The sequence below is a fragment of the Paenibacillus sp. NPDC056579 genome (assembly GCF_042793215.1).
In the GTDB taxonomy this organism is placed as follows: Bacteria; Bacillota; Bacilli; order Paenibacillales; family NBRC-103111; genus Paenibacillus_S.
This window is the reverse complement of the sequence record NZ_JBHTVD010000003.1, coordinates 172,362-230,032: the sequence shown is the minus strand read 5'-3', so window position 1 is coordinate 230,032 and position 57,671 is coordinate 172,362. Positions and strand designations below refer to the sequence as shown.

The 57,671-nt window shown below is 51.2% G+C and carries 52 protein-coding genes and 1 other annotated feature (2 of these 53 cut by a window edge); of the genes, 41 read left to right on the top strand and 11 right to left on the bottom strand.

The features are described from left to right. A protein-coding gene (gene gndA / locus ACFQ88_RS13585) for an NADP-dependent phosphogluconate dehydrogenase (RefSeq protein ID WP_239626674.1) crosses the window boundary here: on the top strand, nt 1–359 show its final stretch. It extends 1,054 nt beyond the left edge of the window; the window shows 359 of its 1,413 coding nt (coding positions 1,055–1,413); its start codon lies off the left edge, out of view; its stop codon occupies nt 357–359. Here gndA and ACFQ88_RS13580 read toward each other — a convergent pair. Further along, a complete protein-coding gene (locus ACFQ88_RS13580; RefSeq protein WP_239635481.1) occupies nt 356–625 on the bottom strand; it encodes a hypothetical protein in 270 nt (89 codons plus the stop codon). The two genes, gndA and ACFQ88_RS13580, sit on opposite strands and share 4 nt — an antisense overlap. Nucleotides 626–860: 235 nt before the next feature. Here ACFQ88_RS13580 and ACFQ88_RS13575 point away from each other — a divergent pair, with 235 nt between their 5' ends. Beyond that, complete coding sequence (locus tag ACFQ88_RS13575) at nt 861–1,367, top strand: shikimate kinase (protein ID WP_379454470.1); 507 nt, start codon at nt 861–863, stop codon at nt 1,365–1,367. Between the two features lie 3 nt (nt 1,368–1,370). Here the strand turns inward: ACFQ88_RS13575 and ACFQ88_RS13570 are convergent, their stop codons facing one another. Next, complete coding sequence (locus tag ACFQ88_RS13570; protein WP_379454469.1) at nt 1,371–1,664, bottom strand: rhodanese-like domain-containing protein; 294 nt, start codon at nt 1,662–1,664, stop codon at nt 1,371–1,373. Nucleotides 1,665–1,847: 183 nt separating this feature from the next. On the opposite strand from ACFQ88_RS13570, the gene aroA reads away from it, so the two are divergent. The 15 genes from aroA to ACFQ88_RS13495 all read left to right on the top strand — a co-directional run bounded on the left by aroA (nt 1,848) and on the right by ACFQ88_RS13495 (nt 15,476). Beyond that, nucleotides 1,848–3,143, top strand: coding sequence for a 3-phosphoshikimate 1-carboxyvinyltransferase (gene aroA / locus ACFQ88_RS13565; RefSeq protein WP_379454468.1), 1,296 nt, complete (start codon nt 1,848–1,850; stop codon nt 3,141–3,143). A gap of 70 nt (nt 3,144–3,213) precedes the next feature. Further along, on the top strand, nt 3,214–4,029 hold the full coding sequence (locus ACFQ88_RS13560) for a C39 family peptidase (protein WP_379454467.1): 816 nt from the start codon (nt 3,214–3,216) through the stop codon (nt 4,027–4,029). A 13-nt stretch (nt 4,030–4,042) separates the two neighbouring features. Further along, entirely contained in the window at nt 4,043–4,468 is a 426-nt protein-coding gene (locus ACFQ88_RS13555) for a CoA-binding protein (RefSeq protein WP_379454466.1), read from the top strand. 47 nt (nt 4,469–4,515) lie between these two features. Continuing rightward, entirely contained in the window at nt 4,516–5,115 is a 600-nt protein-coding gene (gene thiE, locus ACFQ88_RS13550; RefSeq protein WP_379454901.1) for a thiamine phosphate synthase, read from the top strand. 131 nt (nt 5,116–5,246) lie between these two features. Continuing rightward, the gene (locus ACFQ88_RS13545) at nt 5,247–5,918 is read left to right on the top strand and encodes a hypothetical protein (protein WP_239626664.1); all 672 of its coding nucleotides are present in this window, start codon (nt 5,247–5,249) and stop codon (nt 5,916–5,918) included. A gap of 113 nt (nt 5,919–6,031) precedes the next feature. Continuing rightward, nucleotides 6,032–6,247 (top strand): hypothetical protein, encoded by a 216-nt coding sequence (locus ACFQ88_RS13540; protein ID WP_379454465.1) that lies wholly within the window; start codon nt 6,032–6,034, stop codon nt 6,245–6,247. Between the two features lie 28 nt (nt 6,248–6,275). After that, nucleotides 6,276–6,608, top strand: coding sequence for a spore coat protein (locus ACFQ88_RS13535; RefSeq protein WP_379454464.1), 333 nt, complete (start codon nt 6,276–6,278; stop codon nt 6,606–6,608). A 97-nt stretch (nt 6,609–6,705) separates the two neighbouring features. Then, nucleotides 6,706–8,601 (top strand): glucose PTS transporter subunit IIA, encoded by a 1,896-nt coding sequence (locus ACFQ88_RS13530; RefSeq protein ID WP_379454463.1) that lies wholly within the window; start codon nt 6,706–6,708, stop codon nt 8,599–8,601. Next, on the top strand, nt 8,594–10,327 hold the full coding sequence (gene ptsP / locus ACFQ88_RS13525; RefSeq protein WP_239626660.1) for a phosphoenolpyruvate--protein phosphotransferase: 1,734 nt from the start codon (nt 8,594–8,596) through the stop codon (nt 10,325–10,327). The genes ACFQ88_RS13530 and ptsP overlap by 8 nt, the downstream gene beginning before the upstream one ends. Nucleotides 10,328–10,363: 36 nt before the next feature. Continuing rightward, a complete protein-coding gene (locus ACFQ88_RS13520) occupies nt 10,364–10,897 on the top strand; it encodes a type 1 glutamine amidotransferase domain-containing protein (RefSeq protein ID WP_239626659.1) in 534 nt (177 codons plus the stop codon). A 33-nt stretch (nt 10,898–10,930) separates the two neighbouring features. Beyond that, nucleotides 10,931–11,335, top strand: coding sequence for a VanZ family protein (locus ACFQ88_RS13515; protein ID WP_239626658.1), 405 nt, complete (start codon nt 10,931–10,933; stop codon nt 11,333–11,335). Between the two features lie 238 nt (nt 11,336–11,573). Continuing rightward, nucleotides 11,574–11,993 carry a hypothetical protein gene (locus ACFQ88_RS13510; RefSeq protein WP_239626657.1) on the top strand — a complete coding sequence of 140 codons (420 nt, stop codon included), beginning with the start codon at nt 11,574–11,576 and terminating at the stop codon, nt 11,991–11,993. 234 nt (nt 11,994–12,227) lie between these two features. Then, nucleotides 12,228–13,241 (top strand): catabolite control protein A, encoded by a 1,014-nt coding sequence (gene ccpA / locus ACFQ88_RS13505; RefSeq protein ID WP_239626656.1) that lies wholly within the window; start codon nt 12,228–12,230, stop codon nt 13,239–13,241. 128 nt (nt 13,242–13,369) lie between these two features. Beyond that, entirely contained in the window at nt 13,370–14,071 is a 702-nt protein-coding gene (locus ACFQ88_RS13500) for a 5'-methylthioadenosine/adenosylhomocysteine nucleosidase (RefSeq protein WP_379454462.1), read from the top strand. A gap of 22 nt (nt 14,072–14,093) precedes the next feature. After that, the gene (locus ACFQ88_RS13495) at nt 14,094–15,476 is read left to right on the top strand and encodes a glycine--tRNA ligase (RefSeq protein ID WP_239626654.1); all 1,383 of its coding nucleotides are present in this window, start codon (nt 14,094–14,096) and stop codon (nt 15,474–15,476) included. A gap of 430 nt (nt 15,477–15,906) precedes the next feature. Here ACFQ88_RS13495 and ACFQ88_RS13490 read toward each other — a convergent pair whose 3' ends face one another. Further along, a complete protein-coding gene (locus ACFQ88_RS13490; RefSeq protein ID WP_379454461.1) occupies nt 15,907–17,082 on the bottom strand; it encodes an acetoin utilization protein AcuC in 1,176 nt (391 codons plus the stop codon). Between the two features lie 74 nt (nt 17,083–17,156). Beyond that, a complete protein-coding gene (locus ACFQ88_RS13485; protein WP_379454460.1) occupies nt 17,157–17,789 on the bottom strand; it encodes a GNAT family N-acetyltransferase in 633 nt (210 codons plus the stop codon). 234 nt (nt 17,790–18,023) lie between these two features. Between ACFQ88_RS13485 and acsA the strand changes: the two genes are divergently transcribed. Continuing rightward, a complete protein-coding gene (gene acsA / locus ACFQ88_RS13480) occupies nt 18,024–19,751 on the top strand; it encodes an acetate--CoA ligase (protein WP_379454459.1) in 1,728 nt (575 codons plus the stop codon). 201 nt (nt 19,752–19,952) lie between these two features. Here acsA and ACFQ88_RS13475 read toward each other — a convergent pair whose 3' ends face one another. Next, complete coding sequence (locus ACFQ88_RS13475; RefSeq protein ID WP_379454458.1) at nt 19,953–23,078, bottom strand: transglycosylase domain-containing protein; 3,126 nt, start codon at nt 23,076–23,078, stop codon at nt 19,953–19,955. A 568-nt stretch (nt 23,079–23,646) separates the two neighbouring features. On the opposite strand from ACFQ88_RS13475, the gene tyrS reads away from it, so the two are divergent. Next, nucleotides 23,647–24,900: a tyrosine--tRNA ligase gene (gene tyrS / locus ACFQ88_RS13470; protein ID WP_239626649.1), complete on the top strand. Its 1,254-nt coding sequence runs from the start codon at nt 23,647–23,649 to the stop codon at nt 24,898–24,900. Between the two features lie 174 nt (nt 24,901–25,074). Here the strand turns inward: tyrS and rpsD are convergent, their stop codons facing one another. Continuing rightward, nucleotides 25,075–25,674 carry a 30S ribosomal protein S4 gene (gene rpsD / locus ACFQ88_RS13465; protein ID WP_239626647.1) on the bottom strand — a complete coding sequence of 200 codons (600 nt, stop codon included), beginning with the start codon at nt 25,672–25,674 and terminating at the stop codon, nt 25,075–25,077. Nucleotides 25,675–26,016: 342 nt separating this feature from the next. Between rpsD and ACFQ88_RS13460 the strand changes: the two genes are divergently transcribed. From ACFQ88_RS13460 to ACFQ88_RS13445, 4 genes are all read left to right on the top strand, one after another. After that, entirely contained in the window at nt 26,017–26,610 is a 594-nt protein-coding gene (locus tag ACFQ88_RS13460) for a TVP38/TMEM64 family protein (RefSeq protein WP_239626645.1), read from the top strand. A gap of 20 nt (nt 26,611–26,630) precedes the next feature. Next, nucleotides 26,631–27,746, top strand: a complete 1,116-nt coding sequence (locus ACFQ88_RS13455) for an aminopeptidase (protein ID WP_239626643.1) — start codon at nt 26,631–26,633, stop codon at nt 27,744–27,746. A gap of 94 nt (nt 27,747–27,840) precedes the next feature. Continuing rightward, nucleotides 27,841–28,089, top strand: a complete 249-nt coding sequence (locus ACFQ88_RS13450) for an HPr family phosphocarrier protein (protein ID WP_094015036.1) — start codon at nt 27,841–27,843, stop codon at nt 28,087–28,089. A 232-nt stretch (nt 28,090–28,321) separates the two neighbouring features. After that, on the top strand, nt 28,322–28,609 hold the full coding sequence (locus ACFQ88_RS13445) for an Fpa/YlaN family protein (protein WP_239626641.1): 288 nt from the start codon (nt 28,322–28,324) through the stop codon (nt 28,607–28,609). A gap of 62 nt (nt 28,610–28,671) precedes the next feature. Here ACFQ88_RS13445 and cax read toward each other — a convergent pair whose 3' ends face one another. Further along, nucleotides 28,672–29,706, bottom strand: a complete 1,035-nt coding sequence (gene cax, locus ACFQ88_RS13440) for a calcium/proton exchanger (protein WP_379454900.1) — start codon at nt 29,704–29,706, stop codon at nt 28,672–28,674. A gap of 118 nt (nt 29,707–29,824) precedes the next feature. Between cax and ACFQ88_RS13435 the strand changes: the two genes are divergently transcribed. Both ACFQ88_RS13435 and ACFQ88_RS13430 read left to right on the top strand, forming a co-directional pair. After that, nucleotides 29,825–30,610, top strand: a complete 786-nt coding sequence (locus ACFQ88_RS13435) for an SDR family oxidoreductase (protein ID WP_379454457.1) — start codon at nt 29,825–29,827, stop codon at nt 30,608–30,610. A gap of 89 nt (nt 30,611–30,699) precedes the next feature. Beyond that, nucleotides 30,700–31,086 (top strand): Asp23/Gls24 family envelope stress response protein, encoded by a 387-nt coding sequence (locus ACFQ88_RS13430; protein ID WP_239626636.1) that lies wholly within the window; start codon nt 30,700–30,702, stop codon nt 31,084–31,086. A gap of 56 nt (nt 31,087–31,142) precedes the next feature. On the opposite strand, the gene ftsW is transcribed toward ACFQ88_RS13430, so the two are convergent. Continuing rightward, the gene (ftsW, locus tag ACFQ88_RS13425) at nt 31,143–32,312 is read right to left on the bottom strand and encodes a putative lipid II flippase FtsW (RefSeq protein ID WP_239626634.1); all 1,170 of its coding nucleotides are present in this window, start codon (nt 32,310–32,312) and stop codon (nt 31,143–31,145) included. Between the two features lie 12 nt (nt 32,313–32,324). Then, nucleotides 32,325–32,666, bottom strand: a complete 342-nt coding sequence (locus ACFQ88_RS13420) for a YugN family protein (protein WP_239626632.1) — start codon at nt 32,664–32,666, stop codon at nt 32,325–32,327. 214 nt (nt 32,667–32,880) lie between these two features. Between ACFQ88_RS13420 and ACFQ88_RS13415 the strand changes: the two genes are divergently transcribed. The 4 genes from ACFQ88_RS13415 (at nt 32,881) to ileS (ending at nt 39,487) form a co-directional block, all read left to right on the top strand. Then, nucleotides 32,881–34,047: an amidohydrolase gene (locus ACFQ88_RS13415; RefSeq protein ID WP_379454456.1), complete on the top strand. Its 1,167-nt coding sequence runs from the start codon at nt 32,881–32,883 to the stop codon at nt 34,045–34,047. A 157-nt stretch (nt 34,048–34,204) separates the two neighbouring features. Then, nucleotides 34,205–34,618: a CBS domain-containing protein gene (locus ACFQ88_RS13410; protein ID WP_239635478.1), complete on the top strand. Its 414-nt coding sequence runs from the start codon at nt 34,205–34,207 to the stop codon at nt 34,616–34,618. A gap of 152 nt (nt 34,619–34,770) precedes the next feature. Continuing rightward, entirely contained in the window at nt 34,771–35,937 is a 1,167-nt protein-coding gene (locus ACFQ88_RS13405; RefSeq protein WP_239626628.1) for a Gfo/Idh/MocA family protein, read from the top strand. A 144-nt stretch (nt 35,938–36,081) separates the two neighbouring features. Further along, nucleotides 36,082–36,341, top strand: a binding site (T-box leader). Nucleotides 36,342–36,394: 53 nt separating this feature from the next. Further along, nucleotides 36,395–39,487 (top strand): isoleucine--tRNA ligase, encoded by a 3,093-nt coding sequence (gene ileS / locus ACFQ88_RS13400; protein ID WP_379454455.1) that lies wholly within the window; start codon nt 36,395–36,397, stop codon nt 39,485–39,487. Nucleotides 39,488–39,551: 64 nt separating this feature from the next. On the opposite strand, the gene ACFQ88_RS13395 is transcribed toward ileS, so the two are convergent. After that, the gene (locus ACFQ88_RS13395; protein WP_239626622.1) at nt 39,552–40,088 is read right to left on the bottom strand and encodes a thermonuclease family protein; all 537 of its coding nucleotides are present in this window, start codon (nt 40,086–40,088) and stop codon (nt 39,552–39,554) included. A gap of 142 nt (nt 40,089–40,230) precedes the next feature. On the opposite strand from ACFQ88_RS13395, the gene ACFQ88_RS13390 reads away from it, so the two are divergent. The 11 genes from ACFQ88_RS13390 to ACFQ88_RS13340 all read left to right on the top strand — a co-directional run bounded on the left by ACFQ88_RS13390 (nt 40,231) and on the right by ACFQ88_RS13340 (nt 54,455). Then, nucleotides 40,231–41,949 (top strand): DNA repair helicase XPB, encoded by a 1,719-nt coding sequence (locus ACFQ88_RS13390; RefSeq protein ID WP_239626620.1) that lies wholly within the window; start codon nt 40,231–40,233, stop codon nt 41,947–41,949. Further along, a complete protein-coding gene (locus ACFQ88_RS13385; RefSeq protein WP_379454454.1) occupies nt 41,946–43,979 on the top strand; it encodes a helicase-associated domain-containing protein in 2,034 nt (677 codons plus the stop codon). The genes ACFQ88_RS13390 and ACFQ88_RS13385 overlap by 4 nt, the downstream gene beginning before the upstream one ends. Before the next feature lie 585 nt (nt 43,980–44,564). Next, nucleotides 44,565–46,328 carry an ABC transporter ATP-binding protein gene (locus tag ACFQ88_RS13380; protein WP_379454453.1) on the top strand — a complete coding sequence of 588 codons (1,764 nt, stop codon included), beginning with the start codon at nt 44,565–44,567 and terminating at the stop codon, nt 46,326–46,328. A gap of 29 nt (nt 46,329–46,357) precedes the next feature. Then, nucleotides 46,358–48,415 (top strand): ABC transporter ATP-binding protein, encoded by a 2,058-nt coding sequence (locus ACFQ88_RS13375; protein WP_379454899.1) that lies wholly within the window; start codon nt 46,358–46,360, stop codon nt 48,413–48,415. Nucleotides 48,416–48,523: 108 nt separating this feature from the next. Then, a complete protein-coding gene (locus ACFQ88_RS13370) occupies nt 48,524–48,985 on the top strand; it encodes a YlbF/YmcA family competence regulator (RefSeq protein ID WP_239626614.1) in 462 nt (153 codons plus the stop codon). A 93-nt stretch (nt 48,986–49,078) separates the two neighbouring features. After that, entirely contained in the window at nt 49,079–49,345 is a 267-nt protein-coding gene (locus tag ACFQ88_RS13365; protein WP_379454452.1) for a YlbG family protein, read from the top strand. A gap of 247 nt (nt 49,346–49,592) precedes the next feature. Continuing rightward, nucleotides 49,593–50,030 carry a hypothetical protein gene (locus ACFQ88_RS13360; RefSeq protein ID WP_239626609.1) on the top strand — a complete coding sequence of 146 codons (438 nt, stop codon included), beginning with the start codon at nt 49,593–49,595 and terminating at the stop codon, nt 50,028–50,030. A 376-nt stretch (nt 50,031–50,406) separates the two neighbouring features. After that, nucleotides 50,407–51,318, top strand: a complete 912-nt coding sequence (locus ACFQ88_RS13355; protein ID WP_239626607.1) for a selenium metabolism-associated LysR family transcriptional regulator — start codon at nt 50,407–50,409, stop codon at nt 51,316–51,318. A 77-nt stretch (nt 51,319–51,395) separates the two neighbouring features. Further along, nucleotides 51,396–52,241, top strand: coding sequence for a PHP domain-containing protein (locus ACFQ88_RS13350; RefSeq protein ID WP_379454451.1), 846 nt, complete (start codon nt 51,396–51,398; stop codon nt 52,239–52,241). After that, a complete protein-coding gene (galU, locus tag ACFQ88_RS13345) occupies nt 52,241–53,128 on the top strand; it encodes a UTP--glucose-1-phosphate uridylyltransferase GalU (protein WP_379454450.1) in 888 nt (295 codons plus the stop codon). The genes ACFQ88_RS13350 and galU overlap by 1 nt, the downstream gene beginning before the upstream one ends. A gap of 28 nt (nt 53,129–53,156) precedes the next feature. Next, entirely contained in the window at nt 53,157–54,455 is a 1,299-nt protein-coding gene (locus ACFQ88_RS13340) for a UDP-glucose dehydrogenase family protein (protein WP_379454449.1), read from the top strand. Nucleotides 54,456–54,619: 164 nt separating this feature from the next. Here ACFQ88_RS13340 and ACFQ88_RS13335 read toward each other — a convergent pair whose 3' ends face one another. After that, complete coding sequence (locus ACFQ88_RS13335) at nt 54,620–56,419, bottom strand: Rqc2 family fibronectin-binding protein (RefSeq protein ID WP_379454448.1); 1,800 nt, start codon at nt 56,417–56,419, stop codon at nt 54,620–54,622. Nucleotides 56,420–56,827: 408 nt separating this feature from the next. Between ACFQ88_RS13335 and ACFQ88_RS13330 the strand changes: the two genes are divergently transcribed. Beyond that, nucleotides 56,828–57,671 carry the beginning of a calcium-translocating P-type ATPase, SERCA-type gene (locus tag ACFQ88_RS13330; protein ID WP_379454447.1) on the top strand. The gene runs 1,946 nt beyond the window's last position, so 844 of the gene's 2,790 nt are visible here — the first part of the coding sequence; it begins with the start codon at nt 56,828–56,830; the stop codon falls past the right edge of the window.

The window sequence follows — 57,671 nt, the reverse complement described above, 5'->3', positions numbered from 1 at the left end:
TTGAGTACGGCAACATCGCGATGATCTTCCGCGGCGGCTGCATCATCCGTGCCCGTTTCCTGCAAAACATCAAGGATGCATACGATCGCAATCCTGAATTGAAAAACCTGCTGCTTGACGAGTACTTCCAAGGCGTAGTTACCAACTACCAGGATGCATGGAGAACGGTAGTTTCCGCAGCGGTAACCCGCGGTATTCCTGTACCTGCCTTCGCATCGGCATTGGCTTACTACGACAGCTACCGTACGGAGCGCTTGCCTGCTAACCTGCTGCAAGCTCAACGCGACTATTTCGGAGCTCATACGTTCAAGCGTTTGGACAAAGAAGGTTCTTTCCACTTCAACTGGATGGAAAATTAAGATCTCTTTCTGTCGCTGGGCGGTTTAGCCGGATGCAGGCCGAAGGAAGCCTCGGCAATCCAGGTTTGCAGTCGGTCGGCTTCCTGGTCGAAGCCGTTGCGGCGCTGAATGAGCATTAACGATATTTCCGCAAAATAACGAAAGTTTTGTAATAAGCGTGGTTGGGAAAGGTCCATCAAATGAGGATCTTCTTCAGCCACCTTTTTTTTAATATATTCCAGGATCCATACGACGTCCTCTCTGCACAACGAATGAGCGGGGTCCATAATTTGCTCCAGCTTATGCTGGACGGCATTGGGAACAATGCCTGAAGAAGGCGACAAGGCTGAACGCGTCAACGATTCATCTCTCCTTGTTATGAGTTTCATAGTAACATCTTAGCAAGAATGACTGGAGTTTATTCACACTCCATCCTATGATTTTTGTACGGTTTCTATTCATCATCCTGTACGTATGGTATGATTGAAAGGTTAGAAAGAAGTTGTCAAGAGGTGTGAAACATTGGAAAAGTCCAATATTGTGCTTATAGGCTTTATGGGAACAGGTAAGACATCGGTCGGGAAGGTGCTGTCGGAACGATTGGGCTGGCACTTTGCCAATACGGACGATGAGATTGAAGCTAGGCAAGGGGTTACGATCAGCGAAATGTTCGCAACGATCGGAGAAGCGGGGTTCAGGCAAGTGGAGAGTGAAGTGATACGCGCTTCGCTGGAGAGGACGAATCAGATTGTGGCCACCGGAGGCGGTGCGGTTTTGTCGGAACAAAACCGCAGGGTGATGCAGGAGAAGGGTTACGTCGTCGCGTTGACGGCGGACGCTAAGACGATTATTGATCGTGTGAGCCAGGATCAGAACCGTCCTCTCGTACAAGGCAATGTGGAAGAAAGAGTACATACGCTGCTGGAAGTCCGCAAGCATGCTTACGACTTCGCGGATTTACAGATCGATACCAGCGCCATGACGCTGGAGGAAATCGCGGACAAGATTATCGCTAATTGGAACAACTAGCCCTTAGAGCTGCTCCCATTCGAGCATGCCGCCGCTCATATTCTTCAGCTTCGTGAAGCCTTGGGCGGTCAAGAAGTCATACGCTCTCCCGCTGCGGTTGCCGCTTCTGCATACAAGAATGGTTTCACGGTCATTAGGAATTTCAGACAGTCTGTCCGGGACTTCCATCAATGGAATGTGAATGGCGCCTGGGATCATTCCCAGAGCAACCTCCTCGGCTTCCCGAACATCGATAATATCGAGCTTTTCGCCTTGTGCGAGGCGCTGCTTTAGCTGTTGAGGGGTAATCGTTTGCATTTTAATGAAACCTCCAATAGGTGTCGAATAGGTGATGCAGCTTTTGCATTTCTATGATATAGAGAAAATAGATCTGGTGTCAAACTGGCGGTTTCCATCCCATAGGGCGTATGGTAAACTGGCTGTAATCTGCATAGGAAAATCATTCACAATTTTTTCGCAGAACAGGAGAGATACATATTCATGAAAGCTATTGTAAAACCGACAAATAAACTAGAGGGAACTATCAACGCGTTATCCTCCAAAAACTATACGACCAGATACATGCTGATCGCTGCACTGGCGGAAGGGACAAGCACCATCTATTATCCTGCCCACAGTGAAGACAGTGATGCAATGCGCCGCTGTATTCGTGATTTGGGAGCCGTCGTCGAGGAAGACGAAGAGAAGATGACGATTCAAGGCTTCGGCCGCAATCCGAAGCATGTGTCGGAATTAAACGTAGGCAATGCAGGTGCGGTGCTCCGTTTTTTGATGTCGATCGCGGCATTTTGCCCTGAGTTGACGTTCATCAACAAGTATCCGGATTCCCTCGGGAAACGTCCTCACGACGATTTGATCGATGCGCTCCAGCAGATGGGGATCGAAATCGAGCATCGCGAAGGAAAACTGCCGATTACGATTCGCGGCGGCAAGCCTCGCGGCGGCAAGATCAAGGTATCGGGCAACGTGAGCTCCCAGTTCCTTAGCTCCCTGCTGTTTATGACGCCGCTGCTGGATGAAGACAGCGAGATTGAAGTTCTGCACGATCTCAAATCCAAAGTCATCGTAGGACAAACGCTGGAGGTTATCGCTCAAGCGGGAGTCAAGATCGAAGCAACGGACGATCTGATGCATTACAAAATTCCGGGCCGTCAAAAATATTTGCCGCAAAAATACGTCGTACAAGGCGACTATCCCGGCTCAGCAGCCATATTGGCCGCAGCGGCCGTAACGAATTCCGATGTCAAAGTGCTCCGGCTTGAAGAGAAGAGCAGACAAGGGGAAAAGGCTGTCGTCGATGTGCTTCGGGCTATGGGCGTGAACCTGGCTCATGAGAACGGCGTTGTTCATGTATTGGGGAATCAGCGGCTCACAGCGGGTGAATTCGACGGCGATCATTTTACCGATGCCGTGCTGGCGATGGTAGCCGCAGCCGTATTTGCCGAAGGCACATCCCGTTTTTACAATGTAGAAAACTTGCGCTACAAAGAGTGCGACCGGATTACCGATTATGTTAACGAGCTCCGCAAAGCCGGTGCCGATGTGGAAGAACGGCAAAGCGAGATCATTATCCACGGCCGTCCGCAAGGCGTACCGGGCGGCGTAGAAATCAACGCGCATTTCGATCACCGCGTCATCATGGCGCTAACCGTCGTGGGCTTGCGCTCCGAGCAAGGCCTCGTGATCAATGACGCGCACCATGTCGCCAAATCGTATCCGAATTATTTCGATCATCTGTTATCCTTGGGAGCGCAGATTGAGCTTGTCAAAGAGTAGCATCCCCTTGGCTTAAAGAAGATCGCTCAGTACATCCGGGTACTTATCATGAACAAGCGGGTTGAGTCTTATGAAGGTGTTATGGAAAGGAATCCAGGTCACCATCGGTTTTTTTCTGATTGGAGGACTTATTTTTGCCAGCGGAGTATTCGGCGTATTGTTATATGCCAAAATAACGGGACGGGACTGGTTTGCGGATGAGGCGGCAATTGCTTATGCCGAAACGGCAATCCAGCAGCAGACCGTTCAAGCCGTACCGCCGCCGGTAGAGGCTCCTCCGTCTGCAAGCTCCGCCATGCTGGATGCTCCAGTCATCCGGCAGTATCCGGAGCTACCCCGCGGGTGCGAAGTGACCAGCTTGACGATGTTGTTTCAATACTTGGGGATCAACAAAACCAAGCTGGAGCTGGCTGCGGAAATGAAGCGCGATACGACGCCTCTCAAGCTGAATTCCAACGGGTCGATTGCTTATTGGGGCAATCCGAATACGGGCTTTGTAGGCGAGGTTACCGCTGCCGGCAAAGGCTTCGGTATTTACCACTCGGCCTTGTTCGAACTGATGCAGCAATACGTTCCAACGGCCAAAGATTTCACGCGCGAGCCGTTCGAAAAGCTGGAGCAGCAGCTGCGCGAAGGAATCCCGTCCGTGGTCTGGACGACGATCAACTATAACGTTCCGGACAAATGGGTCGTATGGGATACGCCAATCGGACCGATTCAAACGACGTTTATGGAGCATGCCGTTCTGCTGGTCGGCTTCGACGAGCACAACGTTTACATCAACGATCCGCTCCAAGCGAAGAGTAAGATAAAAGTGGACAAAGCGCAGTTTATTGAAACGTGGGAAGCGATGGGACGTCAAGCTTTGTCCTATACCAAACCATAAAGGAGCTGGGAATATGGCATTTGAAAATCCACCTCGTGAACGGATTAAAGAGATTTTGGCGGGTGCAGGCAATATCGCCATCGTAGGATTGTCGGATAAGCCGGACCGGGTCTCATACATGATCGCGGAAGCGTTGCAGAAGAGAGGGTACCGGATTATTCCGGTCAATCCGAATGCAACGGAAATTCTCGGCGAGACTTGCTATCCTTCGCTATCGGATATTCCGGAGCCGGTAGATATCGTCAATGTCTTCCGCCGCAGTGAAACCGTAGTACCTGTGGCTGAAGAAGCGGTAAAGATTAAAGCCAAGGTGTTCTGGCTGCAGCAGGATATCATTAATGAAGAAGCCGGCCGCATCGCCAAAGAAGGCGGCCTTGAAGTCATTATGGACCGCTGCATCAAGGTCGAGGACGCCATCCTTCAACCAAGGGGGAAATAACGTTGTTCCGCAATCAGATCAAGCTTCATTTGCCGGTATATCTGGTAATGGGGTTGGAAGGCTACGGGAGCCGCACGGCACTCGAAATCGCCAAGGAAGCTCTGGAAGGCGGAGTGACGCTGCTGCAGCTTCGCGAGAAGGAAGCGCCATTGAGAGAAGTGCTTAGGCAGGGGAAGCTGCTGCGGGATTTGTGCCGATCGTACAAGGTACCTTTCGTGGTGAATGACAGAGTAGACGTAGCTATACTTCTTGAGGCAGACGGCGTCCATGTTGGCCAGGACGACATTCCCGGACTGGAAGCGAGAAAGCTGCTCGGAGAGGACAAAATCGTCGGTATCTCGGCAGGAACGATGGAAGAAGCCGAGTGGGCCGTGTCTCAAGGCGCGGACTACTTGGGTGTGGGTGCCGTATATGCTACTTCGACGAAAAAGGATGCGGGAGAAGCGATCGGTACCGGCTTAATTCGCCAAATTTCCGAACGCTGGTCTATTCCGATGGTAGGCATTGGAGGCATTCAGCACGATAACGCTGTTCAAGTCATTCAGGCCGGAGCAGACGGAGTCGCCGTTGTTTCCGCCATTACCCGTGCAACCAATCCGCGAGAAGCGGCGCTCGAATTTGCAAAAAAAGTAAGCCGGAATCATTAGAACCTCCAACAGCTTCCATAAATAAAATAAATCCTCCTTAGAGACAATAAGAAAGGCTTCTGGAAGAGCGCGGTTTATGTTAATTGACCGGACCCGGAAGACTTCCAAACTTCCTAAGGAGGATTTTTCTTATGTACCAAAACTACCAACAAAGCAATTTCCAACAATACGGTTCCGGGAATACGATGTCCCAATACCGCGGATTGGAAACAAAGTACCAACCGATCGGCTATGTCCAATCCCAGTATAACCAATCCAATAACTCTGGTATGAACAACCAATTCCAAAGCTCCGGCTTCCAAGGCGCTCAGTCTTATCATACTTCGAACTATCGCGGCAATCAGCAAGGACACGATGCCTATTTGAGATCGGATTCCTCCCAACCGGCTCAAAGCCAATATGTAAGCAGCTTCTCCAGCCAAGCTCCATCCTTCAGCAGCATCAATAACTTTTCGCAGCAATCTTACGCACAACCAAGCGCTCAATCCTTTCACACGGCAAACTATCGTGGAGACCAACAGGGCCATGACGCTTACTTGAGATCCGATTCCTCTCAGCCAGCTCAAAGCCAGTTCGGGATGGGCGCTTCCAGCTTCAACTCCTTCAATACCGGTATCAGCAGCCAGTTCGCTTCTTCCCAGCCTTACAGCCAATTTCAATCCCAGTCCCCGCAATCGTACCATACTGCGAACTACCGCGGGAACCAAGCTGGTCATGACGCGTACTTGAGAGCCGATTCCACTCAACCGTCGCAAAGCAGCTTCGGTGCTGCAAGCATGAATTTCAACCGATACCAGTATTAAGAGGTATCCACTGATCTAGCGGGCCGATAAGGCCCGCTTTACTTTTAAGCCTCGATAAAGGTTTTATCACTGTAATAAATTCATGAATTCACTAAGGCAAAGAGGTGGAACAAATGAACAATCAGCAAAATATGACCGCTGACCGCAATTTGCTCTCGGAGAAAGAGTTCGGCTACATCAAGGATTTTTTATCATGGGAGCTGTTAGCCATGAAGAAATGCAAAGATAGCGCCGAACAATGCCAGGATCCTCAAATCAAGCAATTACTAGAGCAAACCGGTCAACAGCACCTGGATCATTACAACAGTCTGTTGAAGCATTTGCAATAATACATGTAACGGAAGGGAGAACACGCTAATGCCAACTATGGAAATTGCCAAGTCTCAATCCGGAGAGCTGCCTCAGGTCAAAGGTCCGCAAATGAACGACAGAGACCGGATCAATGACATTTTATCGATGCAAAAGTATTTATCCAGCGGATTTAATACCGGGATCAACGAGGTGCAAAACCCGGAGCTTCGCAAGACGGTAGCATCCATTCTTCAAGCCCAGCACGAAGCGCAGTGGCAGCTGTTCAATCTGATGTTTGAGAAGGGCTGGTACAAGATGAAAGCTGCCGATAAACAGGAGATTTCACAAGCCCAGCAGCAGTTTAGCGGCTATTCCACACAATTCCCGAGCTTTTCATAATATAAAGACTGCACAGCCCCGAACAAAGCGTTTGGGGTTGTTTGACAAAAAGGGACAATGGCCTTACCATCGATAGAGAAAGGAGGGAGCGGTTGGATTGAACTGGATGGGTAATTTGCAGCAGTTAGGTCGGTCATTGATGCTTCCGACCATTACAATACCCGTTGCGGCGATATTGCTGCGGCTCGGAACGCTGCCTTGGCAAGATTTACATATGGCCCGTTTAGGGGAAATCATGATATTTTTCGGCAATACGATCTTTACGTATTTGCCTATGATTTTCGCCGTTGGCGTAGCTTTGGGCTTGACGGAGGGCGCCGGCATCGCAGGGATGTCCGCGCTGATTGGACAGCTGATGTTCAATCAGGCGACGAAGCATTATCTAGGAGATGAGTTCCATCTCGGCATTCCCGGGGGAATCCTGATCGGGCTTATTGCGGCTGTCCTGTATCATCGGGTAAAAAATATTCAGCTGCCGGAATATATTCAGTTTTTTGGCGGTCCGCGAATGGTTCCGCTGCTAATGGGGCTGTCCATCCTGGTGCTCAGTTTCATTACGATTCAGATCGGGCCTTATATGGAATATTTTATGCAAACGCTCTCTACCGCCATCCTCGGTTTAGGGGGCTTCGGGGCGTTCGTATATGGAGTTATCCACCGGTTGCTGGTCCCTTCCGGACTGCATCACGTATTCAACAACTTTTTCTGGTTCCAGCTTGGCGCTTACGAGAAACCTAGCGGTGAGATGGTATTCGGAGACTTGCCCCGGTTCTTTGCGGGAGACCCGACGGCAGGGATTTACATGGCGGGGCTGTACCCGATCATGATGTTTGCGCTGCCTGCTATAGCGCTTGCCATCATTCAGGAAGCAAGGGAAGACTTAAAGCCGAAAATTCGCGCGACGTTCTTGACTGCGGCTTTAGCGTCGTTCTTGACGGGAGTAACCGAACCGATTGAGTTCGCTTTTCTGTTTGTGGCTCCTTATTTATTCATCGTTCACGCCATTTTGTCGGGGCTGTCCATGTCGATTGCCTATTATTTTGATATTCATCATGGATTCTCTTATTCCGCGGGGGCGATCGACTTTTTGATCAACCTGCACCTTGCGCATAACGGGTGGCTGCTGATACCGATCGGAATAGGCTATTTCTTCGTCTACTATTACCTGTTCCGCTGGGCCATCCGGAGATTTCAGCTTCCTACGGCGGGTCGTGAGGAAGGCTCGCAGCTGGAAGAATGGGCGGGCGATATTCCTTACCGCTCCCCATTAATTTTGCAGGCATTGGGCGGCAAGAACAACATCAAGAACATTGAAGCTTGTATAACCCGTCTGAGACTGACGTTGGATAATGACAAGCTCCTCGACATCGCCGCATTGAAAAATTTGGGGGCAGCCGGTGTCATCCGCCTTGGCGGGGGCAACGTTCAAGTTGTATTCGGTACCTACTCCGAAATTATTCGCGAGGAAATCAAGAAGGTGCTGATGAAAGATATCCAGCAGGTTATGTTCAGCGCGCCGATGCAAGGGCGGATGATACCGCTCGAAGACGTACCCGATCAAATTTTTGCAGGGAAGCTCGTCGGCAACGGGGTAGCCTTTGTACCGGAGAAGGGAGAACTGGTTGCGCCGGTTGCGGGGAAAATCATGATCCTGTATCCGACACTTCATGCCGTGGGAATCCAGACGGAGGAAGGGCTCGAGGTGCTGCTGCACATCGGGATCGATACGTCGCAGCTGCAAGGCAAATGGTTTACCGCGCATATCAAGGAAGGCGATTATGTCGATGCAGGACAGCTGCTCATCAGCTTTAATCTGCAAAAGGTGAAGCAGAACAGCAAATCGCTTGCAACGCCAATGATTATAACGAATGTAGACAAAGTGAAATCATGGAGCTTTGCATCGTACAAAGCGGTGAAGAAAGGGCAGGCATCCGTGATGTCCGTTGTCCTGAAGGACGCTACAGGTACAGGGGGAGGGAGCGCATTTGGCTGAGGGGATCGGAGCTTCGTCAGGAATAGCAATGGGAAGAGCTTTTGTCATCCCGACCTGGGAGTGGGATTTTCCGGAGAAACTGATTGATGTAACGGATTTGGCGTACGAATTCGAGCGGTTATACGACGGGATCCGTTCTTCCAGAAACGAGATTGAAACGATAAAGCAGGAATTCGTTTCCGTATTGGGCGAGGAGCAAACGTCGATCTTTGACGCGCACTTGGCGATATTGGAAGATCCGATATTCATGAACGAAGTGCAGGGAATTATGCAGCGCCAATACAAAGCGGCGGAGGTGGCGGTAAAGGAAGCCATCGAGAAGTTCGTGAATATGTTCGATCTGCTGGACGATCAATACATGAAGGAGCGGGCGCTTGATATAAAGGATGTCGGCAATCGGCTTCTCAAGCATTTGCTCGGAGCACTGGAGGAGACGCTGCCTCCGAAGGATCAGCCGTACATTGTGGTAGCCAAGGAGCTGTCTCCGTCGCAGATGGTTCATCTCGACACGGAGTTGGCACTCGGTCTCGTCACGATGCTCGGCGGGAAAACGTCTCATGTAGCCATTATGGCGCGCGCCATGGGTACTCCTTACGTATTGGGACTGGACGGAAACCTTAGCACGGCGATCCAAAACGGCGATTATCTCATTATCGACGGGGATGAGGGCCGCGTCTATATCAACCCTTCCGATGAGCTGATCGAGGAATATACAACGCGCAAAGCGATATTGCAAAAGATGAAGGAGCGGCTGCAGGCGCTGGCTCATGTCCCGGCTCAAACCGCGGATGGAATAGCGTTTCAGCTGGCCGCCAATATCAGCTCCGTCAAGGAGCTCGATCAGGTCATCAAGAACGGCGCCTCCGGTGTCGGATTGTTCCGGACCGAGTTTCTGTATATGGACCGCGACAGCCTGCCGCTCGAGGAGGAGCAGTTCGAGGTGTACCGTGAGGTGGCCGAGAAGCTGCAGGGCAGGCGCGTGGTCATTCGCACGCTCGACATCGGCGGGGACAAGAGCCTCGATTATATCGAGCTGCCGGAGGAAGACAATCCGTCTCTAGGGTATAGGGCTATCCGGATTTCGCTGGATCGTACGGATTTATTCAAAACGCAGCTTCGGGCTATTTTGCGGGCAAGCCATTACGGCAACATTAAAATTTTGTATCCGATGATATCATCTCTCGAAGAGCTGCGCAAAGCCAACGAGGTGCTGGATGCCGCCAAAAAAGAGCTGACGGAGGAAGGCTTTCCGTTCCAGCCTCATATTGAAGTCGGTATCATGATCGAGGTGCCGGCCGCGGTCATTATCTCCGACCTGCTGGCGGCCAAGGTGGATTTCTTCAGTATCGGCACGAACGACCTGGTCCAATACATATTGGCCGTCGACCGGATGAACGAGCAGGTGGCCCACTTATACGATCCGTTCCATCCTGCCGTGCTTCGTATGCTGAAAACGACCGTAGAAGCGGCCAAAGCGGCCAAGATCCATGTCAGCGTGTGCGGCGAGATGGCGGGAGACATCAGAGCGCTGCCGATCTGGCTAGGCTTAGGCCTAACGGAGCTCAGCATGTCGCTGCAGTCGATTTTGCGGGTCAAGAACAGCTTGCTGCAAAGCCATTTCCAGGAAGGAGCGGCGGTTTGGGACGAGCTGCTGAAATGTACGGACAGCAAATCGGTGCTGGATGTATTGAACTCCAATTTGAGGCAGGATGTAGTAGCCAAATAAATAAGAAAAAGAGCATGAGGAAGGGTGGAGCAACGAATGGAACTGAAAGGATACAAAGTACTCGCGTTTGTCGATGAAGAATTCGAGGATTTGGAAATGTGGTATCCGGTACTCCGGCTGCGCGAAGCGGGAGCGGAGGTTCATTTGGCAGGGCCGAAAGCGAACACGGTTTATCATGGAAAATACGGCGTACCGCTGACAACGGAATATGCGCTGGAAGATGTGAAATCATCGGACTATATAGGATTGTATGTACCAGGAGGCTGGGCGCCCGACAAGCTGCGCCGATATGCCGACGTGCTTCGTCTGACTAGGGAATTTCATGAGGCTGAGAAGCCTATTGCTCATATATGCCATGCAGGCTGGGTGCTCGCTTCCGCGAAAATATGCGCGGGCTACACGATGACATCCACGCCGGGAATCAAGGATGATCTGGAAAATGCGGGAGCGATCTGGGTCGATGAAGAGGTTGTCGTCGACCGGAATATCGTGTCCGGGCGCAGACCGCCGGATTTGCCCGCCTTTACGAAGCAATTCGTCCGCGTGCTGGCCGAATATACGACAAAATAATCGTCGCTTGCGCGAGGGCTGGGAGCTATAGAAATGAGATATGCCGTGCGGTGGCTTCCCTCCATCCTCTGTATGACCGCTATTTTTTACTTATCCAGCAATACAGGGGACGATATGAACGGGTGGCTTAGTGAAATACAACGTTTTTTGCCTTTTATGCAAGGCTTTGATTGGGGCCATTTTGCCGCTTATTTTGTACTGGCGCTTACGTTCGCTTGGGGGATCACGGGCCGAAAGCTGACCTGGGGCATGAAAGCTTTGGTCGTGCTGCTATGTCTGCTCTACGGGGTGACGGACGAATATCATCAATCGTTCGTTCCCGGACGATCGCCCGATCCGCTGGACCTGCGCAATGACGGGATCGGCGCCGCGCTGGCCATGCTGTTTCTGACCATTCCTATCGTCAATAAAACGTTCCGGCAGTGGACCGGTGGTTAATATTGCTATCTTGAAAAGAGCAGGAGTTTGCTCTCCAAAGTAGAATATTTGATACACAGGAAACGAAACGCTCGGATCCGGTCCTAGTGGGATCGCGAGACGGTTTCAAACATCGTGGGATTCGAAAGACAACCAGTCGGGGCCTCTTTCCAAAGAGTGTCTTTTTACTCTGTTCAGAGGCATTGCGGTAACAAGTACTCGCGAAGGTGTTGTCGGTGGGATGAAGGAGTGGTAATGGTTGCAGAAGCAGTGCAAGTGTGGCAGCGCTATGAACATTAAGCTGCGAACGGTCATCTATCAGAACAAAGTGGAAATTGAAAATGTGCCGGTCTTTTCCTGCGAATCGTGCCAGCGCAGCGAAGTATTCGCAGAAGTGAAGCCTGAGCTTACCGGCATTATCGGAAAGCTGGGAAGCTTACCTGAGAAGCAGCAATTATCTTTTCACGAGATCAGCGAAATAGCCCACCTGATGAAAAAGGTGACGGAGAAGCAGTATGCTGCAGATCCCGTGGAAAAAATCGTGGAGGATCGGATTAACGAGCTTCTCGATCTTTTGCTGCTCGCACAATCGTTACATGACGAGACATGGCAGGCCGACATTCAAAAAAGGCTGGGCCAAATCGCGAAGCATTCGCTGTCCGTCAATGATTTGGCGTAACGTACGACAAAGAAAATGAGAAGAGTAGATGTAACTCAAACAGGTCTTATACACACATTATAGGCTCGTTTTGACAAGCTAACTGCGCTGCAGTTGGCTTTTTTTGCATTTTTTGATACTATAAATGTAGGAACGTGGCGTATTCGTTGCGTTTAACCGTATTTTGTCGTATGATAGGGCTTAATAGCAGATGATCGAAGCATTATACATTTTAATATATTGGAGAGAATGACCGTGACTGTAACCATTTATGATGTAGCCAGAGAAGCAGGCGTTTCCATGGCAACCGTTTCACGGGTTGTCAATAACAATCCCAATGTGAAGCCGCAGACGCGAAAAAAGGTTTTCGAAGCGATCGAACGCCTCGGATACCGTCCTAATGCCGTTGCCAGAGGCTTGGCGAGCAAGAAGACCACGACGGTCGGAGTTGTCATTCCCGACATTTCGAATTCCATTTTCTCTGAAGTTGCCAGAGGAATCGAAGATATTGCCAATATGTACCATTACAATATTATCTTGAGTAACGCGGATAAGAAGAAAGAGAAGGAAATTCGCGTTATCAACACCTTGCTGGAGAAGCAAGTGGATGGTTTGCTGTTTATGGGCGGCGTTGTAACGGACGAGCATATTCAAGCATTCAAAACGTCGGCTGTACCTATCGTTCTGTGCGCGACGACCGATGAGAAGAATACGATCGCATCCGTTGACATCGACCATGAGAAGGCGGCATTCGACGCGGTAAACGTGCTGATCGAGCAGGGACACCGCAACATCGCGATGATTTCGGGGACGCTGCAGGATCCTGCCAACGGATTTTCCCGTTACCAAGGATACAAGAAGGCGCTCGAAGCGGCTGGCATTCCGGTCCGTGAAGAATATGTCCGCATCGGTAACTACCGGTACGAATCCGGCCTCGAAGTGACCAAGCATTTCCTCGAGCTGAGCGATCGCCCTACCGCTATTTTCGCGGCAACCGACGAAATGGCTATCGGTGCCATTCACACGCTGCAGGATAACGGGCTGAAGGTTCCTGACGACATGTCGGTAATCAGCGTCGACAACATCCGGATGGCGTCGATGGTACGGCCTCAGCTTACTACAGTGGCTATGCCGATGTACGATATCGGAGCGGTATCGATGCGCCTCTTGACGAAGCTGATGAACAAAGAAACCAAAGATGCATCGGAGCAAATGCAGGTTGTTTTACCGCATGAGGTCATTCATAGAAACTCGGTGGCTCATCGTTAATGAGCCACTTTCTTTTGTGAGGGCCCAAGAGAGGCTTCTATGGCAGGAAGCTGTACATATACGGCGATCCAGTGAGGGTCGATTCGATGGTTATTTAATCCGATGCCTTTTTCATAGGAGGAACGAAGTTGTCTTACAAAAAAATCGGCGTGATTGGCGCGATGAAAGAAGAAATTGAACAATTTTTGCAGCACATGGAGCAGGTGCAGGTAACGGAAAAGGCCAAAGTGCAGTTCAGGGAGGGCCTGTTTCACGGCAAATCGATCGTACTATGTAAATCCGGTGTAGGGAAAGTGAATGCGGCGGTGACCACCCAGGTTCTGATCGACACGTTCGGAGTCGATGCGATCATCTTTACGGGAGTAGCCGGAGCTGTAGATCCGGAGCTTAACGTAGGGGATATTGTCGTGTCGTCGGAGTCCATGCAGCATGATATGGATGTGACTGCTCTTGGATTTCCGCTCGGTACGATTCCGTACGAGGAGACATCCTTGTTTGCTTCCGACGAGTCTCTGCGGCAATTGGCCGTTAATGCGAGCGCAGAGCTGTTTGACGGCCGCGTGAAGGTCGGCAGAGTATTGTCCGGCGACCAGTTTATCGCAAGCCGCGAGACTGTCTCCAGGCTCTATAGCGAGCTGCAGGGGGCGTGCACGGAGATGGAGGGAGCGGCCGTTGCACAAGTATGCGCCATGAACAGTATCCCGCATGTAATTATTCGTTCCATGTCTGATAAAGCGGATGGGTCCGCGCATGTCAATTTTGCCGAATTTACTGTGCAAGCATCCGAGAATTCTTATCGGATCGTCGAGCATATGTTGAAGCATCTGTAGAATTTAGAAGGAGAGAACAATCATGACAGTAACAATGGATCAAGTAGTTGCGCTAGCGAAGCATAGAGGCTTTATTTTCCCGGGTTCCGAAATTTACGGAGGCTTGGCCAATACATGGGATTACGGTCCTTTGGGTGTAGAGCTCAAAAACAATATCAAACGCGCATGGTGGAAAAAATTCATCCAGCAATCGCCATACAACGTAGGTTTGGATGCCGCGATTTTGATGAATCCGCAAGCTTGGGTTGCTTCCGGCCACGTCGGCAACTTCAACGATCCTATGATCGACTGTAAGAAATGTAAATCCCGTCACCGTGCGGACAAAATCATAGAGAATGCGTTGAACGAAAAGGGCATCGAGATCGTAGTGGACGGCATGACCTTCGATCAGATGATGGATTTGATCAAGGAGCATAACATCGTATGTCCGGATTGCGGCGCTTTCGATTACACCGACATCCGCCAGTTCAACCTGATGTTCAAGACGTTCCAGGGTGTAACGGAATCGAGCGCGAATGTAGTGTATATGCGTCCGGAGACGGCTCAAGGGATTTTCGTCAACTTCAAGAACGTGCAGCGGACCATGAGAAAGAAGCTGCCGTTCGGTATCGGCCAAATCGGCAAAAGCTTCCGTAACGAGATTACACCTGGTAACTTTACGTTCCGTACCCGCGAGTTCGAGCAAATGGAGCTGGAATTTTTCTGCAAACCGGGCGAGGACCTGCAATGGTTCGAATATTGGAGAAATTTCTGCTTCCAATGGCTGATGAGTCTCGGCTTGAAAGAAGCTAGTATCCGTCTTCGCGACCATTCCGATGATGAGCTGTCCCACTACAGCAACGCAACGACAGATATTGAATTCAAATTCCCATTCGGCTGGGGCGAGCTATGGGGCATCGCAGACCGTACGGATTACGATTTGAAGCAGCATATGGAGCATTCCGGCGAAGATTTCAATTATATCGACCAGGAATCGAACGAGCGCTACATTCCTTACTGCATCGAGCCGTCTCTTGGAGCGGACCGCGTAACGCTGGCGTTCCTGATCGACGCGTATGAGGAGCAACAGCTCGAAGGCGACGACAGCCGTACTGTGCTGCGTTTCCATCCGGCGCTTGCACCGATCAAGGCAGCCATCTTCCCGCTTTCCAAAAAGCTGGCTGAAGGCGCGCAAAAAATCTTCGAAGACTTGTCTAAGGACTTCATGGTCGATTATGACGATGCAGGCTCGATCGGTAAAAGATACCGCCGTCACGATGAAATCGGTACGCCTTTCTGCATCACGTACGACTTCGAATCCGAGCAGGACGGCCAAGTTACGGTACGTCACCGCGACACGATGGAGCAAACCCGGATGCCGATCAGCGAGCTGAAAGCATTCATTGAACAAAACATTCAATTTTAAGTAAGATTAAAGTTCGCACTCACAGGGTGCGGGCTTTTTTTTGTTGAAAGCAGTGTAGCTTTGTTTGGCGAGTTCAGGGTTCCCGGTGGTCAGCCCCTCCGGCAGCATTTGTTTTCGGGGACACATTTAGTTATAGCTTTCTATTGGGATTTTCACAAAAGCATAGGAGGCGGATGAGATCCTAGAGGAGAACCCGGCCTTCCCTCACTATTTGGTGAAGTTTGTGTAAACTGAATTTTCCCCCCAGTCTACGGTTGAATGCTCGTGTAACTATGGTGTCGAGATGGATGCTAGAAGATGCGGGCAGGGCATGGGAGGATGAAAGATGGAATTTGTAGAGGAGGAAGGAAGGGGAGATGAAGCATTGTGAGGCTGATGGGATTAGGATGAAAAAGTTAACGGCCCGTTAGCAGGGCCGTTCGCGGTTGTTTTAAGGCAAGTACAGCATCGCCAGCTCCTTCGTCTGGCGATTCTTGGCAGTGACCTCCTGGCGCCGCGGCATCGGCGCCCAGTCTTTGCCGTCGAGCCACGTGGTCGGCAGCTCGACCGGGCTGTGGAGCTGCCACTGCGACAGCCACGCGAGAGGCAGCTCCATGTCCTGCTCGCGCTCGAGCTGGGCGACCATAGGGTGGTCGCTCATCTCGAGCCAGAGCAGGCTCCAGGCGCGCGGTACAACGCGCCAGAAGTCGTACCCGCCGCCGCCAAGCGCCACCCAGCGCCCACCGCTGTATTGGTGGGCCAGGCGGTGGATCAGGCGCGGCATCGCCTTGTAAATGTCCATGGAGCAATGGACATGGGACAATGGATCGTAAGCATGGGCGTCGCATCCATGCTGCGATACGATAAGGTCCGGCTGAAAATGCACCGCGACCCGGTCCAGAACTTCCTCGAGACATTCCAGCCAGGAGTCGTCTTCCGTATACGGCTCGACTGGAATGTTAATACAGGTGCCGAACGCGGTGCCTTCGCCGCGCTCGTTCACCGCACCGGTACCGGGAAACAAATATTTCCCGGTCTCATGGATCGACAGCGTGCATACGTCGGGTTCGCTGTAGAAGCTCCATTGGACACCGTCCCCGTGGTGCACGTCCGTATCGATATACAGAACGCGGGCGCCGTAACGGTGTCTCGCATGCTGGATTGCTACGGAGGCGTCGTTGTAGATGCAAAAGCCCGCGGCCTTGTTACGCAATGCATGATGAAGCCCGCCGCCGAGATGGAGGGCATGCTCGGTTTGTCCGCTCATGACTTCGTCGACGGCTTTGACCGAGCCTCCTACGAGCAGCGAGGTAATCTCATGCATACGTGGAAAGTAAGGCGTATCCTCGGAATCGAAGCCATATTTCTCAACGCGGTTAAGCCACTCTTCTTCAGGCTGGTCTTGACTAAGCGCTTTCACCGCTTCGATATAATCGGTACTGTGAACGGCTAGAAGCTGTTCATCGGTTGCATGCTGAGGAGCACGGACCGCCGATTCCGGCAGTGCCCCCAGCTTGCGCAGCAGGTCGACCGTCAAGCGAAGCCGCTCCTGGTTAAAAGGATGATCGGCCTGAAAACGGTAGCCGGTTTCTCGTTCATCATATATGAATAAAGATGATGTAGTCATATGTTCCGCCCCCATGGCTCGTTCCTCTACTGTCCTATGTACCGTGATAGAGGTTAATGAATTTGCAACGTCGTTTAATACATGAACCGCTGCCGAAAACGAACGCGGTCGAACTGCTCAACCGAAGATAGCGGCACGTGCTTGCCGATTCGAACCATAAGGCAATTGGCAGGATGAGAGCAAATTTCGGGATCGTCCGTAGCGAACCAGACCATATCGACGCTCTTCATCAGCTTCTCCATCAGCTTACGGTAATCCCATACGTTAAGCCCGCTTTTTTCCAGATCCCAATGCCAATAATATTCTGTAGCGAAAACAATTGCATTCTCCAATTGATCTTGTTCGAACGCAAGCTGGATCATATGCTTTCCGAGACTGCAGCCCCGGTAATCGTCAGCGACCTCGATAGCTCCCAGCTCGATCAAATCCTCCATGTTGCCTTCCGACCACCGTTCCATTTCATCAGGGTAATGGAAGGTGACATAGCCGACGATCTGATCATCCAGCCGGGAGATAATGATCCGGCCTTCCGGGAGCTCTGCTATTTCAATCAGAGCTTCGAATTGCTCCTTGGGACGGCGAAACGCATCCAGATCGGGATGCATCCGGTACGATTTCAATTGTTCAGGAGGCACAGGGCCTTCCACTGTAATCTGCGAATCGCGATAGGGTACGCGACGGGAATGATAAATTTTGTAATGCTCCATTTGCAAGTTGTCTCCCTTCTTGCGGATCAAGCGGAGTGAGTCCGGTTTAACGACAGGTTGGTTTTGCGCACCCATGCTTGTAGTTACTATATCAAAAATAAGAGATCAATAAAAGAAATAGTCGAAAAATTGAGACTGTGGTATAATACCTGATGAAGCAAAACCATCGATCTTACTTATGAATGAAAGCGTTTCAATGAAAATGGAAAAATGTTCATTTTAGGAGGTAGCAGAATGGATCACGCAAATAAAGAAATTATTGAAGCCGTATCTACAACAGCGAATATGAAAAATTACGAGGAAGAGCGCGCCCATTTCAGCTGGGAAGCTATCGAGAAGCAATTCTCCTGGTCTTCTACCGGAAAAGTGAACATGGCTTACGAAGCGATCGACCGCCATGCGGAATCCGCCGAGAGACGCGATAAAATTGCATTATACTACAGTGATGACAAGCGGGACGAGAGCTACACATATGAGCAAATGAAGCTTCAATCCAACCGCTTCGGTAATGTCCTCCGCAAGCTGGGCATCGGCAAGGGAGATCGCGTGTTTATCTTCATGCCAAGAACTCCGGAGCTGTACTTTTCTTTAATCGGTTCCCTCAAGGTGGGCGCAGTGGTTGGTCCTCTCTTCGAGGCATTCATGGAGACCGCCGTTAAGGACCGTCTACAGGATAGCGGAGCGGTAGCCATCATTACGACGCCCTCGCAGGTATCCCGTGTTCCGGTTGCGGAGCTGCCCGAATTGAAGCATGTGATTCTTGTCGGCGAGGATATTCAGTTATCCGAAGGACAGATCGACTTCCATCAGGAAATGGCTCAAGCCTCCGATCAACTCGACATCGAATGGGTGGACCGCGAAGACGGAATGCTGATTCATTATACATCCGGTTCGACCGGAAAACCGAAGGGCGTATTCCATGTCCATAACGCGATGCTGCAGCATTTTTATACAGGACGCATCGTGCTGGATTTGCAGGACAACGATGTTTACTGGTGTACAGCGGACCCGGGTTGGGTAACCGGTACTTCTTACGGTATTTTTGCACCTTGGCTGAACGGCGCAACGAATGTCATCCGAGGCGGAAGATTCAGCCCTCAGGATTGGTATCGGACGCTGGAGAAGTACGGCGTATCCGTCTGGTACAGCGCTCCAACGGCGTTCCGCATGCTCATGGGTGCAGGAGACGATGTGTCGAAGCAGTTCAATCTGTCCTCACTTCGTCATGTGCTTAGCGTAGGTGAGCCTCTTAACCCTGAAGTCGTACGTTGGGGATTAAAGGTATATAATCAGCGGATCCACGATACATGGTGGATGACGGAAACCGGCGGACAGTTAATCTGTAACTATCCTGCTATGGCAATTCGTCCTGGTTCCATGGGCAAGCCGATCCCTGGTGTAGAAGCGGCTATCGTCGACGATGCAGGCAACATTTTGCCGCCGTACCGTATGGGCAACCTGGCGATCAAGACGCCTTGGCCGTCCATGATGCGCAAGATTTGGAACAACCCGGCGAAGTACGAGGAGTACTTCCGTATTCAAGGCTGGTATATCTCCGGCGACTCCGCTTATGCTGACGAAGACGGCTACTTCTGGTTCCAAGGACGGATCGATGACGTCATCAATACGGCCGGCGAGCGGGTAGGTCCGTTTGAAGTCGAGAGCAAGCTTGTAGAGCATCCGGCCGTTGCCGAAGCAGGCGTAATCGGGAAGCCGGATCCTATGCGCGGCGAAATTATTAAAGCGTTTATCGCTTTGCGTGAAGGCTTTGAGCCGTCCGAGGAGCTGAAAGCGGACATTGCCAAATTCGTAAAAGTCGGCTTATCGGCGCATGCAGCGCCAAGAGAAATTGAATTCAAGGATAAGCTTCCTAAAACCCGCAGCGGTAAAATTATGCGCCGCGTATTGAAGGCTTGGGAATTGAACCTGCCAACAGGTGACCTTTCCACCATTGAGGACTAATCAGCATTTGTTGTATAGCTTATAGAAACAAGACACCCTGCAAGGAATCGGCTCTCAGGCCTTCCCTGCAGGGTGTTTTTTTGTTATCAAATTCAGAATTTTTAACTTTCCGAGGTCATCGGATGTGAAATTTCTATTTGGCTATAAAACTACCTCTAACGAGGTCGCTCCTCCGTGGAAGGACCTCGTTAGAGGTTTTTCTTACTTTTTGTAGTGTACCGGTGCGGACAATTTGGATTCGCCCAGCTCGTTCACTGCCGATATCTTGTAGTAGCCGTCGTATTCGGCGGCAAAATAACGGAATTCCGTGCCGTTAAGCACGTTACCCAGCTTTTTGTAGTTTCCGTTTTCCTTATCGCTGTAATAGATGCTGTATTGCTTTACTTTATCCTTATCCGGATTCGCCTTCCACTGCATCATAAGGCTGTTTCCGTTAGCTTTAATCGTAAGCCCGGAAGGTGCGGCAGGTACCTCCTTGGCCGGTCCGGAAGGCGTCGAGCCTCCTGGTTTCGTTTCGTTATTATCGTTCTTGTCCTTGGAATTGCCTTGACTGCCCGTGTTATTGCCATCCGCCAAGGCCAGGAGATCCATGCTGGTACCGTCCGTATAAGCCCCTTTGCTTGGAGCGGATTCTTTGCCCGCCACGTCGACAGCAGTAACATAATAGCCAACGGGACTAGTGGCCGTCGTCGAGTCCGTAAATTTCGTTTCCTGCCCAGCCAGGATAACCTTGCCGTTCACACGCTGGAATCCGCCGTTATTAACGGAGCGGTAAAGCCTGTAACCGACGACATCGGCACTTCCGCTGGCCTGGAACGTAATAACGCTGTTGCCTTCCGAGTGGGTGGCTACAACCGTTGTAGGTGCCGCAGGCGGATTGCCGTCATCCGTTCTTGGATCCGTCTCGGAAGGCGCGTCTTCGTCATAATCCGTTGGCCGGTATTTTGCCAGCGGCTGACGGCGGTCCTCAGGAATTTTCGAAATGATGCCCTGAAGCTCCTTCATAATGCTTGTCAGCGATTTCTCGCGCTTGATTACGGTTTTCTCCTGAACGAAGTCTGCCGGTGTTGTGGATTGGGCAATGTAATTGATTCCGTTGTACGACACGATAGGGAGCTTAACCATCACATTGTCTTCCTCAGTCGGAATCGCTTTTTTGTTGAACAAATCGGTAACCAGCTTGCCGGCTTTGGTTGTAGCTTCGCTTGGCAGCTTGCCAGACAGACTGGATACGGTCATCTCCACGATATTCTCCGGACGCTTAAATTCTTTGGTCGGGAAATAGTCCGGCTTTTTATTAATCGCCGCATCCATGGACAGAGCCCAAATATCTTTGGCCCGGTTCGTACCGCCCGTCTTCTTGCTCAGCTTGTGAACAGGCGAATCGTAACCGATCCAGACACCTAACGTAACGTCCGGTGTATACCCCATAAACCAGGCGTCCGCATCGTCCTGAGTGGAGCCGGTTTTCCCTACGATAGGCATTTTGCCATAATGCTTGAACTTGCTCATCAGGTCCGTAGCCGTCCCCGCAGTAATAACGGTACGCATCATATCCGACATCAGGTAGGCGGTTTGCTCGGAGAACAGCGTCTCCGGCTTGAGCTCATGCTCGTAGACCGTTTTGCCGTTGGAATCCGTAATTTTACGAATCAGATAAGCGTCGTTATGTATCCCTTTGTTCCCGATGGCCGAATACGCGCTGGTCAATTCCTTGACGGAAACCCCGTACCGCAAGCCGCCGATAACTCCGGTCTGCGCAACATAATCCTCTTTGGTAATGGTCGTGATGCCCAGCTTCTTGGCGAAGTCCCAAGCTTCCTTAATTCCGACTACGTCCAGGAACAGCTTGATCGCCGGAATGTTATAGGACTGGTTCAATGCTCTGCGGGCCGTAACCAGGCCGTGGTATTGATCATCCCAGTTTTCCGGGATATGGTAGCCTACCTTCGTGCCGTCCTTCAAAATGACCGGGACGTCGTCGATAATCGATGCCGGCTGGATGGCGCCTTTCTCGATAGCCGGTACGTAAGCCGCTATAGGCTTCATCGTAGAGCCCGGCTGGCGGTATGCCTGCGTCGCATGGTTGAGCTGCTCCTTGAAGAAGTCCCGCCCTTCGATCATCCCGAGAATGGCTCCGGTTTTACTCTCCATCATAACGGCGCCGACTTGCTCGATCCCTTTGGTCGGGTCATCGGGAGTGAAGTTCTTAGGATTCTCCGCAATCTCATGCATCGAATCGTAAATGTCCTTGTCGATGGTCGTATAAATATGATAACCGCCGCGGTTCATTTGCGCCTGCACGTTTTTCAAAGCTTCGTTGTATGCATCCGTATTTGGCTGTTCAGCCGTTTTAGGGTCTTGCACCTTCAGCAGCGTCTTGGCGGCTTCCTTCTCAACCTCCAGCATCAGATAAGGGTAGGTGGAGTAAGCCTTCTTCGCAGGCTCCGCCAAAGAAGCTCGCAAGTCAAAGTTCATGGCCTCATTGTACTGCTCCTGATTAATGCGACCTTCCTCCAGCATGCGCCGTAACACTAGCTGCTGCCGGTTTACGGCTCGTTTGAAAGCCGCTCCGTCGAATTGCCCTTTGCTCGTGAAGGTCGAGTAGTTGCTCGGCTGCTGCGGCAATCCTGCCAAGTACGCGGCTTGTGCAATGTTCAGCTCTTTTAGATCGCTAATGTTAAAAATGCCTTTTGCCGCAGCTTTGATTCCGTACAGATTGTAGCCGGACGAGCCGTTTCCGTAAGGGATCTTGTTCAAGTAGGCGAGAAGGATCTCATCTTTAGACATTAGCCGTTCCATCCTCATGGCGAGGAAGATTTCTTTGGCTTTCCTGCTGTCCTCTTTGTCCAGAGATAAGAACACACGGCGAGCCAGCTGCTGGGTAATCGTGCTGCCTCCGGTTTGAATGTCTTCTCTCAACAGCTTTTGGACGACGGCGCGTGCCAAGCCTTTGAAGTCGATCCCGTGATGCTCGTAAAAGTTATTATCCTCGATGGCAAATACGGCATCCAGGAGCTGCTGCGGAATTTCGCTCAGCTCGGCCATCCGGCGGTCTTCCTCCGATCGAAGCTGCCCAATGACGCTATCGTCATTGAAGTAGACGAAGCCGGTAATCGCATTCTCCTGTACTTGGGTAACCATCGATTCCTTGCTCCGTACAGGGTCCTCCTTTACAAGTGCAGAAACATAGCCGAATGCGGCTCCCCCGCCAAGAAACCCGGCGATAACGCAACCGATGAATGTCCATTTCAAAGTAATGAGCGTATATTTACCTATGTTCCATAATACTTTTTTGACCTTATTGCTATTTTTCTCCATCTCCATACCGATAAAAATCCTCCCGATTTTGGAAAACATACGTAGTTCATTATAGCATAAAGGCGGAAACCGTGAACACAAACGAAAAGAAGAATAAGTGACATAACGTTTGACAACCGCAATCGCTTGTGATATAACATGGTTTAACCGAATATTGCAAATGCTATGATGGATTTGGCGGTCGATGGGTGGAACCCTTGACACTGCTGCAGTAGAATAAGGTATCAAGCTCCCAGAGAGCCGATGGTGGTGCGAATCGGCAGTTGACCTTCATTCGAATTACCGTCCGGAGCAGGGGAGGGGAACGTGCAAAATGCTGGAGCTAAGTACCTAGGTACAGTAGTCGCCCGCAATAGTCTCGCACAAGTAGCTTCCTGCCGGGTCTGACCCGTTATCGTTATCAAAGTGAAAGCCTTGCCGCGCAATCACAGTCTCCGCTTGCAATATTACAGACTACAGATTTCGTTTTGGCAGCTTTAATTAGGGTGGTACCGCGAGCAACAGCCTTCTCGTCCCTTTGTGGATGAGAGGGCTTTTTTTAATTTTCCAATTAAAGAAGGGAGTCGGCTCGAACATGAACATTTTACAAGAATTGCAGTACAGAGGATTAATTCATCAATTGACGGATGAAGAAGGATTGGCCAAGAAGCTCGAAGAGGATAGGGTCGTCTTGTATGCCGGCTTCGATCCGACGGCTGACAGTCTTCATATCGGCCATTTGCTGCCGATCCTGTGCTTGAAGCGGTTCCAGATGGCGGGACACCTGCCGATCGCTCTCGTAGGCGGAGGAACCGGGATGATCGGGGACCCAAGCGGCCGTTCGACGGAACGCTCCTTGAACACTCAAGACGTGGTGGAGCTATGGACCGAGAAGCTGAAGAATCAGCTGTCGCGTTTTCTCGATTTCGATCATAGCGAGAATCCGGCCCGGATGGCGAACAATTACAACTGGCTGAGCGAGCTGAACATTATCTCGTTCCTGCGGGATGTCGGCAAATATTTCTCCGTTAACTACATGCTGGCCAAAGACAGCGTAGATTCCCGTCTGGCGAATGGAATCTCGTTTACCGAGTTTACTTACATGATCTTACAAGCATACGACTTCTTTAGAATGAACAGCGATATTAATTGCTCACTGCAAGTCGGAGGTAGCGACCAGTGGGGGAATATTACGGCAGGTCTCGATTTGATCGGCAAAACGACAGGAAACAAGGCGTTCGGCTTAACGATGCCTCTTGTGACCAAGAGCGACGGCTCGAAATTCGGTAAAACGGCCGGTGGCGCAGTATGGCTCGATGCGGACAAAACGTCTCCGTACCAGTTCTACCAGTTCTGGATCAATACGCACGACAATGACGTAGTAAAATTCCTGAAATACTTTACATTCCTAACGCCGGAAGAGATCGGCAAGCTGGAGGAGCAGGTTCAGGCGAGTCCGGAAAAACGCGAAGCGCAGCGTGTTCTCGCACGTGAAGTGACGGAGCTTGTACACGGCAAGGAAGCGACTCTGAGCGCGATCAAAATATCGGAAGTGCTGTTCAGCGGCAATGTGGACATACTGACGGGCCGCGAGATCGAGGATGCATTCCAGGACGTTCCTTCTACGGAAATTACAGCCGAAACTACGCTGATCGATTTGCTGGTTGCCGTGAAGGCGGTACCGTCGAAGCGTCAAGCCAAGCAGGATATCGAGAGCGGCGCCGTATCGCTTAACGGCAGCAAAGTGACGGAGCTGGACAAGGTGATTCGTCCTGAGGACGGATTGGAAGGCAAGTACATCGTTATTCGCCGCGGCAAGCGCAATTACTTCCTGGCCAAATTCGTATAAGGTTTCAAAAGAGAAGAGCTTATTCGCCGCTCGACACGGAGCGGGAACAAGCTCTTCTTTTTGCAAATCGAAGGGGACCTGCTGTTCCAAGGGGGATGAGGGCAAATATTAAGTATAATAAAAAACTGCCCTCCACATAAGTGAAGGACAGTTTTGAGTAACCAAATTCAAAAATTAACGGCTGTAGAACTCGACGATTTGCTTCTCGTCGATTTCTTGAGGCAATTCGGAACGCTCAGGAAGACGAGTGTATTTACCTTCTACAGCAGCGTCATTGTACTCCAGGTAAGCTGGCAAGTAGTTGCGGTTTGCCAAAGCTTCTTTAACGGAAGACAAGCCGCGGCTTCTTTCACGAAGACCGATTACGTCGCTAGTGCTCACGAGGTAAGAAGCGATGTCCACTTTTTTACCGTTAACAGTAACGTGACCATGGGATACCAATTGACGAGCGCCTGCACGGGAGTTAGCAAAGCCAAGACGGTAAACCAGGTTGTCCAAACGGCTTTCCAACAAGATCATGAAGTTTTCACCCGCGATACCTTGTTGTTTGGTAGCTTTGTCAAACAGGTTGCGGAATTGTTTTTCGTTCACTCCATACATATGGCGAAGCTTTTGTTTCTCTTGCAATTGAATGCCGTAACCGCTCATTTTTTTGCGTTGTCCCGGACCGTGTTGTCCTGGAGGGAATGGGCGCTTCAATTCTTTTCCTGTGCCGCTAAGGGAAATACCCAAACGACGGCTAAGTTTAAATTTAGGACCTGTGTAGCGTGACATGTATAATGAGCTCCTTTGTTAAATAGAATGGTGGGTGGTTTCCTCGGGTGAAACATATGCTCGATTTTGTTTAAAGCCTGAAGCGTTCGGCCCCGGCACCTGACAAGAATCTCAGCCGCTGTCTTGTCAGCAACAAAATCAGTGAGGGTGACACATGCTTCCACCATAAACGCGAATCCTGTATCGGGAACACGCTTATCTCGACTTCTTATTCTAAAGGAAATTACCTACCAATGTCAAGTGGCTCAACGGTTTTTATCGATTATGCAACAACCTCATATGCATTGTGGAAAAGCACCTGAAAAGTGGTACAATAAATGAATGTAGAAGGAGGAATGCTCTTTGGCCGAATGGAATGTCCGTCATTTGTCCGAGCTCCTGCAATCATGGGGAATATGGGGGCATCTGGCGGGAGGGCTGCTGGCTTTTTTGCAGACGGTCTTTCCGATTGTCCCCTTTGTCGTCATTGCAGGCGCCAATGTACTCATATTCGGTTTATGGGCCGGGTTCGTCGTCAATTATGCGATGGCCGTTCTGGGCTCCATATGTTTGTTTTGGGTTGCCCGTCATTATGCGGGGGGGTGGGTAGAGAAAAAGCTGGAACAATACGCTTACATTAAGAAATTCAATTCCAAGCTTGAACAAAACGGATTTCTTTACATAGCGATCTCGAGGGTGATTCCCGTACTGCCCTCCTTCGGGATTAGTTTGGCAGCGGCGGTTATGAAAGTGAGAACCCGAGATTTTGTGCTCGGCACTGTGGTGGGGAAGCTTCCGATGATCCTCTTGGAATCGATGCTCGGACACGATCTGCTGTATTTTCATCAGTACAAGCGCAGACTGCTGCTGTTGGTGCTCATTTTCGTCATTCTGCTAATCATCGGTAATATTTATAAGAAGAAATGGTTCGACAACGGAAACAATAAGGTATCCTAAACGACAAAGGAGAAGAGATTATGCGCGATCCACGTTTGCAGCAGCTAGCAAAAAATATTGTAGGCTATTCATTGGATGTTCAAGCCGGAGAAAAGGTGCTGATCGAAATTATCGGCTCCGAGTGGGAGATTGCCAAATGCCTTGTGGAGGAAGTGTACGCCCGCGGCGGACAGCCTTTTGTCGAGCTTGTGGAGCCGTCCGTTCGAAGCGCATTGCTTCAGCAGGCTACGAAAGAGCAGATGGAGCATTGGGCTGCAATGGACCTGAAGCGGATGCAGGATATGAACTGCTATGTAGCGATCCGCGGCGGCTCCAACGTGAGCGAGATGTCCGATGTCCCGGAAGCCCAAATGAAGCTGTACGAAACTTATTACAGCAAACCGGTTCATCTGGAGCAGCGTGTAAAAAGAACCCGCTGGGTTGTGCTGCGCTACCCAAGTCCGTCGATGGCTCAGCTGGCCAATATGAGCACGGCCAAGTTCGAGGATTTTTACTTTGACGTATGCAATCTCGATTACGCTAAAATGGCTGACGCCATGACACCGCTGCAGGACCTTATGAATCGTACCGATCGTGTGAGAATCGTCTCGCCTGGAACCGATATCCAGTTTTCCATTAAAGGAATCGGCTCCGTCAAATGCTGCGGCAGACGCAACATTCCCGACGGGGAAGTGTACACTGCGCCGGTCCGCGATTCCGTCAACGGGGTCATCAGCTACAACACGCCTTCCGTGAAGTCGGGCATTACGTTCGAGAACATTACGTTCCGGTTTGAGAACGGCAAAATTGTCGAAGCGACCTCCAACAATACGGAGCGTTTGAATAAAATTCTGGATTCGGATGAAGGGGCGCGCTATATCGGCGAGTTCAGCCTGGGCTTCAATCCGCATATTTCCACTCCGATGAAAGATACGCTGTTTGACGAGAAGATCGACGGCAGCCTGCACTTTACACCGGGCCAAGCCTATGAGCAGGCGGACAACGGCAACCGTTCTTCCGTGCATTGGGATTTGGTGCTCATTCAGCGTCCGGAGTACGGCGGGGGCGAAATTTATTTCGACGACGTATTGATCCGTAAGGATGGACGATTTGTGATACCGGAGCTGGAAGGGCTGAACCCGGAACATTTGAAATAGTAGTTGCGTGTTATTCCTTTCCAATGTATCATGAAAAAGAAAGCGATTTATCTTTTTTCAATGTTATGTTATTGATCGCATGGAGGGATTAAATATGTCAAGTGCCAACAACGCCGCAATTGTAGAGATTTCACAAACAGCGAACAAATTCAGATCGTCCATTGTATTGCAGTATGATAACAAGTATATCGATGTGAAGAGCATCCTTGGCTTGTTCACTACCTTGCTGACTAGCAGCAACTACGATCTGCACGTTCATGGTCCTGACGCTGAGGAAGCCAAGAAAGCTATGGCGGAAGTGTTCGCCAAGCACAATCTGCAAATCAACAGTATCCAAGACTAAAAGCGAGACATAACGGTATTTTCGTCCTTGGCGAAAATGCCGTTTTTTTGTTACCACATAGGAAGATGTAATGGAATTCCGTATCAAAATATCGGCCGTCTGTCGACAGAAACGATCATTCCCTTGGGGATTAAAGGAAATATGGACAACAGCTACCCGCTCTCTTGTTTCTTGAGGCAATATCGACTAATATTAAGCTATGAACTCGTACGTACAGGGGGGGAAAAGCTTGATGTCATCATCCGATTTGTTACTTAGCCTGTCTCAGAAAGCACTTCATCTTCTTCAGGAAGATGCAGATAAAATTGAAAAGCTCATCGAAGTACAGATGGAGAACTTAACTACCCGTAAATGTCCTCTGTATGAAGAGGTATTAGATACACAGATGTATGGGTTATCCAGAGAGATCGATTTTGCCATTAGGGCTGAGCTGATATCAGATCAGGTAGGCAAGCAGATTCTGGTTAAGCTCGAACGCAATTTGGCTGAGCTATATGAAGCATTGAACATGAAAAAGTAGCCTTCCATTTGGAGGCTACTTTTTTCTTGCAGCTAAATGTATGTATATAAGGCGACCGGGTGCTAAACGAGGAAAAAGGCGATGCCGAGAATACAGTATACAACCAGCAGCAGAACCCCTTCGAACCAATTGGTCGTGCCGTCTTGAGAGATCGACTTCGCAATGATGGCGGCAACGCCTATGGCTACAAGCTCGAAGGTGGTGAATACGATGTTCATCGTCTGACCGAAGAGAAGAGATATAAGGACAAGCACCGGTCCTACGAACAGGGCAATCTGTAAGCTGCTTCCGACAGCGATTTCTACGGCTGCGCCGATCCGGTTTTTTCTGGCAAGCATAACCGCTGCGCTATGTTCAGCCGCATTGCCGATGATGGCGATCAGAAAGGCCCCGACGAACAGCTCCGATAGGCCGAATTTGTGGGTGATGCTCTCCAATGTGCCGACCAGCCACTCGCTCTCGAACGCTACCATGACCGTAGCGATAATCAGGAACAGAATCGAAGTTCCTTTGGACCAAGCCGGCTCCCCGTGCTCGACTGCTTCGTCGGCAAGCTCGTTTTTATGGGTAACCATAGAGAATAGCAGCCACAGCAAGTAGGCCACAATCAGAATGATGGCGACTAGGATGCTCAGGTTTGCCGTTTCCGAGGTCGTCAAGCTTTGAGCGAAGGCTGCAGGAATGAACAAAGCTATCACAGCCAGCAGCATCAAGGACCCGTTATGTCCGGCAAGCTTGATGTTAAAGGTTTGCTCCTTATATTTCAATCCTCCGATGAACAAGCTGAGTCCAAGGACAAGCAGCAAGTTGCCGATGATCGAACCGGTGATACTTGCCTTCACTACGTCGAACATGCCGTCTTTGACCAGGAAGATCGCAATGATCAGCTCCGCCGCATTACCGAACGTCGCATTCAAAAATCCGCCCAGCCGTTCACCCGCATAATGGGCGACGCTTTCCGTAGCTTTTCCGAGAAAGCCTGCGACAAACAAAATGGCTATACAGGATATGATGAACTGCACGGTGGAGGATACCAGGCCGGAATAGTGAGCGATAGCGCTTAGAACGAAGCTCACGACCAGCCCGATGGAAAACATGCTTTTCAAAACGATCACCTCTTATGGTAGAGTATACCTAAATGAACAAAACCTATTCTACTATACCCATTTTTTAGGATGATGTAAACTTATTCCTTTTAAGGAGGCTGACTGTATTATGGATTTGATGCTCAAAGGAAAAACCGCGGTAGTTACCGCGTCCAGCAAAGGCTTGGGACGGGCTATAGCCGAGCAATTGGCGGCGGAAGGAGCGAATTTGCTGCTGTGCAGCCGAAGCGAGCGGGCAATTGCGGAAGCGGCCGAAACGATTCGCGCGCAATACGGCGTCAAGGTTGAATCGATGGCGGTGGATGTGAGCAATGCGGACGATATTGCGAAGCTGATTCAATTCGCTACCAAGCGGTTTGATCGTGTGGATGCGCTCGTGTGTAATGCGGGAGGCCCGCCGAGCGGGAGCTTTTTATCATTCGACGATGCAGCGTGGGAGAAGGCGTTCTTCGGCAATATGATGAGCGTAGTCAGGCTCATTCGCGGGTTCCATCCGCACTTGGCGGCCCAAGGCGGCAGAATCGTCACGATTGCGTCCACCTCCGTCAAGACGCCGATCCCCGGACTCGTCCTGTCGAATACGTTCCGTACGGGCGTTGTCGGTTTAATGAAGACGTTGTCGATGGAATTTGCGCAAGACGGCATTTTGCTGAATACGGTATGTCCGGGTCGGATTATGACGGATCGGCTTGTCGAGCTTGATTCGCTAAGAGCGGAACGGGAGAATACTACAATAGAAGAAGTGCAGCAGGCGCTCCGCAAGGACATCCCGCTCGGACGGTACGGCCAGCCGAGCGAGCTGGCAACCATTGCCGCCTATTTGCTGTCGCCGCTGAACAGCTACATGACCGGGTCGGTATTCCATGTGGACGGCGGTGCCGTAAAATCGCTGTAGACGTGAAAGGTAAGTCCGTTTTCGGACAAGTTGCTTTCCACTTGGGAAGTCATTACAATGGAACTATAACCCATTAAGGAGTGATCCGTATGTCCGAAGAAATTCAATCAGGTCTTATTCGCATTTCAGATGATGTCGTTTCGACAATCGCAGGATTAGCTGCGTTGGAGACTCCTGGGATCGCCGCGATGTCGGGAGGCATTTCCGAAGGTTTGGCCAAACGGCTTAGCGGCAAAAACGTACAAAAAGGTGTTTCTGTCGAAGTAGGTCAGGTGGAAGCAGCTATTGATTTGCGGGTCATTGTCCACTACGGAAGCAAAATTCAGGAAGTTTGCCGCGATTTGCAGCTCAACGTTCGCGATGCGGTTGAGAATATGACCGGTCTCTCCGTAGTCGAAGTCAATGTCAAAGTGGAAGGCGTCGCATTCCGCGAGGAAGAGGCTGTCGTAGCGGAAGATCCGCAGCGCGTAAAATAGACGAGAATGTCGAACTAGCCTTACTACATACGCAAACAAAAATAAAGAGAGCCGGTTCAGGCTCTCTTTTTCGTTGACGTTTCTTTATCCGGCTTATTATGTTCTCGCGATAAGCTGAGTAAAATTCCGATGCTGATCAACGTAACTAGCATGGAGGATCCTCCGTAGCTGATCAGCGGAAGTGTTACGCCGGTGAGCGGGATGCTGCCGGTTACGCCGCCGAGATTGATTAAGGCCTGAATACTGATCATTCCGATGATGCCTACGCCGGCAAGCGTTCCGAAGCGGTCGTCGCATCGTACGGCAACCGTCAATCCTCGCCATAAGAAGGCCAGGTAGATGATGATAAACAGGGAAGCCCCGACAAATCCGAGCTCCTCGCCAATAATGGCGAAGATGAAGTCATTATGAGCCTCGGGCAAATAATGCAGCTTTTGGATGCCTTGTCCGAAGCCGGCGCCGGAAAATCCTCCGTGTCCGAACGCGTACAGCGATTGGATCAGATGATACCCGGTACCTTCCGGATCCGCCCACGGGTTCATGAACGACTTGAACCGGTCGATTCGGTAGCTTTCTCCGCCCTTACTGATCACATAAACTGTAATAATGACGGAAAGCATACCGGCCGCTGCTAGCGTAAGATTAAAAATATGCTTTAGTCTCGCGCCGCTGACAACAATAATAGTAGCAGAGCATAGCAGCAATATCATGGTCGAACCGAGATCGGGCTGCAGCATAATGAGCGCGCATATGAAGCCGACGATAAGCAAGGCTGGGAGAAGCCCTTTCTTAAAATCCTCGATCCGTTCGTCTTTCTTGGATATAAGCGAGGCAAGATACAAAATAACCGAAAGCTTGGCAAACTCGGCGGGCTGTATACCGAACCCGGCGATAATAAACCAGCTTTTGGCACCGTTTACTTCATTGCCTATAATGGGAACGAGCAGGAGCATGATGACCACAACGACAAACATAGGCCGAACCCAGTTTTTCAGCTTGCGGAAATCAATGTTCATACAAAAAAACATGGCTATAGTACCCAATGCAATGGATATAGCCTGACGAATAACCAAATACGATGGATCGTTGAACGCAATCTTCGTCTTCGGGTCAATGCGTACATATCCCATACTCGCGCTGAATACCATAGCCAATCCGAAACATACTAGCGAAAACGTTAAAAAAAGCAGCAAAAAATCCGGCGTTCCTCTGCGCGGGGGAGTCATGATGACCTCCGCTTATTCGGACAATTCGGTTTTCAGCTGGGCAAGCTTTTGCTGCGCGATTTTCATAATGGAATCTGGAATCGAAGACTGATAGTCCAGACCGTGAGGGAATGTCGCAACCCCGATGTAAAGGTCTTCTATGTAAAGAATAGCGTAAGGCGATTCCAGCTTGCCGGATTCTACGCGGGTGTTCATGCGCAAGAAATATTCCTTACCGTTGCCTTCAATTTTCAGGTCGTAAGTGGCACGATAGTATTCCCACTGCCAACGAACAAAACCAAGCTTTGCCGTTGCTTCATCTAAATGGGCAAGATCGCTTTTAAGCCCTTTTAATCCGCTGTTTTCAATAATCACTAGTAAAGCCCTCCTAGAAAGTCAAGTACATCAATTCTAATTCTTTATTCATGATAGTATGTTTCCCAGAGTTGTGCAAGCCTAATGCAAAATGTCCAAGCGAACTCGCAACAAAAATTTGAAATTCTTGTGACACATGGATGAAACAAAGCCGGGCATTTGGTAAAATGAAAAATAAGCTGAAAAAGAAAGAAAAAACCGGAGGTAATAGCGTATGGAAACCTTATTGGAGAAGGTGGATCTGTTATATCCGGAAATGGTGGGCTGGCGCAGATATTTGCACCAGCATCCGGAGCTGTCCTATCACGAGAAGGAGACAGCCGCGTATGTAGCCAAGCATTTGCAGGAATGGGGGATCGAGGTCCGTACCGGAGTCGGCGGCAACGGGGTTGTCGGACGGCTGCATGGTAATGGAGACGGGCCAACGGTCGCCTTGCGTGCCGATATGGATGCTTTGCCGATTCAAGACGAGAAGCAATGCGAGTTTTCTTCGAAGGTATCCGGCGTTATGCATGCATGCGGGCATGATGCGCATACGGCGACACTGCTCGGCGTCGCCAAAATTATGGCCGAGCATCGCGACAAGCTGAAAGGAGATGTGGTGTTTTTGTTCCAGCACGCGGAGGAGCTGTCTCCGGGCGGTGCGAACAGCATGATTCAGGATGGAGCGCTGGATGATGTCGATTACGTATACGGCATCCACCTGTGGACGCCATTTCCTGTGGGAACGGCTTATTGCAAGGCGGGGCCGATTATGGCCGCGGCGGACGAATTCGAGATCGTGGTCAAAGGAAAAGGCGGCCACGGAGGGCTTCCGCACGAGACGGTGGATAGCATTGCAATTGCGTCCCATCTTGTGGTCAATCTGCAGACTATCGTAAGCCGTACCGTCGATCCAACCCAGCCCTGTGTTGTGTCGGTAGGATCGTTTCACAGCGGATCGAGCTTCAATGTCATCGCAGAAAGAGCGATGCTGAACGGAACAGTACGGACGTTCGATCCCGAGCTTAGAATGGAAGTCAAGGCGCGGCTCGAAACAATGGTTGAGCAAACATGCCGAATGCATGGGGCGGACTTCGCGATTGATTATAAGCTAGGCTATCCGCCGGTTATTAATGATGAAGGGGAAGCGGAGCGATTCTTCCGCGCAGGCGCGCATGCGGCAGATGTAAAGCCTTCGCCGCTAATTATGGCGGGAGAGGATTTCGCTTATTACTTGCATCATAAAAAGGGCTGCTTCATGTTCGTAGGCGCGGGAAACGTGGAGCAGGGAATCGTTCATCCGCATCATCACCCGAAATTCGATATCGATGAGGCGTCGATGGCCGTGGCGGCCAAGCTGTTCATCAGCATGGTGTCCGACTGTCAAAAAAGGATGTAATGCCGATATGTGACAGCCTTCAAGGCGCATGGCGAGCAGGGTTTAAGGAGAATCTATGTCTGCGGTGCAAGAGCAGCGGCACCATCCGTGTGCGTCTGTCCGAGACTAACTTTTTCGGGAGGGATTATTCTTGAATTCTAGAACCTTGAAGGAAATTATGACGAAGGATTGCGCTACCGTCACATTGCTGGATAACGTATATGAAGTTGCTGTTAAGATGAAGCAGGAGGATACCGGCTTTATTCCTGTCGTTGAAGGCAAGAAGCTGATCGGCGTAATCACCGACCGCGACCTTGTCATTCGCGGCTTTGCCGATAAGAAGGAAGGTTCCACTGCGGTGAAGGAAGTCATGAGCAGCAACCAAATTACGACTGCTACGCCGGAAACGACGGTGGATGAAGCGGTGAAGCTGATGGCCAGCCAGCAAATCCGCCGTTTGCCTGTATGCGAGAACGGAGAGCTGGTCGGTATCGTTTCGATCGGCGACCTGGCGGTACGCGATAAATTCGAAGACGAAGCGGGAGAAGCGCTGAGTCAAATTTCCGAAAAAGATAAAGCGACGGTGCGATAACCATTTGCCGCAGAGAAGGTCGGCCTTGCGAAAAGAGGTGCGATTTTCTCTTTTTTTTTATTGTAATGTTCACGTGTGCAATATATAATGAAGAGGCAAGCGAAAATGCGCTTACATAGTATCGAATATGAATCGAGAGGCAGGGGACACGAATGGACAAAGTGCGCATCGGATTGATCGGTGTGGGCAACATGGGTAAAGGCCATACGGGTTATTTGGTAGACAACGCTGTCAAAGGCGCAGAGCTGACCGCCATTGTGGATACAGATGCATCCCGACTGGACTGGGTTAGAGCAAATCATGGAAACAAGAACATTCAGCTGTTCGACAATCTCGAAGCTTTCTTCGCTTCCAGAGCCTTCGACGCTGTTATCGTAGCAACGCCTCACTATGATCATCCGGTATCGGCTATTCAGGCGTTCCAACACGGGTACCACGTGCTGGTTGAGAAGCCGGCCGGCGTGTATACGAAGCAAGTACGGGAAATGAACGAAGCTGCTGCGAAATCCGGCAAAGCCTTCGGAATTATGTATAATCAACGGACAAACCCTCTGTACCAAAAGCTGAGAGATCTTATCAGCTCCGGTGAATTGGGCGAAGTCCGCCGCACGAACTGGATCATTACGAACTGGTACCGCTCGCAAAGCTACTATGATTCCGGCGGCTGGCGCGCTACATGGGCCGGCGAAGGCGGCGGCGTTCTGATTAACCAAGACCCGCATCAGCTGGACTTGTGGCAGTGGACGATCGACATGATGCCAAAACGCGTCAGAGCATTTTGCGGTTTCGGTAAATACCGTAACATCGAAGTGGAAGACGACGTAACGGCTTATGTAGAATACGAGAACGGGGCAACCGGCTTGTTCGTAACTACGACTGGCGAAGCTCCGGGAACGAACCGTTTCGAAGTCACAGGCGACCGCGGCAAAATCGTAATCGAGGATGAGAAGCTGACGTTCTGGCGTTTGCGTACTCCTGAGCCTGAGTTCAACCGTGAGTTCAAAGGCGGCTTCGGTTCTCCGGAAGTATGGAAATGCGAGATTCCGATTAAAGGCGCTCCAGGCCCTGGACACAAAGGCATTACCCAAAACTTCGTCAACCACATCTTGAAAGGCGAGAAGCTGCTGGCGCCAGGCGAGGAAGGCATCAAAGGCTTGACGCTGTCGAACGCGATGCATTTGTCTTCCTGGACCGACAACTGGGTAGACTTGCCTATCAATGAGGACTTGTACTACGAGAAGCTGCAAGAGCGCATTAACAACTCTACGTACCAAAAAGAAACGAAGCAAGTGGAAATGGACGTAAGAGGTACTCATTAATCAATTCATTAAGGAGTCGGCGGGTTATTCCTGCCGGTTCCTTTTTCTTTTCTCAAAATAAAAGAACAGGCTCCTCGCACAAATTGCGGCATGCCTCTTGACAAATGCTAGCAATTGGATTATAACAATAAAAAGCAAACCTAACTAAATTCGATGACGAGAAAGAGTACGCTATGATGTTGTTCCCCAGAGAGCCGGTGATTGCTGAAAGCCGGTGTTCAAGTCGTAGTCGAAAATCATCTCGGAGAAGTGAAGCCGAAAGTTTCGTACGAGTAAGCTTAACCGGGGGTCCGCCGTTACAAGGAACGCGTATGTTAGTACGTAGAGGAGTGCCGTTATCAGTCCTGAGATTCAGGGCGGATACGGAACAAGGGTGGTAACGCGAGCGACGACTCGTCCCTTATGGGGACGGGTCTTTTTTGTTTTTCAACAATAATTTTTTTGAGGTGATTGGACAATGAGGCAAGTGGATCCGAAAGAAAAAGCCCGGCAGCGGGAGCTTCGGGTGCTGGAACAGTGGAATAAGGAGCATACATTCAAGCAATCTATCGAGCAGAGGGAGGGACATCCAAACTTCGTATTCTATGAAGGTCCCCCAACAGCGAATGGGGCGCCGCACATCGGTCATGTGTTAGGCAGGGTTATCAAAGATTTTATATGCCGCTACAAGACGATGACAGGCCATCAGGTTGTTCGTAAAGCAGGATGGGATACTCACGGGCTCCCTGTAGAGCTCGGCGTCGAGAAACAGCTGGGTATCTCCGGCAAGCAGGAGATTGAGCAATACGGGATTGCAGAATTCGTCCAAAAGTGCAAGGACAGCGTGTTCGAGTATGAAAGGCAATGGCGCGAGCTGACCGAGGCGATAGGCTACTGGACGGATATGAACGATCCTTATATCACGTTGAAAAACGAGTATATCGAAAGTGTGTGGCATTTGCTCGCGGAAATTCACAAGAAAGGATTGCTGTACAAAGGGCACCGCGTAAGTCCGTATTGTCCCTGCTGTCAAACCACGCTCAGCTCGCACGAGGTCGCTCAAGGCTATGAGGACGTGAAGGATTTGTCCGCAACGGTGAAATTCAAGCTGCAGGACCGCAGCGAATCCATTCTCGCCTGGACGACGACGCCATGGACGCTGCCTGCGAACGTCGCGCTTGCCGTAAATCGGGAGCTGACGTACGTCAGGGCGAAGCAAGGTGACGAGACAGTGATTGTCGCCGAACATCGGGCGGAAGACGTCTTGAAGGGCGACTATGAAATCGTCGGGAAGGTGAGCGGCGCCGAGCTGGTCGGCTTGAAGTATACTCCTCCGTTCCGGTATGTGGAGGTACCGAACGCTCATGTTGTGATCGAAGGCGATTTCGTTACCGACACGAGCGGTACAGGGGTCGTTCACATAGCACCCGCTCACGGGGAAGACGACTACAAGGTAGCGATGAAATTCGGCATCAGCATGCTGAACGTGGTCAACGCTTCAGGACGCTACGTCGATGAAGTGACGGATTTCGCCGGCCGGTTCGTGAAGGATTGCGATGTCGATATCGTGAAGCTGCTGGCGGAGAAAGGGCTGCTCTATTCGAAGGAGAAGTATGAGCACAGCTATCCGTTCTGCTGGCGCTGCAAATCGCCTCTGCTGTACTACGCGATGGAGAGCTGGTTCATCAAGACGACGGCGGTCAAAGAGCAATTGATCGCAAACAACCGGCAGGTGGACTGGTACCCGGACCATATTCGCGAAGGCCGGTTCGGCAAGTTTCTCGAGGAGCTGGTCGATTGGAACATAAGCCGGAACCGGTACTGGGGAACTCCGCTTAATGTATGGGTATGCCCGTCATGTCAGGGCGAATTCGTTCCGGGCAGTATCGAACAGCTGAGAGCCCATGCCGTAACTCCGGTCGATGCGAATCTGGAGCTTCATAAACCGTTCGTAGACGAAGTCAAGGTACGCTGCGGCCATTGCGGGAACGGGGTGATGGAGCGGACGCCTGAAGTGATAGACGTCTGGTTCGACAGCGGTTCGATGCCTTTCGCCCAGTACCATACTCCGTTCGAGAACCGGGAGCAGTTTGAACGGCAATATCCGGCGGATATGATATGCGAGGGAATCGATCAGACGCGCGGCTGGTTTTTCAGCTTGCTGGCGGTGTCCACGTTATTTAACGGCAAGGCGCCGTACAAGGCGGTTCTTTCCACGGGGCATATATTGGATGAGAATGGACAAAAAATGTCCAAGAGCAAGGGCAACGTTATCGACCCTTGGGAGATTATCGGCGATTTCGGCACCGACGCTTTCCGCTGGGCATTGCTCGCCGACAGCGCGCCATGGAACAGCAAGAGATTTTCCAGACAAATCGTCGCCGAAGCCAAATCGAAAGTTATTGACACGATTGTCAACACGCATGCGTTCTATACCCTGTATGCTTCGATCGACGGCTACAAGCCGGAAGAGCATGTGACTGGAGCAAGCGGCAGCATATTGGACCGGTGGATTCTGTCGCGGTTAAACAGCTTGCTGGCTGCCGTATCAAAGGGGCTGCAGGAATACGATTTCCTGAATCCGGCCAAGGCGGTCGAATCGTTCGTCGACGAGATGAGCAACTGGTATATCCGCCGCTCTAGAGATCGCTTCTGGGGGAGCGGATTGTCCGACGACAAGATTGCCGCCTACCAGACGCTTAGAACCGTGCTCTTGACGTTAGCGAAGCTGATGGCGCCATACACGCCGTTCTTATCGGATGATCTATACCGGAATCTGGGCGGAAGCAAGCAGAGCGTTCATCTGGATGATTATCCCGAGTCTGACGCAGCCTTAATCGATCCGCAGCTGGAGCAGCACATGGAGACGGTGCGGAATTTGGTGGAGCTTGCCCGCAGCGTACGTAACGAAACGGGAATCAAGACGCGGCAGCCGCTATCCGAGCTGATTGTGTCCACGGAGCTGCCATTGGATTTGGCGGTGTACGGTTCTATTGTAGAAGAGGAGATCAACGTAAAAACGGTCCGGCTGGAAACGAGCGAGAACGGCTTCGTCGACGTTTCGCTGAAGCTGAATTTAAAGGTGGCGGGGCCGAAGTTCGGAAAATCCGTAGGGGAGCTTCAACAGGCTCTGCGCTCCAAATCCGCTGCTGAAGCAGCTGCTATCGTAAAAGCCGGCGTCTACCGCCATCCTTTGGCCGACGGAGGAACCGTGGAGGTAGGGCTGGAGGATTTGCTGGTGGAGCAGACCGCCAAGCCGGGTTACGCCTCCGCGTCCGGTTACCGCATGACGGTAGCGCTCAATACGGAGCTTACACAAGAGCTGGAGCAGGAAGGTCTCGTCCGTGAAGTGGTCCGTGCCGTGCAGGACTACCGGAAAAAACTGTCTTTGCCTATCGACAAGAGGGTGAATCTGGTGCTGGATGCGGATGAAACGGTCCAAGCGGCATTGCATGCGTTCGAGCAAGTGCTGCTGGACAACGTGCTGCTAAACAGCATCCGCTACGAAGAGCTGGAGACGATGGAGACGGTGTCTCTCGGGGACCGGACTTTGCGTCTGCATATCGAATAGCAATTAGCGTCCATGCCTCGGCTTAGGACGATAACAAAGAAGACTGATGCCGCAGGATGCGGCCTCAGTCTTCTTCTTTTCCTTTTCTTTTTTCGAACGCGGAATCGTAGTCCTTCCAGAGCCCGATGCCTTTTTTGCGGGCGGCTTCCTGATCCTTCTTGAATTCGCTCACATACTTGACGTTGGGCGGAAACGTATAGATCCTTGCATAGCCCTCCTGCACAAGGGTCCGATTGAACAGCTCTTTGCCTACCCATACGTAGGCAAGCAGGCGGCCATACTGATCCCGCTGCTCAACGTCCCATTCAAGCTCTACAGCCTTCTTCTCCAGCCGCTTCTTCGTATACTCGTACGCCTCGTTGCCGTAGAACATGACGGGCTTGTTCGGCTTCTTCGTTTCCGGCGTGTCGATGCCTATGAGCCGGATTTTTTCTTTTTTGCCTGCCATCGTAATTTCGACCGTATCTCCGTCGACGACTCTTTCAATAGTTACCGGCTCCTTGCCTTGCTTGCTTGATGTCGGTTTATTGCCGCATCCGGTCACAAATATGGCGATTATTAGTACCGGGATGATGGCTGCCGTTGCCCACATTTTTCTCATTTCGTCACTCCGTTCTAGCCTTATTGTAGAAGCAGAGCGTGTCCGTTGTAAAGAGAACAATGTTTAAATCTTCCTGTTTCCCCTCATACTAAATGAAAAAGGAACCTTCGACCATAAACGACATCATTCGGGAGGGAACGGAATGGCAATGGATACGAAACGGCCGCTCATCGTACAGAGTGATTTTACCATTTTACTGGAAGTTCGCCACCCCCAGTTTGAAACGGTAAGAATGGGGCTGGCCCGTTTTGCGGATTTGGTCAAAACTCCGGAGCATATCCACACATACCGGATGACGGCCTTGTCCTTGTGGAATGCCGCAGCGGCAGGCATGACTACGGAGGAAATCACGGTCTTTCTGGAGAGCAACGCCAAATTCGGACTGCCGCACAACATCAAGCAGGACATTCACCGATTCGTAGAGCGGTACGGATTGATCCGCATGGAAAGTCTGGGAGAGGACCTGCTTCTGATTTCCGAGGATGTGGAAGCGATTAAGGAGATGGTTTCGTTCAAATCGCTCCGCTCTTACGGATTATGTCAGCTCGATGCCAAGACATTGCGCTTCTCGTCGGCGTTTCGCGGCATCTTGAAGCAGGAGCTGATCAAGCTTGGATATCCTGTCGAGGATTTGGCCGGCTACTCCCGCGGCGAGGAGCTGCCGATTCGGCTGAAGCCTGAGAGCGAGGAAGGAAAAACGTTCGAGCTGCGCGACTATCAGCGATCGGCTGTAGATTCCTTTTACCGGGAGGGCGGCATGCATGGAGGCAGCGGAGTGCTTGTGCTGCCATGCGGTGCGGGCAAAACGATCATCGGTATTGCGGCGATGGGCAAATTGAATTGCGCCACACTGATCTTGACCACCAACAGCACCTCTGTCCGTCAGTGGAAGCGTGAAATTCTGGAGAAGACGGACGTGACCGAGGACATGGTCGGGGAGTATACCGGATCGATGAAGGATGTGCGACCGATCACGATCGCCACCTATCAAATATTGACGTACCGCAAATCGAAGGACGATCCATTCGTCCATATGGATTTATTCAACAAGCGGGATTGGGGGCTCATTGTCTATGATGAGGTTCATTTGCTTCCCGCTCCGGTGTTTCGGGTTACCGCCGATATTCAGGCTACGCGCCGCCTCGGGTTAACGGCAACTCTGATCCGCGAGGACGGGAGAGAAGAGGACGTCTTCTCGCTAGTAGGGCCCAAACGCTATGATATGCCGTGGAAAGAGCTGGAATCCAAAGGGTGGATCGCTTCGGTCACTTGTACGGAAATCCAGATTCCCTTGCCGGATGAAGAGAAGGAGCTGTATTTGGCATCGGAGCCAAGACAGCAAATGAGAATAGCGAGCGAAAATTCCGCCAAGCTGGCCGTCGTCCAGGAGCTGCTTGAGAAGCATGCCGACGATCAAGTTATCGTCATTGGCCAATACCTGGACCAGCTGAAGCTTACGGCAGAAGCGATTGGCGCTCCGTTGATCTACGGCCAGATGCCGCATGAGGAACGCGAGCGGTTATACGGTCAGTTTCGTTCCGGGGAGCTCAAGACGATCGTAGTATCGAAGGTAGCCAATTTCGCCGTCGATTTGCCGGATGCGTCCGTCGCGATTCAGATCTCCGGGAGCTTCGGCTCAAGGCAGGAGGAAGCGCAGCGGCTGGGGCGAATATTGCGGCCGAAATCCGGCAATAACGAAGCCTGCTTTTACTCGGTAGTTACCTCCGACACGAAAGAGCAGGATTTTGCCTTGAACCGGCAATTGTTTCTCATCGAGCAGGGGTATCGTTACCGGATTGAAGACCGTACGGCTCCTGCTGGAACGAACCGAATCAACAAGCAGGAGGCGGCGTTCTCATGAATCATGCAGATTACTTGGCGCGAATGCCGCAAACGCTGCGCAAGCAGATTGAAGCGGAGCCTGTTTACTCCTCGTGGCTGAAGCAAGGAGAGACGTTGGAGCAGCTGTTCGTCAACCCGGTCGTCATGGAGACGGTGTACAATCGGATGACGGCCAGGGAGCGGCAAGTGCTTCAGCTTATTGTCACGCGAATCGGCTGCGAGCCGTTCGATGCCGTCAGGCTGGATAAGCTCGCATCCTCCGTTATGTCCGGGGCGGACGCGAAGGTCGGCTTCCTGCAGCTGCAAAGAAAGGGCATTTGCTTTATTTTTCGCAAGTCGTGGGGCGAGCATATTTATGTGATGTCACCGGACATGCTGGCTATTTGGCAGCAAATTTTGTTTGTGGAGGATGAAGGAAGCAGCCACCCGGCGGAGATGGAGAAGATTGAACCGACAGAGCCGATTGGCGCCGGGTTGGCGCATGATCTGTTTCAGTCGCTCGTCTACTGGAGCCAGCACGATATCAAGCTGACCAAATCGGGAACGCTGCACAAGCGCCACCTGCAAAAGCTGAGCGAAACCGTGTCGTTGCGCGATGCATGGTTCGAGCATACCGGCATCAAGTATGCCTATGCAGACGTGTACCCTTATTCAATCGCTGTTTTAATGGAATTGTTGACACGCCTTCAGCTGCTGGAGCAGCAAGGAGACGTGGTAAAGCTCAACGGTTCAAGTGCCAGGCAGTGGCTTACACTGAATGAAGCCGAGCAAACCGGCGCATTATACCGGATTTGGAAGCCGGTAGTGTTCCCGGGAGCGGTATGGATGCAGCATGCAGCGCTAAGGATGGAAAACTGGGCGCCGGACGTTTGGAATAGCGCTGAGCATCTGATCCATTGGCTGAAAAAGCACAAGCTTATTTCGACGGATGAGGATTTGGATCGCTGTGCAGCGATGCTGGAGGAGCAGTGGATTCGCCCGCTTCTTGCATTCGGATGGATGGAAAAAGGCGCCGGCGGAACAGGAGCGGTGTGGTACCGATGGCGGATCCATCCGCTAAAACCGATTCCTCAAGACGAGGAGGAAGCACGATTTTACGTACAGCCGGACTTCGAAATCCTCGTGCCGCCGGACGTCTCCTTCGCTGCGCGCTGGGAGCTTGCCTCGTTCGCCGATCAGCACAAAACGGATGCGCTGTCCGTCTACTCCTTATCCAAAGAGAGCTTGCAAAGAGGGTTGGAGAGCGGAAGGACGCTGGAGGAAATAGTCGGTTTCCTTGCGGGATATGCCATGTACGAGCTGCCGGACAACGTGAAGCTGACGCTGGAACAATGGGCGAAGCCATTCGGAAAGCTGAGTCTTCAGCAGGTGATTCTGCTGCGATGCGAATCGCCCGAGGTTGCTGAAGCGATAAGAAAAATGGCCGGTGCCGCCGAGTGTCTCGACGAGCCGCTTGGCGATAAAGCCTGGATTGTGAAGTCTGAGAAGCTGAAGGCGCTGAGTACGCTGCTCGATAAAAGCGGCTGGATGGCAGGCAAGCTGCTGCTGCTCGACGGAACGGCTCAAGCTGCGGATGCAGACAAGGAGGGTCAAACCGGTGTCGGGAAGAGCCTTAAGCTGATTGACAAGGACAGCAAGCTGCACTTGATCCGCGACGAAGTGCAAGAAGAGCTGAGAAGCGCGGATAAGGGGTTTATTTATTCCCGCCATGCAATCTCTTATTTCGAAATGGAGCAGCGGCTGCCCAATATCGCTGAGCTGTACCCGGATTTGAACGGGATTCCCGCAGCTTGGATGAAGGACTACAGAACCTACCACACGTCTACTCGCAGAGAAATGGTGGAGAAGGCGATGGAATGGAAAGGGGTTCTGCAGGTGCGTCTTGACGGCCGGGACCGTCTGGTCGCGCCTAGAAAGCTGCAGGAAACGAGAGGAACCTGGAGCATGGTCGGACTGGAGCCATCGGAGCTGCAGGAGGTATGCCTGCTTGCCGACGAATGGCAGGAGATGAAAATCATCGTCCCCGGCATTAACGATTCGAATAGCTGAAAAGTTTCTTTACCGGCCGAACATGGCCGGTTTTTTCATTTTATAATAAGAAAGATTACAGTTACAGGCAAACTGAAGGAATCTAGCATTACGAACGTCGCGGCCACCTAACAGATGATAATGATCAGGGCATGTCCGAAGACAAGCTGCGGCTGTTGTACGGCTAGCCCCGGATGCTGAAAAGAGACAAGGCTAGGTCGGATAAAAATCGATTATAATCGTTTTATCGTTTTATCCGGCATTGACATGGATTGTGCAGCCGTGATAACGTTCTTGTGTAACCGAAAATCCTGAAAATGGAAAGGGGAATGTCGCATGTTATTGATATCTTTTGAACTTCTACTGCATCATACATTTAACGATATCCAAGATAACTGCGAGTATCATGTGACCTTTCTCCATTCCGGAAGACGGAGGCTTGTGCGGCAAGCCGGTTGAGCATAACCGTTTATCCGCGACGCAGGTCACTTCTCCTTGTGGCGGCGTGCGCTTATAGCTTTACACGATAAGCACATGGTCTCCCAAGGCCGTGTGCTTTTTTTGCCGTGATGCGGATTGCTCTAGAGAGAGGAGAGAAAACAACCGATGTTATCTGTAATGCGTAAGCTGGGCTGGTTTTTCCGGGAGGAATGGAAACGGTATACCATAGCTGTAGTGCTGCTGGTAATAGCCGGCATTTTGGAGATTTTTCCGCCTATGCTGGTGGGCCGCGCCATCGATGAAATAGCGCTTGGCCATATGACCTGGGGATATATTGTCCGAACGATATCGACGCTTGTTATCATTACGGTCTCCGTTTATATTATCTCATACATATGGGGGTATGGGCTGTTCGGCGGCGCTTTTGTCGTTGAACGGTTAATGCGCGGACGATTGATGGGTCATTTTCTGAAAATGACGCCGACGTTTTATGAGAAAAACCGGACCGGAGATTTGATGGCTCGTGCGACCAACGATTTGCAGGCATTGGCGCAAACGGCCGGATTCGGTATTTTGACGCTGCTGGACTCCACGCTGTGGATGGCGACGCTTCTGGTTACGATGACGATATTCGTATCGTGGAAGCTGACATTAGCCGCGATTTTGCCTCTGCCGATTATGGCTATTCTCGTCAGCTATTATGGAGGCTGGATTCATAAAAGATATATGGCTGCGCAGGACGCTTTCGGCGATATGAACGAGGGCGTGCTTGAGACTGTATCGGGCATTCGGGTCATCCGTGCCTATACGCAGGAACGTTCGGCGGAGAAGCAGTTCGCAGACGTCACGCAGGATGTGCTGGAAAAAAATATTGCCGTAGTCCGCATCGATTCCTTGTTCGAGCCGACGATTAAGATATTGGTTGGTGTAAGCTATATGATCGGTCTAGGCTATGGAGCCTATCTGGTATTCCATAACGAGCTGACTATCGGGGCGCTAGTTTCCTTCAACGTTTATCTCGGGATGCTTATTTGGCCGATGTTCGCAATAGGCGAATTGATCAATATTATGCAGCGGGGCAACGCATCGTTGGACCGCGTCAATGAGGTGCTCACCTACAAGCCGGATGTCCCTGAGCCTGCCGCCGCGGCAGAGCCGAGTCAACCCGGGCGCATGGAGTTTCAGAATGTAACGTTTCGCTATCCGTCCTCGGCCGTCGATAACTTGAGCGACGTGTCGTTCGTGCTCGAACCGGGCCAAACCCTGGGGATCGTCGGACGGACGGGAAGCGGCAAAACGACGCTGATCAAGCAGCTTCTTCGCGAGTATCCTCCGGGTGAAGGCTCCGTGCGTTTATCGGACGTTCCGATCGAAACGATATCGATGAACCGGCTGAAGTCGTGGCTCGGGTATGTGCCGCAGGAGCCGTTTCTGTTCTCGAGAACGATTCGGCGCAATATGCTGTTTGGCAACGAGCAGGCTTCGGAGGAGGAGCTCACGGCTGCGGTTAAGGCATCCGCATTCGCGAAGGATTTGGCGTTTTTGCCGGAAGGGCTTGAAACCATAGTAGGGGAAAAAGGAGTCGCTTTATCCGGCGGGCAAAAGCAGCGGGTTTCGCTCGTGCGGGCTCTAGTCGCCGACCCGTCGATATTGATGCTCGACGATTCGATGTCCGCTGTTGATGCCAGGACGGAAGCGGAAATCATTCACAACCTGCGCGAGGCGAGGGCAGGGAAAACAACAATCATCGCCACCCATCGTTTGTCCGCTGTACACCATGCGGATCAAATCCTTGTTCTCGACGGAGGGCGCGTGGTGGAAAGGGGTACCCATGAGGAGCTGCTTCAGCTGGGCGGGTGGTATAGGGAGCAGTTCGATCGCCAGCAGGCAGAAGCCCGGCAAGAGGAGAGAGGAGAGGAGACGACATGAGCGACTACACCGAAAGCCTGGATTACGAGATGGAGCAGGAGCTGGGTAGCGGAACCAAGAAAAGAACGGTAAGACGTCTGTTATCTTATGCGGTTCAATTCAAGAAGCAGCTGCTTATAGCACTGGTCATGCTGGCTATCGCCGTGACAACCGATCTGGCAGGACCTCTGATTGCCAAGCGGATCATTGACGTGCACATATCCGGGATTGAGAAGCCTTGGTACGAGACAGCCGCTGCAGGCGGCAGCACGGTTGCTTACGGCACGAAGCTGTATAAGAGAGAGGACCGGTTCACTGAAGGCGAATCGCGCGGAGCGGAAGTACGTATTTTGCAAATTGAACGCAATTATTACTTTATCCCTCAGTCCATTGCAGGGGACGGCGAAAGATCTGTCGCGGGTGACGGGAAAGTGGAGATAGCCAGGGGCGGCGAGAAGAACACCTATCCCGCTTCCATGCTCACACGCGATGAGCTGTACAGCTTTTATCGCCCCGAATTGGCCGGCTTGCTTCGCTTATGCTGGCTTTACATGGGCTTGCTTGCTATATCCGCGCTGTTTGCCTACGGGCAGCATTACTTCTTGCAAAGCTCGGCTAACCGCATCATTCGGCAGATGCGCAACGACGTATTCGCGCAGCTGAACCGGCTGCCGATCCGTTATTTCGACAACCTCCCGGCAGGGAAGGTCGTATCAAGAATAACGAACGACACCGAATCGATTCGTGACCTGTACGTCAACGTCCTGTCCAACTTTTTCACCGGTACGATCCATATGGCGGGGATCTTTATCGCTCTCTTCATTCTTGACGCGAGGCTCGCGGCGATCTGTCTGTTCATTATTCCGGCATTGGCCGGCTGGATCTATGTGTACGGTCGGACGGCCAAAAAATTCAACCGCATCATCCGTGTGACGGTGAGCGATATTAACGGCATGATTAACGAGTCGATTCAAGGAATGACCATTATAAAGGCGTTCCGAAAAGAACAGAGGACGGAAGAGGAATTCGAGCAGTACAATACGAAGCTGTTTCAATATCAAAACAAGCTGCTCAGCTTGAATTCCTGGACCGGACATAATTTGGTCGGCGTGATCCGGAATACGGCACTGGTTGCGTTAATATGGTATTTCGGGGGAGCGTCACTGAACAGTGGAGCGGGACTGGTCTCGCTCGGGGTACTCTATGCGTTCGTCGACTATTTGAACCGGCTGTTCCAGCCGATGGTGAATATCGTCAACCAGCTCCCTAATATGGAAAGAGCGCTCGTCTCTGCGGAAAGGGTATTCGCGCTAACGGATCAGGCGGGCGAGGACGTATCGGACCACCGTATTGAACGTTACAAGGGTCATGTTGTATTCGACAATGTGAAGTTCTCATACAAGGAGAATGAGCCTGTGCTGAAAGGGATATCCTTTGAAGCGAAGCCGGGCCAAACCGTGGCGCTGGTAGGACATACGGGTTCGGGGAAGAGCTCGATACTGAATTTGTTGTTCCGCTTCTATGATCCGGAGGAAGGTCGTATTACCATCGACGGAAAGGATACAATGGAGCTGCCGCGGCAAACGCTGCGCCAGCATATGGGGATTGTGCTGCAGGACCCGTTTCTTTTCACCGGTACGATTGCATCCAATGTTTCATTGGGCGACGCATCCATAACGCGGGAGACCATTGAAAAAGCGTTGGCTGACGTTGGCGCCGCGCCGCTGCTTCGTCATTTGCCGCTTGGCATCGATGAGCCGGTTATCGAGAAAGGAAGCACGCTGTCGGCAGGACAGCGGCAGTTGATTTCTTTTGCCCGGGCGCTTGCCTTTGATCCGGCGATTCTGATCTTGGACGAAGCCACGTCGAACATCGACACGGAAACGGAAGCGGTCATACAACAAGCGCTCGACGTCGTGAAGAAAGGCCGGACGACGTTTGTTATCGCTCATCGCCTGTCAACCATTCGAAATGCCGACCTGATTCTCGTGCTAGATCGAGGTGAAATTGTAGAGCGCGGCAACCACGACGAATTGATGGAGCTTGAGGGAAAATACCGGCAAATGTATCGTATCCAGCAAGGAGAGCCAGTTGCGAGCCATGGATAGCACTCCCCAAATTCAGGATGAAATATTGATGCAACAAATGGGCACAATGTGTGTTATGATAGACTTGTCTGATCAAGATGAAACTTAAATGATAAGGCAGGTGCGATTATGGCAGTAATGGAAGCCCAAACGTTGGATATGTCTGCCATTTTGATGCAGGCATACGACTTGGGGGATATGATCAAGAGCTCCGCGGAGACGGCGGATTACTTATATTGGAAGCAAAAGAAAGACGAAGACCCGCAGGTTATGCAGCTGATGAGACAGTTTCAGAAGAAAAAGGAGCTGTTCGAGGAATGCGAACGGTTCGGACATTTCCATCCGGACTATCATCATGCCCTGGAGCAAGCGAAATCCATTCAGGAGCAGCTGGACAGCCTGGAAGCCGTAAGACGGTTCAAGGAGGCTGAGCAGCGTCTGGATGATCTGCTGTACACGGTATCCGAAACGATAGCACGCAGCGTCTCCGAGACGATTAAAGTCCCAAGCAACGATCTCCGCGATTCAGGGGGCGGCTGTGCATCAGGCAGCTGTTCCACGGGAGGCGGCTGCTCCGGCAGCTGCGGTTAAACTGATAATATCTATACTCGGGAGGATGGCCCGGCGGTCATTACGCACTTAGGCTTATCCTCCCATTCTCTCTAATGAAAGAAGGGTTGGCACATGTTTACGGATCGAAGCGGGTTAATTGTATGGTTCAGCGATTTAAAAGCAGCGGGCAAACAGCTGGAGCGCTATGGAAGCGTTCACTTTATATCGAAGAGAATGCACTACGCGGCGATGTATGTTCATTCCAGCAAGCTGGATGAAACGATGAAGCAGCTTCAGAAGCTGCCTTTCGTCAAAAAGGTGGAGCGGTCTTACCGCAACGAAATCAAGACGGAATATACCAGCAACATGCCGGACAAAACGAGATTTTACACGATGTAATCGGGTTACATAGAACTATAAAATAGTCCAACAGTCCTCACAGAATCTGAATGTTTCAGGCTCTGTGGGGATTTTTTTCACCATAATACACTCCATGAACCTGATACATAGTGCTAAATTCCTTCCTGCGAATGAATTCTAAAGATTTTTTTATTTGGCAACCTATTTTAAATCAAGTAAAATGAAAATGCATTCATTTTGTACATAGGCGTAAAGCACTATTTTGCTAGGTGAGGGGTTGTGATTTATGAGAGATAAAATAGCACACCGTTCAAGCAACCACGAGCCCTATTACATTGCATTAGGCGAGAAGAACATTACGGATATCGTTATTACCAATCATGCCAGGCAGCGCTGGGCGGACCGGGTGGAATCCCGTAAAACCGGGTTTGACGATATTTGCGCTTTTTTATGGAACAGGCTTAGAGAAGGACAAATCAAGTCTTATTATAAAAATGGCGAGGATGTATATTTGATCGAGGACGATCTCGTGATGGTAGCGGAGTTCTCCCCCTACGATCTGGATGTTCCTCTCGGCCGCCCTTTACTTCATCGGATGGTCGTCGTAACCTTCTTAGGCCGAATGTCCGAGACGATTGAGCTGAGGGATTTGAAGTCGTACTACTCGTGGCTTCGCCATTCCCGCAGAATGACATTAATCAAAAATAGCCGTAAACGCAGATAAATGACCCGAACGATTCGGTCCTTTCAGGAGCGCTCCGCTTGCCCGCGGAACGCTCTTTTTTCATTAACGGCTGTTATACGAATGGGACTATCCGCATGCCTTCGTACACAGGGATGTTCGGTCTCAATTGTTGCTGCGACTTTCATACCATGCTGGAAAAAAATCCAAATTAATTCTATTCGGTGATAAAACATGCTTGTATGCTTACGAAGCGAGTTTTGTTTAAGTAAAAGCTTAAGGTTGCTCTATGGAAAGCCTCGGTAGAGGTTTTATTACCATTGAATGTGGACCGGGTAATGTATTCGCTTCCGACTTGCGCTTTTGAGGGGGGCGGTTCTTTGTTATAATAGGGCTACCAAGCAACCGGAGGTAGGCAATGGCTCTTAACTTTCATCAGCTTCACATCTTTTATACAGTTGCCGAGAAAGGTAGCTTTTCTCATGCGGCGCAGGCGCTTCATATGACGCAGCCGGCCGTAACGATGCAGGTTCAATCGCTGGAGGAATATTTCGGGACGAAGCTGTTCATCCGCTCGACGAAAAAAATAGAGCTGTCGGAAGCGGGAAAAACGCTGCTTCCTTATGCCAAGCGCAGCATCGAGCTTATGAAGGAGACAGAAATCAGCATGTCCAAGTTTACTCATATGCTGGAGGACCGGTTATATTTGGGTGCCAGCATGACGGTAGGCGAGTATATTTTACCGCGATTGCTCGGTCCTTTCGGCAAGGAGTATCCGAATATTTCGATCAGCATGAAGGTTATCAACACGAAACAAATATTGGATGAGGTATTGAACCACCAATTGAATTTCGGTCTGGTCGAGGCGGAAATCAAGCATCCGGATGTGCATACGGAAGCGGTAATGAACGATGAATTGATGCTGATCATACCGCCGGATCACCCATTGGCGGAGCAGGAATCGGTACGGATGGACGATGTGCTGAAATATCCTTTCGTGCTGCGGGAGCAAGGCTCGGGAACGCGAAGGGTCATGGAAGAGGAGCTGGAGAGAGCCGGATACAATCCGGCCGACATGAATGTCGTTATGGAGCTCGGAAGCACCGGGGCCGTCAAATCGGCTGTCGAGGCGGGGCTCGGTCTGTCCATCTTGTCTCAATCGTCCGTAAAGCACGAAGCGGCGCTTGGCGTACTCAAGGTGAAAAGTATGGAAGGGATCCGTTTTTCGCGGAGCTTCTACGCTATTTACTTGAACTCGACGATCTTGCCGATTTCGGCCGTCACCTTCGTCTCGTTTCTTCGTGAACGGGATTTAAGCCAATGGCTGTAAAATGTTTACTTAGTCTACACATTCGCTTCATACTGCGTTAATCATTGTTCGATATGGTAAAGGAGAGAAAGTCGTATATGCTGTATGCAGATTTGCATTCTCACACATTGGCTTCCGACGGAACCCAGCCACCGACCGATAACGTCAGACTGGCGGCTGCAGCGGGTCTCGGGGCGATAGCCATCACCGATCACGATACCGTGGCGGGAATTCGGGAGGCTCTCGAAGCCGGACTGCAGTATGGAATTACGGTAGTTCCGGGAGTAGAAATCAGCACGGTCGTTAAAGGAATGGACGTCCACGTCCTCGGATATTACATAGATCATACAGATGAAACCTTATTGAACCGGTTGGCGGAGCTGCGCCAGGTGCGCGACCGTCGCAACGATATGATATTGGAGCAATTAAACAAGCTGGGGATCGAAATTTCGATGGACGATGTACTGGAATCGTTGAAGGCGGCCAAGAAGAATGATGAAACCATCGGCAGACCGCATATAGCCGACGCTTTGGTCCGCAAAGGATACGTGGCCGACATGGCGGAAGCCTTCGACCGGTATTTGGGTAAGGACGGTGCGGCGTATATCAATCCGCCTCGGATCGAGCCGGCAACCGCCGTTCAGTGGATTATAGAAGCAGGAGGCGCGCCGGTACTCGCTCATCCCGGCCTGTACGGTATGGATGAGCTTATTGGAGAGCTTGCGGATCAAGGCCTTGCCGGTCTGGAGGTATATCACTCCGATCATACCCCGGAGCAGGAGGAAGGTTATCAACGGCTTGCTGAACAATACAATCTGATTGTTACAGCCGGATCGGACTTCCATGGCGAACGGGGCGGTGTCGTATTCCATGCTCCAATCGGAGCAAGGAGAATTGGCATTGCCGTAATCGAGCAACTTCAGCACGCTAGGAGGAAGTCATAATGAAAGTGCGCAAAGCCATTATTCCAGCCGCGGGACTCGGCACCCGTTTTTTGCCGGCAACCAAGGCTCAGCCTAAGGAAATGCTCCCGATCGTAGATAAGCCCGCGATCCAGTATATCGTAGAGGAAGCGATTGCGTCGGGAATCGAAGATATTATGATTGTCACCGGCCGGAACAAGCGAGCAATCGAGGATCATTTTGACAAGTCGATAGAGCTTGAGATGATGCTCGAGGAGAAGGGAAACCAGGAGCTCTTGAAAATCGTTCGCGAGGTTTCCAATCTTGCCGACGTTCACTACATTCGCCAAAAGCAGCCGCTCGGCCTGGGGCATGCCGTTTTGTGCGCTCGCAAGTTTATTGGGAATGAGCCGTTCGCCGTCCTGCTGGGAGACGATATTATCCAGTCCGAGCCGCCCTGTCTGAAGCAAATGATCGATTTGTTCGAGCAGACGGAGACAACGGTTATTGCAGCTCAGGAGGTACCTTGGGAAGAAGTAGATAAATACGGGATTGTATCTCCTTCCCGGAATACGGGAACCGGGGAATTTCAATATATCGAAGATTTAATGGAAAAGCCGGATCGAGATCAAGCGCCTTCGAATTTGGCCGTGATCGGAAGGTATATTATTACTCCTGAAATATTCGGCATTCTAGAAAAATGCGAGCCGGGCAGAGGCGGAGAAATTCAGCTGACGGATGCCCTTCGCATTCTGAATCAAGAGCGGCAAATGGTTGTATATCCGCTGCAGGGCAAGCGGTATGACGTAGGTGACAAGCTTGGTTATATCGAGGCGACGATCGAATTTGCGCTGCAAAGAGCTGATCTTCAAGGAGCGCTCAAAGCGTACTTGCGGCAGCTGACCGACCCTTGGAGAAACAACTGGTAATCTAAACCGGCGCACACGGAGGGGACGCATGGGAGAGAGGATCGCTGTCATTGGAACCGGGTATGTGGGATTAGTGTCTGGAACGTGCTTTTCGGAGATAGGTCATCATGTTGTTTGCGTCGATAAGGATGCCGATAAAATCCAAAGCTTGTCCCGAGCGGAACTGCCGATATACGAGCCTGATCTGCAGCAGCTGGTGCAAACTAATCTGCAGCGGGGACGTCTTTCCTTTACTTCCGATACGGCCCTGGCAGTATCCGGGTCCGATATAGTATTTCTTGCCGTCGGTACTCCTTCGATGGAAGACGGGCAAGTAGATGTAAGTCAAGTTACCAGCGCGGCGATACAGATTGCAATGGCGATGGAAGGCTATACCATCGTTGTGCTGAAGAGCACGGTTCCGGTCGGTACGGCCCGCAGGGTAGAAAACCTCATCCGGGAGTATAATCCGGAAGCATTATTTTCCATCGTCTCGAACCCTGAATTTCTTCGCGAAGGTTCCGCCGTACGGGATACGTTCCATATGGACCGCATCGTCATCGGGGCGACGGAACAGGAGGCGGCAGATCGAATTGCCCGTCTGCACGAACCGTATGGCGCGCCTGTACTGTTCACGGACCGGGAAAGCGCCGAGCTGATTAAATATGCATCCAATGCCTTCCTGGCTACGAAGATATCTTTCATTAACGAGATGGCCAATCTGTGTGAAAAGGTCGGTGCCAACGTAGAGCTTGTGGCTGCAGGCATGGGGATGGATAAACGCATCGGGACGCATTTCTTGCGGCCGGGCATCGGCTACGGAGGCTCCTGCTTTCCTAAAGATACGAAAGCGCAGCTTAAGATTGCCGAGCACGCGGACTACGATTTCAAAATCATGCGCGCCGTCATCGAAGTGAACCGGCTTCAACGGGAACGGTTTGCCGATAAGGTCGAGCAAGCGCTTGGCGGGGATGTTAACGGCTTGAAGCTGGCCGTGATGGGGCTTACGTTCAAACCGGATACGGACGATTTGCGGGACGCACCCGCCCTCGATATTATCGAGCTGCTGTTGGCCAAAGGGGCGCAGATCCGCGCCTACGATCCAGTCGCTGCGCAAGCGGCGGCGCCTCTCATCCCCCGTGCAGTCTGCTGCACGGATCCGTATGAGGCTCTGCAAGATGCGGATGCCATGGTAATTACGACGGAATGGGATACCGTGAAATCGTTGGATTATGCTGAAGTTCATCAGCTGCTTCGCTCGCCGTTTATCATAGACGGGAGAAATTGCTTGCAAGCCGATACCATAAGGTGCTTAGGCTTCCATTATGTCTCGGTAGGCAGGCCATAAAGAGTAAAGAACCTCCAAACCGCTTCATTGGCGGAAGGGAGGTTCTTTTACCACAATAGAATTTACAAGATCCCGAGATCATTGGATGCAAAATTCTATTTGGCGATAAAAACCACCTCTAAACGCGGTCGCTCCTCTGTGAAGGACCTCGATAGACGTTTTTCTCATTTTACTGTTACAGGCATCCGTTTGATGGCGTCTGTATCCGGAGTGACAAACAACGTTTTTTGATGATCGTAAATGACGAAGCCCGGCTTGGCTCCGCTAGGCTTGCGGACGTGTCTGATCAGTGTAAAGTCGACCGGAACCTGGCTCGATTCCTTGGCTTGACTGAAGAAAGCGGCGAGCTGTGCGGCCTCATGCAGTGTCGGTTCCCCGAATTGCTGACTTCGGATGACCACATGGGAGCCCGGAATGTCCTTCGTATGCAGCCAAGTATCCGCCGATTGAGCAAGCCGGTTGGTCAAATATTCGTTTTGCGTATTGTTCTTTCCTACATAGATAGGAATTCCTTCGCTTGAAGTAAAGCAGGACAAGGCCGGCTTCTGGTTCGGCTTCTTTTTGCGCGTTTTTTTGCTGCGGTCGCGAATATAGCCCTGCTCAATCAATTCCTCGCGAATTTCCTCGATATCTCCCAGCGATGCAGAGCCAAGCTGCTGAAGCAGATTATCCAAATAGACGATTTCACTTTCCGTCTGCTCCATTTGCTCATGAACGGCAATCAGGCTGTTCTTAGCCTTCGTGTACTTCTTGAAATAGCGCTGAGCATTTTCCGAAGCGGTCATAAGAGGGTCTAGCTCGATGCGGATCGGACGCTGCTCTTCATCATAATAGTTGACGACCTCGACCGACGTATCGCCTTTCTGAATCTGATGCATGGAAGCCGTAAGAAGCTCGCCAAGAATCCGGAATTTGTCTGCATCCTTGGCGTCCTCCATCGTTTCTTGCAGCTTCTCCAGCTTCTTGATGTTTTTGCTCCGCTCATTCTGAAGAAAACGAAGCAGGTCGGATACACGCTGCTTGACGGTATCCCGCTCCGCTTTGTCTCCATAGAACGCTTCAAGGCATTCACTAACGGATGCGAACCTTCGAACAACTCCTCCAATGTGCGTCAGCTCGGTAATGGAGAAGGAAGACTTGCCTGTAGACTCACGCTCCGTAATGTTCGGCGTCGTTCCTCCCTGACGGAGCTGCTCCATTAAAGAATGAAACGGCTCCCACAGCAAGGCTGCGTTAGCCTCCGGAGTGTTGGCTTCCGTAAGCGGCGGCTGACAGCGAAAGACAAGCTCTTTGGCAACCAGCGGGCTGAAGCCGCTGAGACGGTTCACGATCCGCTGCTCCCAAGTTTCATCCGAACGGGCGGCAGGCTTTCCTGTATCTTCCGCGTCTTCCTGAGCAGGAAGCGGGCTTGTCAAAAGCGACACGAAACGTTCTCTGCCGAGATCGAGCGGCAGTTCCTTATGCTGCTCGGGAGGTGAGACATATTTGCTGCCCGGCATGACAATCCGGTAGCTGCTGATCGCAGGGGTGACGTGGTGGATCCCGTCAACAATAGATCCGGTTGCCGGATCCAATAAAATAATGTTGCTGTGGCGTCCCATAATTTCGATGACGATCGTCTTGCTGCTGACATCGCCAAGCTCATCCCGCTGTCTGACCTGGATATGGATCACCCGCTCCAAAACGGGCTGCGTGACGCTCACGATTATCCCGCTTTCGCAATGCTTGCGGAGCAGCATGCAAAACATCGGCGCTTCCATAGGATTAAGGAAGCTTTGCTCGGTGAAATGAACCCGCGGATACGTCGGATTCGCCGACAAAAGCAGCTTCAGGTTGCTGCCTTGCGCGCGCAGCTGCAGCACGATGTCGTGCTCCGATGGCATGTGCACTTTATTGATTCTGCCGCCCACACAGCTTTGCAGCTCGTTAACCAGGCTGTGGACGACCAGTCCGTCTAAAGACATTTCAATGACAACTCCATTCAGTCAAATCAAAGGATAATAGAAACGGGCTTGCAAAAATTCGACACTCTCTATCATGCCATATTTTCGGCAAAAACTTAAGTCTGTTTTCCTTTGTGCTATTTTGCAGCTTGTCTGAATACATTTACTAAAAGAGGATGTTTAAAAAGTCCGCCTTGATAATGAAGTGAATCGTGAAGAAAATCGGCATCGAATCTTGAACGAAATCGGGAAGTCCGGTACTCACGTAGGTTTCCCTACGCTCCGTTCCTCCTTCCTCGATTTTCGTCCAACCTTCTCGGTTCTGAAGACGAACTTTTTAAACACATTTTTAATGAGGATGTCCCGTTGTCCTGTGTCAGAGGACATGAGAACAGCCTTGGGTACAACCTTTTGGGAGGGAATGAGCAGATGGGTCACAAGCAGTGGTATCAAATGACGGCAGAGGACATTTTGCAAACGCAGCAGATCGAACCGTCAAAAGGACTCTCTTCAGAAGAGGCGGAGAGACGTTTGACGGAGCACGGACGGAATGAATTATCCGAAGGGAAAAAGATATCGCCGGTCTCCCTTTTCCTTAACCAGTTTAAAGACTTCATGGTGCTTGTGCTGATGGGGGCGACGTTAATTTCCGGACTTCTTGGCGAATACCTGGATGCCATCACGATTGTGGCCATTATTATCATGAACGGAATTCTGGGCTTCGTGCAGGAGTTCCGGGCGGAGCGTTCGCTGCGGGCTTTGAAGGAGCTGTCGGCCCCCCACGCCAAGGTGCTGCGCGGCGGCATCGTGGAGCAGGTACCGGCACGAGAGCTTGTTCCCGGCGACCTAATCGTTTTGGAGAGCGGCGACCGTGTTCCGGCAGATATCCGCTTCCTGGAAGCGAACGGCTTGTACGCAGAGGAGTCGGCGCTGACTGGAGAGTCGGTTCCGGTAAGCAAACATACGGATGCGCTGAGCGGGGATGAAGTGCCTCTCGGTGACCAGCGCAACCTTGGTTTTATGGGGACGATGATTACGCGCGGAACAGCCCGCGGCGTTGTTGTTCGTACCGGCATGAATACCGAGATGGGCAAAATCGCCGATCTCATCCAAAGCACCGAATCCATGGAAACGCCGCTGCAGCATCGCTTGGAGCAGCTCGGCAAAATTTTGATCATCGTGGCGTTAGCGTTGACCGTTGTTGTTGTCATTGCCGGTATCGTTCATGGACAAGAACCGTACGGAATGTTCCTCGCCGGGGTCAGCCTCGCAG

Bases quoted from the DNA above. Each gene is read 5' to 3' on its own strand.
- ACFQ88_RS13580 (WP_239635481.1), bottom strand. From the start codon at position 625: ATGGACCCCGCTCATTCGTTGTGCAGAGAGGACGTCGTATGGATCCTG.
- ACFQ88_RS13570 (WP_379454469.1), bottom strand. From the start codon at position 1,664: ATGCAAACGATTACCCCTCAACAGCTAAAGCAGCGCCTCGCACAAGGC.
- aroA (WP_379454468.1), top strand. From the start codon at position 1,848: ATGAAAGCTATTGTAAAACCGACAAATAAACTAGAGGGAACTATCAAC.
- ACFQ88_RS13560 (WP_379454467.1), top strand. From the start codon at position 3,214: ATGAAGGTGTTATGGAAAGGAATCCAGGTCACCATCGGTTTTTTTCTG.
- ACFQ88_RS13555 (WP_379454466.1), top strand. From the start codon at position 4,043: ATGGCATTTGAAAATCCACCTCGTGAACGGATTAAAGAGATTTTGGCG.
- thiE (WP_379454901.1), top strand. From the start codon at position 4,516: ATGGGGTTGGAAGGCTACGGGAGCCGCACGGCACTCGAAATCGCCAAG.
- ACFQ88_RS13545 (WP_239626664.1), top strand. From the start codon at position 5,247: ATGTACCAAAACTACCAACAAAGCAATTTCCAACAATACGGTTCCGGG.
- ACFQ88_RS13540 (WP_379454465.1), top strand. From the start codon at position 6,032: ATGAACAATCAGCAAAATATGACCGCTGACCGCAATTTGCTCTCGGAG.
- ACFQ88_RS13535 (WP_379454464.1), top strand. From the start codon at position 6,276: ATGCCAACTATGGAAATTGCCAAGTCTCAATCCGGAGAGCTGCCTCAG.
- ACFQ88_RS13520 (WP_239626659.1), top strand. From the start codon at position 10,364: ATGGAACTGAAAGGATACAAAGTACTCGCGTTTGTCGATGAAGAATTC.
- ACFQ88_RS13515 (WP_239626658.1), top strand. From the start codon at position 10,931: ATGAGATATGCCGTGCGGTGGCTTCCCTCCATCCTCTGTATGACCGCT.
- ACFQ88_RS13495 (WP_239626654.1), top strand. From the start codon at position 14,094: ATGACAGTAACAATGGATCAAGTAGTTGCGCTAGCGAAGCATAGAGGC.
- ACFQ88_RS13490 (WP_379454461.1), bottom strand. From the start codon at position 17,082: ATGACTACATCATCTTTATTCATATATGATGAACGAGAAACCGGCTAC.
- ACFQ88_RS13485 (WP_379454460.1), bottom strand. From the start codon at position 17,789: ATGGAGCATTACAAAATTTATCATTCCCGTCGCGTACCCTATCGCGAT.
- acsA (WP_379454459.1), top strand. From the start codon at position 18,024: ATGGATCACGCAAATAAAGAAATTATTGAAGCCGTATCTACAACAGCG.
- ACFQ88_RS13475 (WP_379454458.1), bottom strand. From the start codon at position 23,078: ATGGAGATGGAGAAAAATAGCAATAAGGTCAAAAAAGTATTATGGAAC.
- tyrS (WP_239626649.1), top strand. From the start codon at position 23,647: ATGAACATTTTACAAGAATTGCAGTACAGAGGATTAATTCATCAATTG.
- rpsD (WP_239626647.1), bottom strand. From the start codon at position 25,674: ATGTCACGCTACACAGGTCCTAAATTTAAACTTAGCCGTCGTTTGGGT.
- ACFQ88_RS13455 (WP_239626643.1), top strand. From the start codon at position 26,631: ATGCGCGATCCACGTTTGCAGCAGCTAGCAAAAAATATTGTAGGCTAT.
- ACFQ88_RS13450 (WP_094015036.1), top strand. From the start codon at position 27,841: ATGTCAAGTGCCAACAACGCCGCAATTGTAGAGATTTCACAAACAGCG.
- ACFQ88_RS13445 (WP_239626641.1), top strand. From the start codon at position 28,322: ATGTCATCATCCGATTTGTTACTTAGCCTGTCTCAGAAAGCACTTCAT.
- cax (WP_379454900.1), bottom strand. From the start codon at position 29,706: ATGTTTTCCATCGGGCTGGTCGTGAGCTTCGTTCTAAGCGCTATCGCT.
- ACFQ88_RS13435 (WP_379454457.1), top strand. From the start codon at position 29,825: ATGGATTTGATGCTCAAAGGAAAAACCGCGGTAGTTACCGCGTCCAGC.
- ACFQ88_RS13430 (WP_239626636.1), top strand. From the start codon at position 30,700: ATGTCCGAAGAAATTCAATCAGGTCTTATTCGCATTTCAGATGATGTC.
- ftsW (WP_239626634.1), bottom strand. From the start codon at position 32,312: ATGACTCCCCCGCGCAGAGGAACGCCGGATTTTTTGCTGCTTTTTTTA.
- ACFQ88_RS13415 (WP_379454456.1), top strand. From the start codon at position 32,881: ATGGAAACCTTATTGGAGAAGGTGGATCTGTTATATCCGGAAATGGTG.
- ACFQ88_RS13410 (WP_239635478.1), top strand. From the start codon at position 34,205: ATGACGAAGGATTGCGCTACCGTCACATTGCTGGATAACGTATATGAA.
- ACFQ88_RS13405 (WP_239626628.1), top strand. From the start codon at position 34,771: ATGGACAAAGTGCGCATCGGATTGATCGGTGTGGGCAACATGGGTAAA.
- ileS (WP_379454455.1), top strand. From the start codon at position 36,395: ATGAGGCAAGTGGATCCGAAAGAAAAAGCCCGGCAGCGGGAGCTTCGG.
- ACFQ88_RS13395 (WP_239626622.1), bottom strand. From the start codon at position 40,088: ATGAGAAAAATGTGGGCAACGGCAGCCATCATCCCGGTACTAATAATC.
- ACFQ88_RS13390 (WP_239626620.1), top strand. From the start codon at position 40,231: ATGGCAATGGATACGAAACGGCCGCTCATCGTACAGAGTGATTTTACC.
- ACFQ88_RS13385 (WP_379454454.1), top strand. From the start codon at position 41,946: ATGAATCATGCAGATTACTTGGCGCGAATGCCGCAAACGCTGCGCAAG.
- ACFQ88_RS13380 (WP_379454453.1), top strand. From the start codon at position 44,565: ATGTTATCTGTAATGCGTAAGCTGGGCTGGTTTTTCCGGGAGGAATGG.
- ACFQ88_RS13375 (WP_379454899.1), top strand. From the start codon at position 46,358: ATGGAGCAGGAGCTGGGTAGCGGAACCAAGAAAAGAACGGTAAGACGT.
- ACFQ88_RS13370 (WP_239626614.1), top strand. From the start codon at position 48,524: ATGGCAGTAATGGAAGCCCAAACGTTGGATATGTCTGCCATTTTGATG.
- ACFQ88_RS13365 (WP_379454452.1), top strand. From the start codon at position 49,079: ATGTTTACGGATCGAAGCGGGTTAATTGTATGGTTCAGCGATTTAAAA.
- ACFQ88_RS13360 (WP_239626609.1), top strand. From the start codon at position 49,593: ATGAGAGATAAAATAGCACACCGTTCAAGCAACCACGAGCCCTATTAC.
- ACFQ88_RS13355 (WP_239626607.1), top strand. From the start codon at position 50,407: ATGGCTCTTAACTTTCATCAGCTTCACATCTTTTATACAGTTGCCGAG.
- ACFQ88_RS13350 (WP_379454451.1), top strand. From the start codon at position 51,396: ATGCTGTATGCAGATTTGCATTCTCACACATTGGCTTCCGACGGAACC.
- galU (WP_379454450.1), top strand. From the start codon at position 52,241: ATGAAAGTGCGCAAAGCCATTATTCCAGCCGCGGGACTCGGCACCCGT.
- ACFQ88_RS13340 (WP_379454449.1), top strand. From the start codon at position 53,157: ATGGGAGAGAGGATCGCTGTCATTGGAACCGGGTATGTGGGATTAGTG.
- ACFQ88_RS13335 (WP_379454448.1), bottom strand. From the start codon at position 56,419: ATGTCTTTAGACGGACTGGTCGTCCACAGCCTGGTTAACGAGCTGCAA.